Here is a 57,671-nt window from a genome sequence, read left to right as displayed (position 1 = left end):
TGTGCAACTGCATAGTTTTCCGAGGCGACCGCTTGCTGCTTCTGCTGCGTGAATACGAGGGCTTCCTCGGGGGACAGTGGGATTTGCCCGGTGGCAAGCTCGACGCGGGGGAGGAGCCCGCGGAGGCCGCTGTGCGCGAACTGCGTGAAGAGGCCGGCCTGCGCGCAGCGGAGGTCAGCGAATTTGCCCACTATTCCAATCCGGACTTGGGCGGGGAGAATTTCCGCTTCCACACGGTGACCTTTCTAGTACGCGAGGCTGACGACACGCAGAATGTCCAGCTCAGCGGCGAGCATCCGGAGTTTAAATGGGTAACCCGAGAGCAGTTCGATGAGCTGCCGGTGGCCTGGTATGTCCGGCGTGTGCTTGGCAAGGTCGAATGGGGCACAATAAATACTCATCATGGCGAATCTGATTAATTGCGAGAATATTTCTAAGTCCTTCGGGCTCAAGACTCTGCTCGACGGCGTCAGCCTCGGCGTTCAAGAGGGCGACCGCATCGGTGTTGTCGGTTTGAACGGTGGCGGCAAGTCCACACTGCTGAAGATTCTGGCAGGCGTGGAGCCAGCGGACTCCGGACGTATTTCGCGAGCCAACGACATGACCATGGCGCATGTCACCCAGGGCGCCGAGCTCGACCCGAATTCCACCGTGTTCGAGTGCGTCATTGCACCGCTGGGACTCGCTGAACACGAGTGGGCAGGAAATGCTTCCATCCGTGAGGTCCTCGATGGCATCGGTATCAATGACCTCGGTATGGATACCAAGGTCGCCAATCTCTCCGGTGGTGAGCGCCGTCGCGTTAACCTGGCGGCCGCACTGGTCCGCGATCTTGATCTGCTCATTCTCGATGAGCCAACCAACCACCTCGATATTGAGGGTGTGCAGTGGTTGGCCGATCATGTTCTTTCGCGCCGGGCAGCCCTGGTCGTCGTCACGCACGATCGTTGGTTCCTGGATACCGTTGCCACGAAAACGTGGGAAGTCCACGACGGTACCGTCGATTTTTACGATGGCGGTTACAACGACTGGACGTTCGCGCGTGCCGAGCGTGCGCGCCAAGCCGATGCCGCCGAGCAGCGTCGCCAGAACCTTGCGCGTAAGGAACTCGCGTGGTTGCGCCGGGGTGCGCCGGCCCGCACCTCGAAGCCTCGCTACCGCATCGAAGCAGCTGAGGCTCTCATCGCCGATGTCCCGGCGCCGCGTGATTCCGTGGAGCTGATGGCGTTTTCGCGGCGTCGACAGGGCAAGGTGGTCGTAGAGCTAGAGCATGCGTCCCTGGAAACGCCCGATGGTAGGGAATTGCTTAACGACGTCACGTGGCGTCTGGCCCCCGGCGAGCGCATTGGCCTGGTCGGTGTCAACGGCTCGGGTAAGACGACCTTGTTGCGCGCATTGGCGGGAGACTACCCCTTAAGCGATGGCAAGCGGATTGAGGGCAAGACGGTGCGCCTGGGTTGGCTGCGACAGGAGCTCGATGATTTGCCGCTGGATATGCGTGTGCTCGACGCTGTGGAGGACGTGGCGACCTACATTGACCTGGGCAGGAAGCAGATTAGCGCCTCGCAACTGGCGGAGCGACTGGGTTTTTCCCCGAAGCGGCAGCGCACTCCAATTGCAGACCTCTCCGGTGGTGAGCGTCGCCGCTTGCAACTCACACGCGTGTTGATGAGTGAGCCGAACTTCCTGCTGCTCGACGAGCCGACGAATGACCTGGATATTGACACGCTGCAGGAATTGGAAGATCTGCTGGACAATTGGCCGGGCACACTGGTGGTCATCTCTCACGACCGCTACCTGATTGAGCGTATTGCCGACTCGACCTGGGTCCTCTTCGGCGATGGCGAGCTGACGAACTTGCCTGGCGGGATTAGTCAGTACCTCCAGCGTCGCGCACAGCTGGCCGACTCGGCCGCTAGTGGCGGTGCCTCTCAAGCAAATGCCGGTAGTCCGCAGACCCGTGGCGCAGCTTCAGAGGAGGATACCTCGAAGCTCTCGGCCGCGGAAGCTCATGCTGTCCAGAAGAAGATGAGTGCCCTGGAGCGGAAGATGGCGAAGCTCAGCCAGCAAGAAAGTGAACTGCATGCGCAGATGGCGGAAGCGAGTGCTGATGTAGCCAACTTGGACACACAAAAGCTGGCGGACCTCGATCGCCGTGCTGCGGAGGTGGCTGAGCAGAAGGCAGAGCTGGAGATGGAGTGGCTGGAGCTAGGGGAGCAGCTCGAGGGCTAGCACCTCACTTCAGCTACTAGCCGAACACCCTAGGTATGAGCCGGGTACTCGTGGTCAGCGTGCCCGGTTCTTTCAATCTGCACCGTGGCGTGTTCAATCCCGTGGACGTCGTGAAGCAGTGCCTGCGCACGGTCGAGTAATACGTGCTCGTCGCCATCAGGGAGCGTGTCGCAGCGCACGAGGTGGACAGAAGCCAACAGGTCATTGCCATTGAGGGACCAGACGTGGAGGTCGTGGACATCGGCCACTCCATCCAGATCAGACAGGTCAGCAGTAATTTTCTCGGTGTCGACGCCCTCCGGGGTGTACTCCAGCAGCACGTGAAGGCAGTCGCGCACCAGAATGGCAGCGCGCGGGACAATGAAGAGCGCAATCACGATAGAGACCACCGAGTCGATGGCCGTCCAACCGGTGTATGCAATAGCGATAGCGGAGATAATGACGGCGACCGAACCAGCGGCGTCGACAAGCACATGGAGATATGCGCCGCGGACGTTGACGCTTTCCTTGGCAGCACCCGCGAGCAGAAACGCCGCAATAACGTTGGTCAGCAGGCCTATGACCGCGATGATGAGCATCGACATGGTCTGAATTTCAGATTGTTCCACTGACCCGAATCGCCGGATTGCGCCCCAGAGAATCACAGCGGCAATGATGAAAACTGTCAGCCCGTTGACGAGAGCAGTCAGAACTTCAACACGACGGTACCCGTACGTCGCGCGGTGATTGGCTCCGCGCTGGGCGATAGCCAAACCGGCGACCGCCATAAGCAAGCCCGCGGAGTCCGTCACCATATGGCCGGCATCTGCCAGCAGCGCCAGTGAACCCGAAACCAAGCCACCGATGAGCTCGGCGAGAAAAACGACAAGAGTTAGACCCGCAGCCGCGAGCAGGCGGCGGGCAGGAGTATTCGCGGGGTCAAAATGAGCGTGGTCATGGCCGTGACCGTGGCCGTGTGAATGACCGTGGCCGTGTGAGTGGCCAGAGTGTTCAGTCGTGTCCATAACCCCTAATGATAACAGGGTTATTCAGCCTCCGGAAGATAGCTGTCAGCCCACGCATAAATCAGGTCAGCGGCACGCGCAGCGGACTTAGCGCGAGTGAGCAAGTGGTCCGCGCGATCCAAGCTCATCAGGGATTTTGGATAGCGAGATACCTGGAAAATTTTCTGTGCACTGTCGATACCGACGGTTTGGTCGGTCGGGGAGTGCAGAATCAGAAGCGGCTTGCGCAGCTGGCTGAGATAGACCTCCGGGTTGTAGTCCGCCAACACTTCCAGGAACTCACGGGAGATGGGAATGCCACGACCTTCAATCTGCAGAACCTGCGTGCCGTGCTCATCGACCGTCGAAATGTCCCCGGCGATGCGCACAATCGAGTGTGCCGGATCGAAGGGTGCACCGATTGTCGCTACCGCCTTGACCTTCGGCATATCGTGGCCGGCGTTCAGTGCCGCTGCGCCACCGAGCGAATGCCCAATTAGCAGTGACGGCGCCTCGAATTCTGCCTCCATGAACTTGTAGGCAGCCTTGAGGTCATCAATGTTGGTCTGGAACGTCGTCTCGCCGAAATCGCCAGTGGACTGCCCAAGGCCAGTGAAGTCGAACCGGAACGCTGCAATGCCCTTCTTCGCCAGCGCCTTACAGGTGCGTGACGCGCCGGGCACCATCCGATTACACGTGAAGCAATGACCAAATAGCGCCCACGCGCGTGGCTTACCGTCCGGCAGATCAATCGATGCAGCTAGAGTCTCGCCTGTCGATCCCGTGAATTTTAGGTGCTTTGTTGGCATAGGTTATATCCGCGTCTCAGTGTGTGCTCAATGTGTGTACGTTTTCGCTTTACGACGCCCGTTGTGGTGGCGACCGTACGCAATATTAAGCCCGGGTGCCACAAATAAGTGAGGGATTGGGCGAAAAATTCGACCAATCCCTCAATCTCCTAGTGGCTGTGAGTTAACGCACCGGAACCCCTGGCCCCAGCGGAATGCCCGCGAGGTACCACACGACAAAGAATAGGAACCAGCCCACCATCATGCACAGCGAGTACGGGATAGCCAGCGACATCAGCGTGCCGACCCCCGCAGGCTTGTAGTACTTCTGCAGGAAGGTCAGTGCCAGCGCAAAGTACGGCGACATCGGTGTAATGATGTTGGTCGGGGAGTCACCAATACGGAATAGCTGCTGGGAGACCTCCGGGGAGACGTTGACGTACATCAGCATCGGCACTACGACCGGCGCCATCAACGCCCACTGTGCGGAGCCCGAGGTAATCAGCAGGTTGAGAACAGCCACCATCAGGACGAAGGCAGCAAAGAGCAACAGCGGCGGCAGATCCGCCTTGGTCAGGAATTCGGAGCCCTTGATAGCGGTCCACTGGCCGATATTGGACCACTTGAAGTAGGCCGTGAACTGCGAAACAGCGAAGAAGAGCACCATCATTGTGGTCAGTGTGCCCAGGCCACGTTCCATGAAGGCGGGCACATCTGCAGAGGAGGTGATGGTCTTGGCGCCGATGCCGTACGCAATACCGACCACGGCGAAGAAGAGGGCAATGGACACCACGACGTCGGTAAGCAGCACGGAATTCAAGATGCCGTCGCCTTCGCCGCGCAGAGGCGAACCCGGGATGAACAGAGCGGCGAACCACAGCGCAAGGAAGATAACAGCGGCGATGTTGCCGTAGCGCAGGCCATGGCGTTCGGAGTCGTTTAGAACGAGCTTATCGCGGCCGCTGTTGGAGCTGCTAGACGCGGTGTCCTGCTCCTTTTTCTTAGCGTTTTCCTCAGCAGCCTCCTCCGAAGCGCCCGGCTTAGTGAACTCGGCAGCTTCGTGGTCAATATGATCGTCGTGGATGGTCTTTGCCACGTGCTTGGTGATGAACAGCTCAGTAACAGCCGTAATAATCAGAGCCAGCACAATGGACGAAGCCATGGTGAAGAAGTAGTTGGCCAGAGGTGAAACCACGTATTCCGGATCCACGAAGTGCGCCGCATGCGTGGAGATACCCGCCAGCAGCACATCGGTGATGTTGAGCACCAGCGACGAATTGAACCCGGCTGACGAGGCGGCAAAGGCGACCATCGCACCGACAATGGGGTTACGACCAACTGCGGCGAATGAGGCGGCACCCAGCGGAATGAGAATCACGTAGACGGCATCAGAAGCGATCGAACCAGTCACGCCGGCCAGTGCGACAATGAATGTCAGCAGGACAGGGGAGTGCACCTTGGAAATTGCCGCGCGGATTGCCGAGCCGATGTAACCGGAGTACTCCGCAATTGCGACACCGAGCATGCACACCAGAATCAGGCCAACTGGTGCGAAGTCCGTGAAGTTCGTTACCGCCTCAGAAACCATCTTTTGCAGGTACTCTGCGGTAGCAAGGCTTTCCACCTCGATGATGTCACCCGACGCGGGATCCTTGGCCTGCATACCCGCAGCCTCACCGAGCCACGAAGAAACGATGACTACACCGGCAAGAATCACGAATAGCCAAAATGGATTTGGCAGTGCGTTGCCGATACGTTCCAGTGTTGCTAGGAACCCCTTTGGCTTCGGTGGCGCTTTGTCCGGTTCCAACGTTTTTGACTGTCCCATATATATAAAGATCCCTCTGTGTTAGACGTTGGTAAAAGGTTAGGGGAAAGTAAGTTGCGTCACAACGTAAAAGGCCAGAGGCATATGTATGTCGGGTGCGAGCAGGCGCATAAGGGAAAGTTAAGGGAATAGCTAGGGAATAGCTGTCGTGCACCTTCTTCGACTAGAGTTAAGCAGGTTATGGGCAAGAAGAAGTCGAAGAAAGAAAAGGTCAGCGCCAACAACGCGGTGGTGGCCACCAATCGTCGTGCCCGCCATGACTACAACATTCTGGACACCTACGAATGCGGTGTCGTTCTCGTGGGCACTGAGGTCAAGGCGCTGCGCGAGGGCAAAGCATCGCTTAACGACGCCTTCGCGACCATCGACGACGGCGAAGTGTGGCTCCGCGGGCTGCATATCCCGGAGTACTCCTACGGTTCGTGGACTAATCACTCACCGCGTCGCTCGCGCAAGCTGTTGTTGCACCGCAAGGAGATTGACACCCTGTGGGGCAAGGTCCGCGATGGCAACAACACGCTTGTGCCCCTGAAGCTGTATTTCACCGACGGCCGCTTGAAGGTCGAGCTCGCACTCGCCCGCGGTAAGCAGGACTATGACAAGCGCCAGGACATCAAGCGCCGCACGGAGGAGCGCGAAGCTACTCGTGCGCTGGGCCGCCGTGTAAAGGGCATCAAGGGGTAGAAGAGGCCTCTATTAGAAGGGGAACTCAGTCGCATCGACTGGGAGGATGAGCAGGCCAATGACATTTTCGTGACGGTCAAAGGCAACTCGAGCCATCCACTCGCCGGCCTCATGCTTGAGGGTGGTTATGACGAGGCTAGTGCCGAGAATCTTCGACAGTAGTTTCTGCGAGGTCGGTGCCTTAGTTCTGGTTCCCCCGAGGCTGGTGACTTGGGTGTCGTCGAAAGATTCGAACGCGCCAGTCTCGGTGAGAACATCTGTCCATGCAGAGTAGATGGTGGACCAGGGGAGGTCCTTTCGGAGCTTTGGCGAGATCATGTTGACGGTTTCTGTTTCTTCACCGTTGATGATGTGGCGAAGGAATTTTTCGCCGAGCTCGGCGATATGAGTAGTTTTTGTGGCAGTCATTAATTCTCCTGATACGGGGTCTGGGACACTTCCGAACCGCTTGAATGCCGCCTGCCGGGAGATATTGAGTGCATTTCCAATCTCTGCCCATGAGTGGCCCGCTGCGCGAGCCTGCGCCACGGCATCCTCAAGTTCTTGTTCGGCAATGTTCTTTGCTTGCAGTCGGTGACGGATTGTCGTCAATGGATCCATGACTGCAGTCAACCATAGGTTGACGCCAGTGTCAACCCGGAGTTGACGACCGTATTGGGTTGCTGGCTTTTATGACGAGGTTTGTTGACTTTTCTCGTCGTAAAGCGTTATTCTTGAACATCCTTTGAGTGCTACGCACATTCCCGCGCTCGAAGGCGTTGTATGGGGCTGACATGGTTTCGACACCGTACAGTGAGCCAGGGGAAGCGTGCCGGTGCAGGCTAGAGACCACCGTTTAAGCGTCGTAGCAACTGATTAAGCGCCGAGAACACTCAGCGCGACTACGCTCTCGCTGCCTAATTAAGCGACTAGCGTGTCTGTCAGACCGGGCTTGCCCTTTGGTCCGGACCCTGGCATCGACTTAAAAGGGCTCGCCCGATGGGTGTGCCGTAAGGCTCATCGGGGATCTTCTTACTTGCGGCTGGGCCCGTCATTCGGACATGTTTGCCTGAGCCGAAGGGTCGAGTAGAGGCGATCGTGCGAACTGCGCACGGAGAAGCCCTGGCGAGTTGGCGGTGGACCCGAGTTCAATTCTCGGCAGCTCCACAGATTAAAATCCCCGGTCATTACGGCCGGGGATTTTGCTTTTATATTTTTTATATCGTGTAGTCGCTTTTCCCATCATCCGTCAATGGAACGCAGACAATTCGGATCCAAGCCTCCAAGTCGGCGGCAGATTCGCAGTACCAGAAGATTATTGCACTACTGCAGGAGGTTATCGACTTAGCAACAATTCTCTACGCCCTCCGCGCGCTGAAGGGAAGAGAACGCATTAAGGTCACTGCAGAGGCGGACGTGGTGGAAGCGAAAGTGTAAAGACTGGGCCCGCGGCGGCAACAGACAGCAAAACCCTCGACCACACTTTTCAAAGCGGGACCGAGGGTTTTTACATTCCAAAACGCCTGAGCGGCGTCGGGCAACCTTAGAAGGTGCTCTTGTAGACGTTGGCGATGGTGGTGCCAGTAACTGCCGAACCGTGGAAGGTCGGGTGGTTGGTCATGTTGTAGGAAGCAACGTCAGTATCCAGAATTGCCGAGACTTGACGCTCACCGTCCGGGCCGCACATTGCGACATCGATGTTGGCAATGTTCTTCATGTTGACGAAACCGATGCCGGACTCATTTGCAGCGCGCTCCTGACGGTTCTGCAGAGCCATCTCAAACTGGTGCATGCCGGCAGCCGGAATGTGCGGTGCAAAACCTGCGGCGTTGACCGGGCAAGCGTAGTGAGTCGGATCATTCGAGGTGAAAGCTGGGTAGCCAATCAGCATGACGCGAGCAGTTGGGTTAGCGGCCTTGATTTTCTGCACCGCGGCAACAACGTTGGTGGTGTACAGGTCATCCTGAACCGGCATTGGCAGCACAGCGCCCTGCATTGCGTCATTGGCGCCAACGTAGATGGTCACCAGCTGGGTAGCCGGGCCGAGGGAGCCCTGGGCGATAGCGTTGTCAACCTGGCCCATCAGGGACTTCTGCGGCTGAGTCGGCATGAAAGCGGTAGTGCCGTTGCAGGAGTAGTCGTGCAATTCAAGGCCAGTCTCGCGAGCAACGTGAGAGCCGATGTTCGAAACCGAAATTGGGCAGCCACCACGGCCCGGCACGGCCGGATCGGACTGGCCCGGGTTAGCAGCGAAGGAATCGCCGAAGGCAACGTAGTTACCAGTAGGAAGAGCGTTGGCAACACCACCAGTCAGGAGGGAGGCTGCCAGCGCAGAAGCTGCAGCTGCCGAGGCTGCTGCACGGCGAACAACGTTGTTCTTCATAATTAAAAACCTCTTAGTTGAAAACCAATAGAAGGAAAAACTCGCGCTACACTCGCGATTTCTTCGCCACATTCGCCCGTCCCTGGAAGAATCCGAGTCCAACAGAACCAAGTCCAACAGAACCCTGAGCGGAAACTTAGAGACGCGCCTTTATCACTTTGTTATACAACTAGGTTCTAGTCCTGATGTCAACCGGAATCAGCTAGTTATAAGGATATTCGGCGCTTTCAACGCCTCTTGTTTGTCTCTTGTCGCTGGTAGGTGGAGTTATGAGTTACTTCCGAACGTGGAGTACAGCGCAGCGATGACACCATCGGCTACCCCAGAACCATCTTTTAGCTCAATCTCATCTTCAGCAAAGGGGCCACGCTCATCCAGTTCTGCTTCTGTGGGGCGCGGCTGAATCAGCGTTAGGTGTGGCCCCTCACTGATAACGCCACTGAAAAGACGTGCCTGACGAGCCGCCTCGCCATCCGCCTGTGCCCGCACCTCGTCTACGGATGCTCCCTCAAAACTGTCCGCCTGCTCCGGGGAAAGGACTATAATTTCCTGCGCTAACACGGCACCGACGACACCTGCTGGCCACGATGTTCGAGCGATAAAGTCCGCCAACTCAGGGCTACCACCTTCAATTCCCTCGGGGAGAGGCTCCTGCGCAACGACAGTCAGCGGGGCGCTGTCAATCAGCTCGTCGGCAAGCACGTCGGCAAGCGCGGCGGTGGGGACGAGGGCGAAGAGACTCGGAGCACGGTCCCAACCTTCGGCGTGGACGTATTCGACAGCCTCGCGCACGGCGCGATTGAGTGCCTGCTGGCTGAGATGAGTCTGTGTGCCGTTGTTTTCGCTCATGACGCTTGACGACGCCCCTTTCCTGGCAACGCTGTTTAAACAGCATCCTTAGTCAATTGTTAGGAACTTTATTTAGAGTAGATGACAGATAAGCGTACGTTCGACTTGCCAGCTCGCTGGTAAGTCAAGCTCAACTTGAACAGGAGAGACGTTGTCTCTAAACCAGACTCGACCGAGACGATCGGCGGGTGGCCGCCCGGGGTGGCTGGCAATTACCGTGTTGGTGATTGCCGCGCTGACCTTTGTTATTCCCATCGCCGTCAATTTTTATACGGACTTTCAGTGGTTCGGTGAAGTGGGCTATCGAGGGGTATTCGCCACCACGTGGCTCACTCGTATTGTCCTGTTTATCACCGTAGGCCTAATAACGGGTGCACTGACATTTCTATCTATGTGGCTGGCGTGGCGCTCGCGTCCCGTCGACCTCGGGCTGACGGATCCACGCAGCCCGCAGGCAGTGTACCGACGGATGGCTGAATCTGGTTCGAAGTCGATGTTCACCACGCTGCCCGTTGTATTCGGCGTACTCGGTGGCCTTGTGGGGCAGGGCAATTGGCAGACGGTGCAGCTGTTCTTAAACCGGCAGTCCTTCGGTGAGACTGACCCGCAGTACGGCAAGGACTTGGGCTTCTATGCATTCCAGTTGCCGCTGTGGTCGTACATCGTTTCGACGCTGGTTGTCCTGGTAGTTATTGCGTTCCTGCTGTCGCTGGTGACACATTACTTCCTTGGTGGCATCCGCCCAGGTAACCCGACTACAGGGGAGAAGACCCGCGTTTCCAATGCGGCTCGTGCGCAGTTGGCGTGCTGGGCCGGTGTTTTCATGCTGCTCAAGGCTGTGTCTTACTGGCTGGACCGCTATGAGCTGCTGAATAACAAGCAGAAAACCTTCACCGGTGGTTCCTACACCGATATCAATGCGCTGCTGCCGGCAAAGATTACGCTGCTGGTCATCGCAATTGTCGTGGCCGCTGCATTCTTCGCTTCTATCTTCCTGCGCAACCTCTCCATTCCGGCGTTTGCCACAGTGCTGATGCTGGTCTCCGCGGGGCTGATCGGCGTGGCCTGGCCGATGGCAGTTGAGCAGTTCTCGGTTAACCCGAACCGCGCTTCCAAGGAACGTGAATACATTGCGCGCAACATTGAATCGACGCGCTACCACTACGGGCTTACCGACGACAAGGTGAAGGTCGAGCGCGACTGGGGCGTTCCGGCTGAAAAGGAAGGCGATAAGGAGGCAGCAAAGGAAGGTGCGGATTCGATTTCGCGCGATGCCGCGACATTGGCCAATATCCGAATCCTGGATCCGGAGGTCCTGCCGCGTACTTTCACTCAGCAACGTCAGCTGAAGAACTTCTACGGTTTCTCCGATCCGCTTGCCATTGACCGCTACCAGATTGATGGGGAGTCCCGTGACTTCATTGTCGCTGCTCGTGAGCTGAACCCGCAGACTCTGCAGGGCAACCAGACTGACTGGATTAACCGTCACACGGTCTACACTCACGGCAATGGTTTCGTTGCTGCGCCGGCTAATAAGGTTGACGAGGTTGCCTCCGAGTCCGGTTCCGCCCGCGGTGGTTACCCGCTGTACACCGTGGCTGACCTGTTCGAGTCCGAGGACCCGAACGGCATGAACCTGAACCTGAAGCAGCCGCGTATCTACTACGGTCCGGTTATCGCCAACAGCGATGCCGACTACGCGATTGTCGGTGGCAATGGTGACGGCAAGGACTACGAGTACGATGCTGACGGCCGAAACTTCACCTACGACGGGGAGGGCGGTGTTGGCGTTGGCGGACTTGCCAGCCGCATGATTTTCGCCACCCGTTACCAGGAACTCAACATCCTGCTGTCCGACCGCATTGGGTCGGACTCCAAGATTATCTACAACCGCGATCCGCGTGACCGTGTTCAGAAGGTCGCCCCATGGCTGACTACCGACACCAAGACGTACCCGGCTGTAGTCGATGGCCGTATGAAGTGGATCGTCGACGGCTACACCACGCTGGCCAAGATGCCGTACTCCCAGCGCATGAGCCTCCAGGAAACCACGCAGGACTCCATTAACCCGGATGGCACTCCACGCCCGCTGCCGAACAGCGAGGTCAGCTACATCCGCAACTCGGTCAAGGCAACCGTTGACGCCTACGATGGCACCGTTGAGCTCTACGAGTTCGATGAGAAGGATCCGGTGCTCAAAGCTTGGGAAGGTGTCTTCCCGGGTGTGGTGAAGCCGAAGTCGGAGATTTCCGAGGAACTGCAGGAGCACCTGCGTTACCCGGAGGACTTGTTTAAGGTTCAGCGCGAGCTGATGGCCAAGTACCACGTCAGCGATCCGGGCGTGTTCTTCGCCAATGACTCCTTCTGGTCTGTCCCGTCCGACCCGACCGCACCGGAAGACAAGAACCTCTCTCAGCCGCCGTACTATGTTGTCGCTTCCGATCCGGAGAGCGGCAAGCCGAGCTTCCAGCTGATCTCGGCATTCCGTGGACTGGAGCGTGAGTTCCTCTCCGCTCAGATGAGTGCTTCCTCCGAGCCGGAGACCTACGGCCAAATCACTATTCGTGCCCTGCCGACCAACACCCAGACCATGGGTCCGCGTCAGGCGCAGGACACGATGATGTCCGCAGATGAGGTCGCCCAGGACCGTACCCTGCTCGAGGGTACGAACGTGGTCACCAACGGTAACCTGCTGACGCTGCCGGTCGGCGATGGCGAGATTCTCTATGTCGAACCGGTCTACACCCAACGCAAGGGGCAGGAGACCGCATTCCCGAAGCTGTTGCGTATTCTCGTCGCTTACCGCGGCCAGGTGGGCTACGGCGCCACGGTCACTGAGGCTCTGAGCCAGGTCGGTATCGATGCTTCCGCCGCGACCAAGGTCCGCGGTGAGGAAGAGACTGACGATCAGCCGGCGGATAAGGACAAGGACGCCGCCGACGCTGAGTCCGACGACGAGGCACCGAAGGAAGAGCGCAAGGTTGATGTCGCCGCGCGTGACGACGCCGCTCGCCGTATCTCCGACGCGCTAAAGAAGCTTAACGACGCCCAGAAGAACGGTGACTACGCAGCCCAGGGCCAGGCACTTGCCGAGCTCGACCGCGCTGCCGCTGACTACCAGAAGGCCAACGGCCAGTAAGGTTTACAGAGAGTAAGGCTTGCAACGGGAGATTAGCCGAGAATCATAGGTTCTTATGGTTCGCAGAGTCCCCAGGTTGTAGCGAAACTGGCTATGACCTGGGGATTGGTCTTTGTTGGGGGTGCCGTGCTACAGTTACATCTCGTTGGCCGGAGAGGTCAGCACCCGCTGTGAGTGCTTGTAAAAGCCAGGACAGTTGACGCGGGGTGGAGCAGCTCGGTAGCTCGCTGGGCTCATAACCCAGAGGTCGTTGGTTCGAATCCAGCCCCCGCCACTAAGAAGAGACCCCTACCGGTGTAAACGCTGGTAGGGGTCTTCGTTATTCGGGGGTCAAATCACCGCTTGGGGCTTAAGCCGTTGGGCAGTCGTTGGGTCTGACGAACTCGCGCACTTCACAACCGGGCATTGAAGGACGGTCGTCAAAATGCAGCGTGAGGCGCTGCTCGATTAGTCGGCCTGAAGGTACTTAGCTTGAGGAGTTGCTGGGTTGATTCTGGCCGATTTGCCTCAGCTCATGTACGCGCTGCTAGCTTTCGGTTTCACATATCGATGAGTTATTCACTTATGGATACGCTGGAGCGCATCGATGGGTGAATCATGCATCGATAAGTGAGCGCAATACTGGCAAAACGGTGGGCAGACAGCTGACAGACAGCTGCCAGACAGGCTTGGACTCCCACGGTGGGCTCGAAATGTGGGCGGATGTGGAGTGACTCGTTCCTTTTTTTCGCCCCTTCATAAAGAATTCTACGAAGTCTTGGCTTTCGATTTCTTCAGCCAGATCATTGGCGGAATCAACAGAGCCAGGCCACCGATAAGTGCGACCTCACCGAATCGTCGATTCTTAGAAAAATTGGAATAAAACCATAGGATTATCTCACGATTGTACGTCAGTTACCGAGAGATTTTGTGGCTTCGGTCACTATTAAGTTCCTCGCATGCACGATAAAAGCCGCCTACCCAGTACTTTCCGGGGAGGCGGCTTGTGGTTGTGGTTAGACGGTTCTACTGTCGGCCATTCCTAATGCGCGACCAGGCTGCTGCGACAACCAGGCCAACGCACGCGATGGCGAGGTAACCCCACATGTGATCGGCGCTGGTCTGAATGGTCTTTGGCGGAGCAGGAGTGTTCTCCGCGGTCAGCACGCTTTCTGTGTCTCGGCCAGAGGTGATGTCATCGATCCAGTCAGCCGTGCCAGCGAGGGTGGTGATAGCTGCGCTGGGGGAGGGTAGGTCAGGATCGCCATTGGAGGTTCCGGCAGTAGCCAGGCCCGCGAGCTTGCCGTCGACGAAGAACGGGCCGCCGGAGTCACCGCCCTGCATACCCGCGCCAGAGACGGAATGTGCGTCCAGGATGGCGCTTTGAATCATTGGCATCATGGCAGCGTCGGCTGGGATGCTTTCCGTTCCTGCGGGGATCGACTCGGTTTTGGAGTCATCTGGCTTTACTGCATCCGGCTTAACTGCACCCGGCATTGCTCCGCCTGGCTGCATCTCCATTGATTCCATGGCATCGCCCGGAACAGCTTCGCCCGGAACAGCCTCACCTGGAGTGGCCCCATCTGGAGCAGCCTCACCTGGAGTTCCATCAGCCGGTGCTCCGCCCAGCAGTTCCTTGACGACCATCTTGGTCATCGGGAGCTGCCCTGATCGCGCCATGGACGAGCTGCTGCTCCATCCGTAGAGGGTTCCCGTCTGCCCAGGTGTTGGGATATCGCGGGAAACCTTCGCGGGTGTTGCGTCAGTGACCTTTTGAGTCAGGTGAAGCAACCCCGCATCAGACATTGGAGACAGCGCCCAAGAATCGGCATCGTAGACCTTCCCGCCGATGCGGGCCTGGGTCCCTTCGTTGTTCACAGACTCCAGGCAGTGGCGTGCAGTGAGTACCCACTGGTCGGCAACCAGCGTTCCGGTGCAGTCGCCGAAATTGCCGATTTTGCCAATCTTCAGCGCGGCCACAGAACTGCTTTCAGCATTTGCGGGTGCGGGGTCGCCGTTTTCCAATGCAAGAGCTGGGGTTGCAGATAGAAGCAGGGTGCTGCTAACAATTGCTGCGATGGAAAAAGATGTTTTCTTCACGGTTATTTCCCTTTCCCAGAAGGAACAATGGCCTTGATTGCGGTGGCAACGAGTTTTTCGGCAGGGCCCTGTCCGACAAATTTCTTCCAGAGGCTAGCAATGACGAGGAAGAATACGATGAAACCTGCTGCGGACAACGTGGAATGCAATAGCACATTCTGTTGCCAATAAAACGCGGTGAGAACGTGCAGGATGTAGATAGTCAGTGACATTGTTCCCATAGCCGCGAATGGGTAAACCACAGCTGGGAAACGATCGCCTACGAACAGGCACAAGTGCAACACAACAGCGGCAACAGCGACGGAGAGAATGATTTCGCCGAAGACGCCAGTGTGTCCGGTAAAGCGGAGCCAGCCAGCAATCTCGGGATTAAATCGGAAGTACATGCCGACGGCAGTGATGACAACGCTGACAGCGGTAACAATCCAGCTCAACCGAGTATTGGCGCTGGTCTCAGAGGTGGAAGTGCTTTGCAGGCGACCGCGTAAGTAGACGTCGTAAAGCAGCATGCCGCCGATGAAATATGCAATCCACGCGAGTAGCGGATAAATTTGTGGCAGCGCCATTGGCGCGTACTTGATTGTGGCGGCGATGGTTGCGGCGATGAAGAAGCCGACTCGCCACCAGGTTCCGAGCGCTGGCATCCAGGAAACCAGCATCATTACCAGGCCCATGATGACGAGGACCACCTGAATTTCTCCACCGACCGGCAATAGTGCCAGGCCGATGAGAATGATAAGGGCACCGCGGGTGATTAGACGCAAGAAGGTAGTGCTGCTGTAATTACGGCCGATGATTATCATTGTGGCGCCGGCGATGATGGCGAACAGTGATGAGGGTAGGCCAGAGAGCACAACCTTTGTGCTCCAAAGTAGTGAGGCCATATGGACAATAATCATGCCGATGATGGCGAGTGAGCGCGCTATATCAAGCCCCACGATTCGGGTAGGTTTATTCACCCCAGATTTCTCCTTTACTACAACTTATAGGGAGGTGCTCTTTGGTAAAAAGCACTCTCTACAAACGGCGTATTGAAAACGACTTTCTAGTTGTAGCAGCTGAATCTGGCAATACATTAAGTGAGCATGTGTAAAACGCAGTGTTTCGTCTGTGTTTTTACTGGGAAACTAGCGCGCTCAAAAGCTAAGAGGCAGGCGTAGCCTGGTGGCATGACATCGATGCTGACGAGTTTCACCTGGGCTGAGGTGCCAGGAGTCTTCCTCGCGTACCTGTTGATTATTGCCATCCCCACCGCTCTCGCGTGGGTGGGTACCGCGTGGCTGGCCAAAAAGTCCGGCGAGCGCATCGCATATGGGCACACGGTTTTCGTCTTTGTCGCCGCATTCTTAATCTGCTTTTGTACGCTCGCGTGGATGCCCGAGGGTGAATACAACTACTCGCCATGGCAGGTTTTCTGCAGTGGCTTCGCGATGGTCATCCTCACTGCCTCTGCCATGATGCGCGTGCCCGCCCCAACTCTGAACCTGCTGCCCACCTGGTGGGCAGCGGTCGCCGGCTATACCCTGTGCTGGAGCATCATCGCCGGCACTGACGACATCACCGGGCTTTGGGGAGTCGGTCTGATATTCCTGCTCCTCGGTCTTATCGCAGGCGTTGGCGCAGTCGTGTGGCTTACGCTGGCGATAAGGAGGCTTTTGTTGGATTCTGCCGCTTAGGGATTCTTGGTGGAACGGAGTTCGACAGCTAACTTGTCGATACGGCGCTCGAGGTCATCGCGAATCAGATTCATGCGCACTTCTCCTTCGATGCCTCGTTTTGAAGGCTCGTCAGTAAGCCAACGCTCGAGTGAGCCTTGAGCGTCCGAGGGGAGCTCTACATGAGCGGCATCGCCGATGATGACAACACGATCTGCAGTCCGGAGAATCGTGGAGTCAATGGGCTTTGGTGATGCACCGTCCATAGAGGCGCCGATTTCTGCAACTGATTTGGCTGCAAGCGCATTGGTAGTAGTTTTGGGGTTCGTTCCTGCTGAAAGGGCGATGAACTGCGTGGCATATTTTGCACGCGCAATGGCCTCGGCCATCTGGGATTTACCGGCATTTGCCACGCAGATGAAAAGTACCTTCGGGATTTTCTTCACTTCAGAGCCCTTTTTTCTATAGTCTGTCCGGTACGGAGAGGTCATTGGGGAAAAGGCGTGGACCAAGCCAGCGGGTGACGTAGACAAGTGCGACGAGCACGGGTACTTCAATGAGTGGTCCAATCGTTCCCGCAAGTGCCTGCTGGGATAATGGGCCGAAGGTGCCAATTGCAACCGCAATTGCCAACTCGAAGTTATTTCCGGCAGCCGTAAAGGCAATCGATGCGGAGGTTGCGTAGTTCATGCCCGCGGTCTTGGCCGAAGTGAGAGCGATTGCGAACATGGCGAGGAAGTAGATCACTAGTGGTAGCGCCACTTTTGCAACGGTCCAGGGATTCTCAAGAATCTGCTGTGACTGAAGCGCAAAGAGCAACACGATTGTGTATAGAAGGCCGGCAAGCGCCAATGGTGAGATTTTGGGCAAGTACTCATTTTCATACCAGTCGCGACCACGGGTGCGTTCACCAATTATGCGTGATGCTGCGCCAGCTAGAAGCGGAATACCGAGGAATACCACTACGGATAGTGCGATTGCCCAAAAAGAAAAGGTGGCGGAAGTGGTTTCCAGTCCCAACCAGGAGGGCAGAATCTGCAGGTAGAACCACCCTAGAGCGCCGAACATGAGAATTTGAAATAGCGAGTTTACGGCCACCAGTACGGCAGCGACTTCAGTATCGCCGCAAGATAGGTCGTTCCAGACCAAAACCATTGCAATGCAGCGGGCGAGACCGACGATGATCACGCCAGTGCGCAGTTCTGGACTATCACTGAGGAATATCCAGGCAAGGGTGAACATCAGTGCGGGGCCGAGAATCCAATTGAGGAAGACTGTGATGCCCATCAGCTTCCTGGATGTCAAAATTTTGCCCGTTTTGTCGTATCGAACCTTTGCGAGCGGTGGGTACATCATGACCAGCAAGCCGATGGCGATTGGTACGGAAATTGTCGCAATTTTTGCCTCTGCCAGCCAGTTCACAAGTGACGGTGCAATTTTGCCCAGAATGAGGCCAATTGCCATTGCAGCTGCAATCCATAGCGGCAAGAAGCGATCTAGGAAGCTGAGTGACTTTGTAGTCTGTGTCATAGTTTCCTGTGTAACCAATATATCGATGATTGTCAATATATTTAGAGGGGAGGCCGTGTAGCCTCAACAGGTATGGACGAAATCTCAGAATGCTGTGCACTTGGCGGTCGGCCTCTCGACGCGGCGGAAGCGCAGGCTGCGGCAACGCTCTTCAAAGCGCTGGCGCAACCGGCGCGCCTGCAAATTTTGTCTCAGCTCGCTGCCGCTGGCTGTAGCCCGATGACCGTGGGGGAGCTGGCCGCTGTTTCTGGGCTTAGTCAGCCTACGGTGTCGCATCATTTAAAGACCATGGCGGATGCCGGGCTGCTAACTAGATCTAAGAGTGGACGGGTAGTAACCCATGAGGTACGCCCTGAGGTATTTGCTGAGCTGCGACGTATCCTGGATATCGGTCACGCGGACGGGAGATAGTGAGCCGCTCGTCGCAAATTGCGATAGGTTGGAAAACCCTGCTTACCTATTCAGGCGCTTGACGACGGCGTCGTGAAGCAACCCATTCGTCGCAACCGCGTCCCCGCCGTGCGGCCCGTTGACACCCGCTAGAGAAGTGAAGCGGCCGCCAGCTTCCTCCACCAGAATCGCAAGAGCTGCCAGGTCCCACAGGGAAACTTCCGGCTCGGCGGCGACATCGACCGCACCCTCCGCTACCAGGCAGTAGGAGAAGAAGTCGCCATAGCCACGCAGGCGCCAGGCGTCATCGGTGAGACCGATGAAGTTGTCGCGCAAATCGCGCTCGGCCCAACCTGTGAGCGAAGAATTGGAGATTGAGCAGTCCGCGACATCTGCTACCTTCGAGACTTCAATGCGGCTCTCAGCGGCTTCCCGGCCGCCGACCTGCACGCGCTTGAATGCGCCGTCGCCCTTGGACGCCCACCAGCGACGTCCCAGCGCAGGGGCGGAAACCACGCCGACAACCGGCTTGCCGTCTTCCAACAGGGCAATCAAGGTGGCCCAGACCGGGACATTGCGCACGAAGTTCTTCGTGCCGTCGATGGGGTCGATGACCCACTGACGGCCCTCAAACACAGCTTCGCCACCGAATTCTTCGCCGAGGACCTCATCGCTCGGGCGCTTGTCCGACAGAATCTCGCGGAGCAGCTTTTCGCACGCGATGTCGGCATCGGAGACCGGTGTGAGGTCGGGCTTGGACTCGACGACTAGATTGGCCGCCTCGAAGCGGGACATCGTTAGGTCATCGGCTGCGTCGGCAAGCGAGAGCGCGAGGGCGAGATCTTCGGAGTAAGAGGTGGTCATGGCCGAAATTCTAGCGCAGAACCTCACGTAGCTCTGCGACCTGGCCACTCGAGCCCGCGAGCTTCCAGCGTCCCACCGACGTGCATTCGCCGCCTGCGCCCTTAATAAGTGCGTATCCCGGCAGCCAGTCCCAGGCCGCGACGTCGCGCTGGAACCATACGCCGATGCGGCCATCGGCTACGCCGGCCATATCCACCGACGCTGAGCCCAGCATGCGCCAGGTAGCGCTGCGAGACACCGCATCCAGCCAGGACTTTGTGGCCGTGACCTCGGATTCCTCGCTCGAGTTCACCACCGCGGTGTGGAGGTAGGTCGCTGCGCAGACTTCCGAGAGCGGATGGTCAGTGACTCGAAGGTCGTCAATAGTGCCGTCAATGTTGATACGACTGGTCGGCAGATTGGGGCCGCCAATCCAGCTTTCGCCCGTTGCCGGGCGATGCACCGCACCGAGGATGACCTCATCCGGATTGCTCGCATCGCCCATAACCAGCGCCAACGCACTGCACCAGTAGTCCGAACCAGTGGTGAAATTGTAGGTGCCATCGACAGGGTCAATCACCCACGTGCGACCCGATTGGGATTCCTTCGCCGACCCTTCCTCGCCAAGAATGCCGTCCTCCGGGCGGAGCGCGGCCAAGGCCTCGACGACGAACTTCTCCGCTGCGCGGTCGGCCGCGGTGACGACGTCGGAAATCGATGTCTTGTACTCCGTGACCAGGCCTTCGTCGCGCATGCGAGCAGCAATGGCAGCGGCACGCTTCACGATGGCAACCGCAACACTGGTATCCGATGCCACAATTGACTCGGAAACTTGGGAGAGAAAGAGTTCTAGGTCTTGGCTGGAATCTTGGCTGGCGGTGGATTCAGACATACGTCCTATTGTGCACCGAAACAGGAGGTATAGCTAAGGTAGTACCCGTGAACCCGGATCTGAATGCTGACCTCAAAGAACTCGACGCGACGCTGACCACCATTGAGAAGGTGGTCGATGTCGACGAGCTTTCCGACCGGATCAGGGAGTTGGAAGCCCAGGCCGCCGACCCGTCGCTGTGGGATGACCCCGACCACGCGCAGCAGGTCACCAGTGCACTGTCGCAGGCGCAGGCGAAGAAGAAAAAGATTGACTCGCTGCGCGGGCGCCTCGACGATCTCTCCGTGATGTACGAACTCGCGGAAGAGGAGGGCGACCCCGACGCCGTCGAGATGGCCGATGCCGAACGCGCTGAGCTGCGTGCCGACATCGAATCCCTCGAGGTCACGACGATGCTTTCGGGGCCTTACGACGAGCGCGAGGCGGTCATCAACATCCGCTCCGGTGCCGGTGGCGTGGATGCCGCTGACTGGGCCGAGATGCTCATGCGCATGTACCTGCGCTGGGCCGACAAACACGGGCATAAGGTCGAGGTTTACGACACGTCCTACGCTGAAGAGGCCGGTATTAAGTCCGCTACTTTCGTCGTCCATGGCGAGTACATGTACGGCACCCTCTCGGTCGAGCAGGGCGCACACCGTCTGGTTCGCATCAGTCCTTTTGATAACCAGGGGCGCCGCCAGACTTCCTTCGCCGAGGTAGAGGTGCTGCCGGTCGTCGAGGAAACAGATCACATCGACATCCCCGAGTCAGATTTGCGTATCGACGTCTACCGCTCCTCCGGCCCAGGCGGACAGTCGGTGAACACCACGGACTCCGCGGTCCGGCTTACACACGTCCCAACCGGCATAGTGGTGACCTGTCAGAACGAGAAGTCGCAGCACCAAAACAAGGCATCTGCCATGCGCGTTCTGCAAGCGAAGTTGCTGGAGAAGAAGCGCCAGGAAGAGCGCGCGGAGCTGGACGCCCTTGGCGCCGGTGGTAATGCCTCGTGGGGTAACCAGATGCGCTCTTATGTGCTGCACCCGTACCAGATGGTGAAGGATCTGCGTACCGAATACGAAGTCAACAACCCACAGTCGGTCCTCGACGGGGACCTCGACGGGTTCATCGAGGCCGGTATTCGCTGGCGCATGGCCCAGCAGTCCGAAGGGGAGTAGTGCTAGAAGGGCGGTTCGTCTTCGGGCGCTTCCGGTGCCTTGGGTGTTTCCGGTGTGGTGGGCTCGTCGGCTTCTCCGTTTCTCTCGTTTTTGTTCATTCCCAGTTCTTCGCGAGCCTGATTTGTCAGCTCCTGTGATTCGCGGAGGTGTTCCAACCTCTGCTCGTTGTATTCCTTGAGTGTCTGTGCTTTCTTTGTCTTGCGCAGGTCGAAAGAGTAGCGACCGTGGCCGGAGAGCGGTCCTGTTTCTGTACTGATAAGCGCAGCTTTTTCGGTGCTTTGATCAGTGGCGGAGGTCCAGTACTCCACGCCGTCGATATCGCGCACGACATTCCAAAGACCGGCCGTTTTTAGATTGTGGTGCCGGCGGCATAGGCAATGGAGGTTGGGCGTTTCGGTTTGGCCACCTTCTTCGGGATTCTCGTGGTTATACGGCTGAATGTGGTCGATGTCGCACTTCGTTGCATCGACATCGCATCCGGGAAAGCGGCAGGTGCCGTCTCTACCTTGGACGTAAGTACGCTGTCGCTCTGTTGGCGAGTACTTTTCCGTTTTCTCGTCCGCTAGTAGCCGGATGCTAGTGACTCGATCGAGCCAGGATTCAGTGGCGATTTTGTTGATCCACCCCAGACCGCCGATCCATGCCTCCTGTGGCTTGTCTTGAGTAAGTGGGCAGTACAGATTCAACGTGGCGGTGACCTGAGCAGTCCCGTGCAGAAGGTGTGAAAAAGCCTCGACGAAGTCGCAGTCCTGATCAGCGGTAATTTCTTCCAAGACCTTCTGAAACTCAATTGCCCGCTCAGGCATCAGTTCCATGGTGACTTCAGTGAGGTTGTCCTTTAACTCGAACTTTATAGATTCGCCAGCTTTTTGCTCGATGCCTTTTTGAAACGAAGTAATCGGCGGGTCGTACTCATTTTTAGGGCGCAATAGCGGGCTGACTTCATTAATAAATCGCTGAATATTCTGTTGAAGACTCCGAACCCCGCGAAGAACTTCACCATCGACTCGCGGCGTGATCAGTTCGAGGAGATGGTCTTCGAAATATTTCACAGTAGAGGCGTCATCCAAGGGGAGGAGGGCTGTGGCAATGACCCGCATGTGGGGAAGCGGTAGCTGTGCGCGTTTGAGCAGAAGCTCTTTCAACCGCGGGAGCCGCTCTAGCTGCATCCCGATATCGATGTACTGGAGTGTTCTCCCGCGCGACATGCCAAGAGCTGGAGCGATTTTGGCGATGTAATCTTCGACATCTTTTGTTGAAGAAGACGGAACACAAGCAAGGGCAAGCTGCAGATCAGCTCGATTACGGCCAATTCCAAGACGTGCTGGTGCTGTTTGAGAAATCTCATGGTGAAAGCGTGGCGCTGTTGCTTCCATCGCCGCAGCGTAAGTGCGTTTCCGTGGTATATGTTCCCCGCTGGCCATTGTTGAATCCCCCTGAAAGATAAGGCCTGGATGTTGAAATGTTGAAATAAGGAAGAGGTAGGGAAAATATTTTCGACTAACTCTGAGTGTCAGTTTTCCGAGCTTTAAGCAGCTCGGCGACGTTATTTGGTGTTTTTAATCCTCGCGTTTAATCTTTCATCGCTCATTTTAATCGAACATGTAGGCGAAGTAAAGGGGGGTAGAGATTCTTGAGAAAATTCTTTCGAATACTGTCGTAGCGTGCACTTCTGTGTGGTCGCGCGCTCTGGGGGGGGGGCAATGTCACCTAGCTCCGCAGCCTCGCTATTCCGGCGCCCAATTCCACGCATTCCAGAGTGACTTGAGTGGCTTAAGTGATTAGAGTGTCTATCTATGATCACTTTCGACGGGGTTACCAAGTCCTACTCGACTTCTAGCCGACCAGCTCTCGACGATGTTTCAGTCCACATAGATAAAGGTGAGTTTGTCTTTCTTATTGGACCGTCGGGCTCTGGTAAGTCGACATTCCTGCGCCTTATGGTGCGTGAAGAGAAAGTGGATTCAGGAAAACTGACGGTTGCAGACCAGGATTTGACTAAGATCTCTCGCCGCAACATCCCGAAATTGCGTCAAAAGGTGGGGTACGTCTTCCAGGACTTCCGCCTGCTGCAAAAGAAGACCGTGTACGAAAATGTCGCGTTCGCATTGCAGGTTATTGGCAAGCCGAAGGCGAAAATCGACAAAGCTGTTCCGGAAACGCTTGAAATGGTCGGGCTCTCGGGCAAGGAAAATCGCTACCCGCACGAGTTGTCGGGTGGTGAGCAGCAGCGCGTTGCCATTGCTCGCGCCTTCGTCAACCGCCCGCTCATCTTGCTTGCCGACGAGCCCACCGGCAACCTCGACCCAAGCACTTCCGGTGACATCATGCTCTTGCTTGACCGCATCAATCGCATGGGGACGACCGTTATCGTGTCGACTCACGACAACGATGCCGTTGACTCCATGCGTCGCCGCGTGTTGGAGCTGGAGCTGGGGCGTCTCGTGCGTGACGACGCCACGGGTGTTTACGGCCTGAACAATTAACAGACAGTCCATCGGTAGAAGAACTCATTCGAAAGGTATTACTGACCTATGAAGACTCGCTTTGTCCTCGGTGAGGCTTTCTCCTCCTTGGGCCGAAACATCACGATGACCATCGCGATGATTATTACGACCGCGGTGTCGTTGGCGCTGCTTGCGACCGGCATCCTGGTTACTGAGCAGACCAGCCGCACGAAGGATCTCTATCTCGATCGCGTAGAAGTGCAGATCGAACTGAATGAACAAATCTCCGCCGAGGACCAAACTTGCTCCTCGCCGGAGTGTGCTGAGGTCGTCGGCAAGCTTGAAGAGACTGACGGCGTTGATTCGGTGACCTTCCGAAATCGTCAGCAAAACTTTGACCACTTCGTGGAGATGTTTAAGGATAGCGACCCCGTGCTCGTAGAAAATGCGACGCCGGAGTCGCTGCCTGCTGTCGTGATGGTGCGTCTGAGCGACCCGACCGATGTCAGCCCGCTGGATCCGATTCGGGAGCTGCCACAGGTCGACCACGTTACTGACCAGCATGAAGAGATCGGTACTGCAGCTCAGAACCTGGACTCGGTGCGAAATGCGACCTTCCTGCTGGCGGCGGTGCAGGCCGTTGCCGCTGTGTTCCTGATTGCGAACATGGTCCAGATTGCGGCGTTCTCGCGTCGTAAGGAAGTTGAGATTATGCGCATGGTCGGTGCCAGCCGCTGGTTCACACAGGCGCCGTTCGTCCTCGAGGCGGTGATTGCGTCGCTGATTGGTGGTCTGCTGGCCATCGGTGCGCTGTTCCTGGGTAAGGCGACGGTCATCGATCCGGCGCTGAGTAACCTGTACAAGGCACAGCTTCTGGCGCCGCTGACCAACGGCGATATTGGTGTGGTGGCGCCAATCGTGGTCATTATCGGCATGGTCTTTGCTGGGCTTGTTGCGCAGGTCACGCTGCGTTTTTACTCGCGTGACTAGGGCTCCAATTAGGTTTGCGATTAGACCCCTCGGTTAAACCCGGTGAATAGGGTCAGGGCAGGGTGCCAGGTAAGCTGAGGACTATGAATAATGACGACGTCCAGCGCCCACCGAAGCTCGACAAGAAGGCTTATGAGGCCGAGCTCAAAAAGCTCCAGGCAGAGCTCGTCGAAATGCAGCAGTGGGTGGTAGAAACCGGTGCCCGAATTGTCATCGTGATGGAGGGTCGTGACGCCGCCGGCAAGGGGTCGGCCATTAAGCGCATCACGCAGTACCTGAATCCCCGTACCTGTCGCATTGAGGCTCTGCCGGCTCCGACGAGCCGTGAGCAGGGTCAGTGGTACTTCCAGCGTTATGTCGAAAAGCTGCCGACTGCCGGCGAAATCGTGATTTTCGACCGCTCCTGGTACAACCGCGCCGGCGTTGAGCGCGTCATGGGCTTCTGTACCTCGCAGGAGTACCGTCGCTTCCTGCACCAGGCTCCAATCTTCGAGCGTCTGCTGGTTGAAGACGGCATTATCCTGCGCAAATACTGGTTCTCCGTGTCGGACGAGGAGCAGGTTGCTCGCTTCAAGTCCCGTCGTGAAGATCCGCTGCGCCGCTGGAAGCTCTCGCCGATGGACCTGGAGTCCATCACTCGCTGGGAGGACTACTCCCGCGCTAAGGATGAGATGTTCATCCACACTGATATCCCGTCCGCACCGTGGTTCACGGTTGAGTCCGAGGACAAGAAGCGCTCGCGTATCAATGTCATCAACCACCTGCTGACCACCATTCCGTACGAGCACATTCAGCGGGATGTTCCGGAAATTCCGGAGCGTCCGGAGTCTGAGGGGAGCTACGAGCGTCCGCCGCGTACTGAATTCCGCTATGTGCCGGACGTTGCCGCGAAGCTCGAAGCTGACCGTGTGAAGGGTGCAGGCAAGTCCGATAAGAAGGGCAAGAAGCACAAGAAGGGCAAGAAGAGCAAGAAGAAGTAGCTTCTTTGTTTAGGCAGTTCTCGCGGCCGTCAGTCGTTCCATCAAGCCAGAGCCTTTCCATAGATAGTTATCTGTGTCACACTGGGTGGCATGACTGCTACTGATAACGGTTCTGGCACGGCACGCACCGAGGTTGATGAGCCAAAGGTGCTGCGAGAAGTCCACGGGCGATCTGGTCACCTTCGGTTGAACAGGCCGAAGGCACTTAATTCACTCGATTTAGATATGGTCACCGAGGTCGTCGAGGGGCTCCGCGCATGGCGTGACGACGACTCGGTGGATCACATTGTTGTTTCATCCGGTCACCCCAAGGCGTTTTGTGCCGGTGGTGACGTGCGCGCAGTTCGGCAGGCTGTGCTCGATGGTGTTCCGGAGCAGGGGGAGAAGTTCTTCCGGGACGAGTACGAGATGAACGCGATGATTGCGGAATTTGCGCAGTCCAAACCATATATCGCGATTATTGATGGCATCGCTATGGGGGGTGGCCTGGGAGTTTCCATGCACGGCTCCCACCGAATCGTGACTGAGCGAGCCAGCGCCTCCATGCCAGAAATGGCAATCGGCTTTGTTCCCGATGTGGGCATTACCTATTTTTCGCAGCATGTGAACACTCAGTTGGGCGGACCCTCGCCCGCGATTGCTCGGTTTGCAGGACTGACCGGTTACCGCCTAACTGCGGCGGACATGCTGTGGGCTGGATGGGCAACGCATGCGGTGCCATCCGCGCAACTGGACGAGTTCGTCGCGGCACTGGACCGAGACGGAATTGATTCGGCGCTTGCGGAGTATGCGCTCGATGTGGACTCGGCTGAGGCTCGTGAGCTGCTCGGTGAGCCGCAGCTGGCCGAGTGGAGCGATTGCATCGAGGCCTGCTTCGGCGCTGATAGCTGGTTGGAGATTGAGCGTGCTCTCAACGAAGCCGCTGAGGCTGGCTCCTGTGCGTCGTCAACAGTGGAGACCTTCCGCGATCTGCTGGCACCCGCCAACCCGGAGAGTCTCGTGGCGGCAGCGGAGCTCTATGCAGCGAACGCGGGTCCGGGGGTTACGCTGCAGGAGGCTCTGAACCGGGAGATGAAGCTCGGCGCTTACATGCGTCAGCACCCCAATTTTGCCGAAGGCGTGCGGGCGGTTTTGGTGGACAAGGACCGCGACGCCACCTTCAAGCCCGCCTCCGTTCAGGAGGTCGATGTCGAGGGGATTCGTCAGCACCTGAGCTAAACAAAACTGTGACGGCCCGTAGTCGGCGCGAAGTCATCGGCAATCATGGCCGCCAATTCGAGATAGCTCTGGGTAGTGGCGGGCTGGAGATTGTCCAGCTCGATATTCGCGCCATTCGCAATGTGCGGGTCATAGGGGATGACCTGCACTGCGCGGCAGCGCTGGGCAAATAGTTCGTGCACGGTCTCTGTGGACAGCCCCTGTTTATTTAGCTCGTTGACCACCACGACAGTGGTAGAAACCAGCCGTTCGAAGCCGTGCGCTGAAAGCCAATCCAACGTCGTCCAGGCGCTTTTCACGCCGTCCAGTGCGGGCGTGGTGACCAGCACCAGGCAATTGGCCGCAGAAAGAATCGAAGCGGCGATGGGCTGCGTCAGGCCGGTACCACAATCAGTCAGGCTCACATTGTAATGACGCCGAAGGATGTCGAGGGCTGCGCAGTATTCACCGTCGGAAAGCGCGATCGTCGATGTCGGGTTTTGGTCGCTGCCGACAACCTCCAGGCGCGATGGAGTGTGAGATGTGTACGCGCGGACCTGCGCATATTTGTCCGTATCCGGGGCTCGGAGCAGATCGCGAATTGATGCGGGATTGGCCGCGGTGACGCGTGCGCCGAGGGTGCCAAAGTCCGGATTCGCGTCGATTGCGACGATTCGGTCACTGCGCAGGCTTGCAAGCGTGGCGCCCAGGCACATGGTTGTCGACGTCTTGCCGACGCCACCTTTCACGCTGACAACAGCGATGTTGTAGTCACCGTAGATAGGCTGTCGCACCCGCTCTATCAGCTCGCGTTGCTTGCGTGCCGACGATGATTCCCGCGGCGAAATTGCGCCCCAGGTAGCCTTATGAACCCAGCTGCGCCAGCCCGACTGTGGTGCCTGCCGCGAGTTCAGGCTAACCGCCAAGTCTGAGACGGAAACTGCGTGAGTGACTGCGTGTTTGGTGGAAGTCATAGACTTCGTCCCCTCCCCAAAATTCCCCAAAGTTTATCCCCGCCGTTGTTTTTACCATGCGGCCAGGACCACGGCGAGCCCAAAGACAGCATCGAGAATTCCGACCTGTTTGGGTGTCCACGGCTTAGCGCGGCGAGCACCGGAGATTGGCATGGCAAAAGACCTGATGAGAAGCCCAATGGTGACAATGGGCACACCGATGCTGATGAGATTCCGGTCGCGGAGCAGGATCCACCCGATGATGGCCGCAGCGGTAATGAGGGCGTGGTAGGTGACCGAGCCAATGAGCCACTGTCGGCTGCCGCGTTTGCGAATCATTGTTTTCACATAGGGCACGGTGCCGACGAAATATCCAGCGTAGATAGCCGCAATTGCCCAGGCTTTCGGGGTTGGCCCGGCGATAATGGGCACCATGAGGCTGGCGGCTAGAACAGTGGAGACACCAGAGAGAAGTGAGCGCGGTCGGCGCTGGTAGGTCTCCCAAATAGCGATAGCGGCAAGAGGGGCGATGAGGGCGACCCAGGTGAGAAGGGAAACGTCGGCAAGCAGAGTGATGCAGCCAGCGACGGCGGTGAGCGCGGTGTATGTGGCGGCGGGTGCCAGATGGCGGCGTTGGCGACGAGAGCGGAGCCAGACGCTGACGGCGAAAAATGCGAAGTAGCCGAGCAGCCACGTCGCGGTTACGGCAAGGCCTGTCCATGTGGGGTTGAGCGCGAGTGCAGTCAGCGGGGGAATGGTGACCATGAACCAAGCGCCGTGCTGGTCCGGAACCCAGCCAGCGGAGCGCTTGTGGTGGGAGCAGCGGGCGGGGCGGGAAGGACGTGGCTGGCGGGGCTTTTGGCTCATACTACGCATTATAGATTCGTAAATATGTCGGGACTGTATTAGATCCTCATTGAATAAAATGCACATGCGCACAAGGCGACAGTGCTAACGTTGAACTCGCATTCTCAGGGCGAGGTGAAATTCCTCACCGGTGGTGAAGCTGCGGCTGACGCAGACAAGTCCACGAGCGCCCTACCTGTGGCCAGAAGGGTCATCAGGTAGGGGACAAGCAGATTTCGGTTGGAATCCGAAACCGACGGTCATAGTCCGGATGAAAGAGAAGGAGTTGAATAATTCGTGGAATACGTGTCGGATTTTTTGGTGGGTTTCCTCACTGCACAGCTCAGTGTGGCGGGAGCACCAATCTTAATTCGAGAAATTGTTGGTAACCTCTTTGGCCTCGCGTGTGCCTTCCTAGGTATGAAACGCAAGGTATGGGCCTGGCCGGTCGGCATTATCGGAAATGCCTTGCTGTTTACCGTCTTCCTCGGCGGAGTTTTCCACACGCCGCAAAATCTTGATCTCTATGGCCAGGCTGGGCGTCAGGTCATGTTTATCGTCGTCAGTCTCTACGGGTGGTTCAGCTGGGTCAAGAGCCGCAATCAGAGCGGTGATGAGGTCGCAATTGAGCCGCGGTGGGCGACGGCAACGGAACGCATTGGGATGATTGCCGTGGCTATCTTCGCCACAGTGATCTGTGCCAATGTCTTTGAGATGCTGGGCTCGTGGGGGCCATGGGCCGATGCCTGGATTTTCGTCGGTTCGATGCTAGCGACCTGGGGCATGGCCCGCGGCTGGAACGAATTCTGGCTGATCTGGATTGCCGTTGACGCCGTGGGAGTGCCGTTGCTGCTCAAGGGTGGCTACTACCCGTCAGCAGCGCTGTACCTCTTCTACGGATGCTTCGTTATTTGGGGCTTTGTCTCCTGGGTTCGACTCGAGCACCAGCACGACAATAACCAGCAGAAGAGCTCCGAGACCGACCAAGTACCGGCTTTGGCAGCAGCCGAGCGGTAGGATAGTCCAGGTGAGCTTCCGACCAGATAACTCCCGTACCAACCGCGCCCATCAAGCCGAAGAGCGTGCCCGCAGTCTCGTGCAGGACGTCCTCGACCGCGAGGAGCGGGTACGCAACAATCTGGCCAGCGCTGATGTCGACCCGTGGACGATGCGTTTCGTCGTCGATGAGTCGATTTCTGAGGGCGCAATCATCACCTGGCGCAATGAGGCCACTCGTGCCCGCCGCATCATGCGCCGCTACGACATTCAACGGGGCTACCGCGAGAAGTTGCGCGAAGTTGAAAAGCGCATCGATGCCATGTTGCACCTCGCGGAGTCGCTGGAGGAATCGTGGGACGCCGCGGCACACGCTTCAAAGAGGCTTTCCGACGCGGAGGCCCGCGATGTCGCCGCCTTTGAGCGTGAGCGCGAGCGGCAAAATGACGCGGCAGAGACTAAGCGTCAGCGTGAGGAGAAGGTCCGCAAGTTCCGTCGGAAAGCGGAAAACATTGCTACCGACGCGTGGGACGCGGGCCGTGACGCGCTGGAGAAGCTGCCGCCACTGTCGTCTTCGTTGAAGGACATCGCGGCCAAGTTCCGTTCGCGGGGCTCGGAGGAGGAACCGCGCGAGGTACGCCGGGCAACCGCCCGCGACCTACGCAAGGAGCCTCCGCTGCCGGAGGACTAGTATTCCTCGGACTTAGCTGCCTGAACCACTTCGGCGAGCTTGGAAATCTCTTCGTGAGAAGGCCTAATATCTGGATGCGTACGGCAGTAGTCCAACAGCAAGTAACCGGCCGTGCGAATGCGACGATGCCCATCCCAGTGCGGAGCGGCGATTTTGGGGTCGTTGGTGGCCAGAGACGAGATGGCCTGGCGCTCGCTGAGCAGCTCGTACTGGAGATCGCGACGAATATCGAGTGCCTGATTCGGAGTGCCGGTTAGCAGCGCGCCGAGAAGAGCACCCATCTGTCGATAGCAGCGCGGAATATGACGCAGGTAGTGCTTCTCAATGCTCTCGGTCGGCCAGAAGTGCAGGACAGCGAGAGCCAGCGCGCAGGCGATACCGACTTCCAAAACACGATCGGTCACAATCGGTGCGAGCTCGCCAGCGACATTTCCGCCCAGCAGCAGCGCCAGCGGAGTGGTGACGATCGTCGTCAGCGCATAGTTCTTCACCACGAGAATCTCCGCGCCGAATTGGCAGGCTGCAAGCGCGATAAGTAGCGTCCAGCTGTCCAGGCCAAAGGAAAAGAGCAGCGCATAGAGGAAAATGCCGATAATCGAGCCCACCATGCGGTGAATTCCTCGAATCGAACCGGCGGTGCGGTCGGGGCCCCACTGTAGAGTCATCAATGCGCTGACCACCGCCCAGTCAGGCCGGTCAAGACCGACTAGCACGCTGATGAGACCAGCTAAGCCGCCAGTAATAGCCACCTTTGTCGCAGTCATCGACGCGTGAGAATAGCGCTCGAAAGAGCGGAAGACTCGGTAGCTTACGCTTGGCCGAGCGAGTGGAATGGTTGTCTGTGTCTCGTCGATAAGGTTAGGTGTGTCCACGATGTCCACAGCGCTGCCGTGCACGCCCAAGCGGCCGCGGATAGCAATCAGTCGCTGATGAGCAGCGATGACACGGTTGACCAGTTCCGTATGGGAGGGCTTGACGATTTTGCTGCCACGGATGATGCCTGCGTCGGCAAGCGATTCCCATGCGTCGGTGAGTGCAGTTTGCGCCTGGTGATGAACGGCGAACGATGTCGAGTCTGATTTTTCCATCGCCTCGATGGCTGATTCAAGGGATTGGACGGCCGCCATCTCGGGGCCGTGCGGATTCCACAACCGTGGTGCCATGCCGATGACTATCGCCGAAAGCACACCAACGGTAGCCCACATGGCGGTTTCAACCGGGTTGAAGCCAAGGCGGGCGACCATTGTGGTACCGCCTGAGACCATCACAATGAAGAATGAACCTGGTGGTGGCAGGCGCAGTGCGTTTTGGATAAAGGCGCCGGCGGTAGCCAGCGTCGTGGTAAAAAGCGCGATGAGCAGCAGCCATAGATTACTGTCGCCGGAAGCGATCTCACTGTGGACCACTGAGCCAACAAAACTGCCGGACATAACGCCGGCGACCAGGCATAGTCCGGCGATGGCCATCACGCGCAGGCGACTGCGGTAGGGGTGGCCTTCGCCATAGATGACCACGCAACCACCAGCGGCGATAAGGAGCATCTCCGAGCCATGGCCGGTGAGAAGTGCCACGGCACCCGGCAGGAATAGCGCGAGTGCTGCGCGGAGGGCACCTGGCCATCTCTGCGCACGGGAGTGGAAGGCAGTAAAAAGCTGCCATGCACTTGGTTGCGGAGGAAGCTCAACCGTTTGGCTCAATGTTGGTGAAATCTCCTTATCTCTATTGGGTTGTTATTGGCGCTGCCGCTGTGTGCAACCGAGAACTTTAGTCAGCGACCAGCGTCTCGAGCGTGAACTCCGGGTGCTCCTTCTCAATGAATGACAGCTTCCACTTGTCGCCGAAGAGGGCGATGAGGGCGCCGTCGGAACGCGTGAAGATCTCCACGCCGCGTTGCTTTGCAAGCTCCGGCGCGGTCTCTTCGTCCGTGCGGCGGGCGACGGAGTAGGGGATGGGATCTGCGATGGTCTCGACGTTGTACTCGTTTTCCATGCGCGCCATCATCACCTCGAACTGCATCGGTCCGACCGCGGCCATGACCGGGGCGGCATCGCCGCGGGCATCGTTGCGCAGAATCTGCACCACGCCCTCGGCATCGAGCTGGTCGACAGCCTTGCGGAACTGCTTGTACTTGCCCAGGCTCTTGGCGCGCAGGGTGCGGAAGTGCTCCGGCGCGAATTGAGGCATTGGCTTGAATTGAACCTTGCGGCCCTCGTAAATGGTGTCACCCGGCGCCAGCGAACCCGCATTGACCAGGCCGACAATGTCGCCCGGGTAGGCCGTCTCCACGGTCGAACGCGTCCGACCGAACACTGTCAGGGCGTACTTTGTAGAAAAACTGCGTCCCGACTGCGCATGCGTGACCTGCATGCCGCGGTCAAACTCACCAGAGACAACGCGCATGAACGCCAGCTTGTCGCGGTGGTGCGTATCCATACCCGCCTGCACCTTGAACACGACGCCCGAAAAATCATCCGTCGGTTCGCGCTTTTCGACGATAGCTCCCTGGCCGCCAGCCGCAGCAGCGGCAACGGCAGCCGGGTCGGACTCGCGGGCGCCAGGTGCCGGAGCCAGTTCGCAGAGAGTGTCCAGGATCTGGTGGACACCCCAATTCAGCATGGCCGAGGCGAAAATCACCGGAGAGGTGTCACCAGCGAGGTACATCTCCTGGTCGTGGTCAGCGCTATCGGCGGAGAGCAGTTCGGACTCCTCGGCTGCCGTCTCCCAGGCATCGCCCTGTTCCGCGGCGGCCTCATCTGGGGTGAGGTGCCGCTCGGCGGCAATGGTGGCACCACCGGCAGTGCGCTCGAAGCCGATGAACTGCTTGGCCTCACCGTCCTCGCCACGCTCCAGTAGACCGCGGAAGTCACCCGCCTCGCCGACTGGCCAGTACAGCGGTGTCGGCTGCAGGCCAATCTCCGCAACAATCTCATCCATCAATTCCAGGGGAGCCTTACCCGGGCGGTCCCACTTGTTGATGACCGTGACGATGGGAATTCCGTTGGACTTACAAACCCGGAACAGCTTCAACGTCTGAGGCTCGAGACCCTTGGCGCCGTCGACAAGCATGACAGCGGCGTCGACAGCCGTGAGCACACGGTAGGTGTCTTCGGAGAAGTCGGCGTGACCAGGTGTATCGACGAGATTGATCATGTATGGTTCGCCGTCGTGCCCCTCTGGTTGGTACTCGAACTGCAGCGCGGAAGAGGCAATCGAGATGCCGCGATCTTTCTCCATGTCCATCCAGTCGGACACAGTCGACTTGCGGCCGGCCTTGCCGTGGACAGCACCGGCTTCGTTAATGACATGAGCATGCAGTGCCAGCGCCTCGGTGAGCGTGGACTTACCGGCATCCGGGTGTGCGATGACGGCAAATGTGCGGCGGCGTGCTGCTTCTTCGGCGAGAGTTGTCACAGGGAGACTACGCTTTCCTTAAAAAGAAAATCGGAATAAGGGAATCGGGTTCAACCTTTCTAACTTACCGCTCCAGTGGGGTAAGGGGTCAATTACGTTGGGGCGACGTTAGAGGTTGAACAGTTCGCGCAGCGTCGTGATGACGCCTTCCTCCGCGTTCGACGGTGCGATGTCGGTGGCGCGGCGTTTGATTTCCGGGTGACCGTTGGACATGGCAAACGAACGGCTTGCGTGGTCGATGAGCTCGAGGTCATTCAGGTAGTCAACAAAGCAGACAGTTTCGGCAGGAGAGACACCGAGGGCCTCCTGCAGGGCGGCGAGTGCCGTGCCCTTGTTGGTGTTGGCGTCGATGAGGTCGACCCAATGTGCACCGGAGACTACCGCGCGCAGGTGCGGGCTCTGGGAACGCAAGTAATCGGCGGATTCGTCTTCGACGGAGTAAGGATCAAAGGCGGCAATTTTGACGATGCCGTCCTCGGCGGCGGCGACGATGACATCATCGACCTTCTGCAGCTTCAAGTAGTACTTGGCGGCCTCGTTGAATTGCAGCTGCTGAACTTCCTCCGAAATATTGAAATGCGGCGGGAAAAACTCCACGTATGCGCTGGCAGCGCCGCAGATGATAACCGATAGAGGAGTGCGCCCCGCTGCCACACGGTTGTCGTTGAACTGGCGGATCGCGTGTACCAACTGGGTGACGATGTCGTGGTCGATACTGGTAACCGAGACCACCTCGCCCGCATCCGCGACATAGTTGCCGTTTTCCGCAATGATTGGGATGCGGTGTGCAATGGGGGCGAACTGGTCGGCCAGAGTGGCGTACTGGCGGCCCGATGCGGGAGCGAAGTGGACACCGCAGTCGAGCAGTTCAGTGACTACCGGCCAAAAGGAATCCGGGATTTCCTTGTCTTCATTTAATAGAGTCCCGTCCATATCCGTGACTACAAGGCGGTATGGCGGCTGGGCGGGAGATTGCTGCTGGATATCCAGGGGTTCCGTCATGGCTTTAATTCTAACGGGTAAGTAGGGTTCACTTTTCTTCCTCAGGTCGCCTCCCAATGCCTCCCCCGATTGGGTGAAAGCTGGGCCACAATACGGGGTACCCAGTTGAGGGCGATAGCCGGTGAACGGCGTGTGCGGGGTATTTTGAGGGGGAACTCATATTCATTTAAGCCAGGAGGATTTATGTCGGATTCGGCCCCCATCAAGCGCAATGACTGGAATGAGCGCATCAGCCTTGCAGAGCAGATGATCCCCCTCCTGGGACAGCTGCGGCGCAACAACGATGTCGTGACTTCAATCTTCGGCCGCCGACTGGAAAACGTCACCGAGACCGGCATCATTAAGTCGCACCGCTACGCCCGTCGCATTACCTCGCAGGAGCTGCCTCTGAGCCAGACTCTGCCGATTCTGCAGGAACTGGTGAAGATGGATCTCGGCACCGCCTCCATCGACCTGGGCGCCCTGGCTACCAGCTTCGAAGAGGAAGGCGGCGACCTGCGCGCATTCCTCGAGCGGGAGCTTGCCGAGGTTATCGGTGCCGGGACTCACACCCTGAAGACCGACATTGTCCTCTACGGTTTCGGACGCATCGGTCGTCTGCTGGCCCGCATTCTGCTTGCTCGTGAGGCACTGTTCAACGGCCCGCGCCTGCGCGCGATTGTGGTTCGCCAGAATGGTGAGGACGACATCGTCAAGCGTGCTTCGCTGCTGCGCCGTGACTCCGTCCACGGTGCATTCGACGGCACCATCTCGGTTGACCGCGAAAACAACATTATTTGGGCAAACGGCACCCCGATCCAGGTCATTTACTCCAACGACCCGGCAACTGTTGACTACACCGCCTACGACATTAACGATGCGATTGTCATTGACAACACCGGTCGTTGGCGTGACCGTGAGGGACTGTCGCAGCACCTTCAGTCCAAGGGGGTTTCCAAGGTTCTGCTCACCGCGCCGGGCAAGGGCGATGTAAAGAACATCGTCTACGGAATTAACCACAGCATCATCGAGGACTCTGACAACATTTTGTCGGCAGCCTCCTGTACTACCAACGGCATCACCCCGGTGCTGAAGGTCGTCAATGACAAGTGGGGCGTCGAGTTCGGTCACGTCGAGACCGTCCACTCCTTCACCAATGACCAGAACCTGATTGACAACTTCCACAAGGGTTCCCGCCGTGGTCGCGCAGCCACCCTGAACATGGTTCTCACTGAGACTGGTGCCGCAAAGGCCGTCGCCAAGGCTCTGCCGGAGTTTGAGGGCAAGCTGACCGGTAACGCGATCCGCGTTCCCACCCCGGACGTTTCCATGGCGGTGCTGAACCTGACTCTGGACACTGAGGTCGACCGCGACGAGGTTAACAACTACCTGCGCGAAGTTTCCCTGAAGTCCGTCCTGCGCCAGCAGATTGACTACATCCACTCACCAGAAGTGGTCTCCACCGACTTCGTTGGTTCCACCCACGCTGGCATCGTCGATGGTCTGGCTACCATCGCCAACGGTAAGCACCTAGTGCTCTACGTCTGGTACGACAACGAGTTCGGTTACTCCAACCAGGTCGTTCGCATCGCTGAGGAGATTGCCGGTGCTCGCCCGCGCGTCTACCCGAAGCGCAAGCACATCGACGAGCTGTAAGTCGGCGGTCCTGGGCTTGAGCTGTTGAGCCCTCGAACGCCCTCTTCCCCCTCCTAAACCATGGGGTTTGAGGCGATGGGGAGGGCAGGGGAGGGGACGGAGCTTTCGGTGCGGGAGGCCGCTATCGCCTACCGCTGGTGGACGTGGTTCTGCGCGGCTTCGGCGCGGATGCATGGGCCGAGTCAACAGGGCATAGATGACGTTGCAGCGGCTCCGGGCAAGCCACATCACCGCGGCATTGTGCTTCTGTCCTTCAGCCCGTTTACGCAGGTAGTAGTCGCGCGATGCGGGATGGCAGTTCGACGCGATCCACGCCGATCGAAACATTGCGTTTTTTCAACTGTTTATTGCCGGCCCTGGTGGGAAACTCGCCGCGGACCGACGTACCCGACTGCCGGGTGGTCGGCGCGATGCCGGCGTAAGCAGCCAAGTGCGCGGCGTCGGCGAAGTCCTGGCAATCGCCGATGGACCACAAGATGTTAGAGGCGGTCTTGATACCTACGCCGGGCATCGACATCAAGACCTGGGCAAGAGGAAAACGATTCGCACATCTCCTCGACTTGTCCGGCGATCGTGTCGCGCTGTGCTTGAAGCGCTTTGATGTTCGCCGCCAGCTGCGGGATGACCAATTCTGCTGCTGCAGTGCCGGATACCGTGACAGTTTGCTCGGCAAGGGCGGCGAAAATTGCGTCAACCAGGGCAGCAGGGTCCTTCTTGGCGCGGTTGCGCATCCACTTCAGGACCCGGCCTCGACCTGCGGCGGTCAGTTTTGTCGGACCTTCGTAGTGGATGAGCGAGTCCAGCACCAGCGTGCGCGAGAGAATCTCGCCTGCAAAGACGCGCTCGAGTGCGGGGTGAATCTGTGTGAGCACGCTGCGAAGGCGGTTTTTCGTTCGGGTGGCGTCTTTGGCGATCTCGTCGTCGAATCCGGCGAGCATCTTCAGCGCTGCTAGTGCCTCGTCGTCGCGGTCGACTGCCCGCAGTGTGTGCGGCATGGTGCGGGCGGTGTCGGCGATGATGAATGCATCCCGGCGGACGGTTTTTGATCGTCCAGGGTAGAAATCGGCTGCTTGTCGTATGGCTAGGTCGGGGAGGTCTCCGACCGTGCAACCGCAGTCGCGGGCCACGGCGATGGGCAGGGTGCCGATCGTGTTGGGTTGATCGACAACCATGACAACGCTGCCGTGGGCCTGCATGGACGCGAAGATTTCGCGCCGTGCGGCTTCGTCTTGGGGCAGTGGTTTGTCGTAAATTCTCTCGCCGGTGTTGGTCAGCGCGCAGGCATGGTGGCCAGTTTTGCCGACGTCGAGGCCGATGATGATTTCGGGTGTTGTGGACGGTTCCATGGTGGTGTCCTTCTGTTGCGGCTGGTCACAGGTGTCTTGGACATCCGTTGCAGGCACCCACGTTACGACGAGACCTCTGTTTGGTCCGTGTCCCTATTAGCTGTCAGCGGTTGTCCCCGGTGTCCGGTGGCAACACCCCCGGATTATGGAAATGTTCACGCAGATAAGTCATGCCGGGCCTGGTGGCCGCGCCCCGTGAGGGGGGGTGGCACCATCACGGTAACGGGGGGGAGCGGGGGTAAGGTAAGTAAATTGAGCCTGGCGTAACGCGATAAGCATTGCCTAACCTGAGACTGTTTCAGGTGGTGTTCCCGATCGGGAACCGGCAACGGAAGCGAGGCGGCGACGATGAACGGAAAACGTGGATCGACCGGAGAGCCCCTCTCCGGAGGGGGAGCCGGGGACGCGGTGGCGTCGCAGACGGATGACGGGCGGTTGGTGCACGTCGCATCGGTCGCAGCGGGTGGCCGACCATCCACCCGCGACATGCTCGTCGCCGCCGCAATCGGCGTCGCGGGGTCTCTCATCATCGTGCCCCTGACCTACCTGCAGGTGTTCGCCGGCATCGCCCACGTTTATCTCGTCGCGGCGACGCTCGGGTTGTGGTTCCTGCAGTGCGTTGTTCCCCTCATCGTCGTCCGCAAGCTTGGCGCGAGCCTCATCGCGTGCCTTGCCATGGGCGTCGTGTCCGCGGCGACCACCCCGTTCGGCGTCGCCGCAATCGGGGCGCTGATTATGGAAGGATTGCTCATCGAGCTTCCGTTCATGGTCACCCTGTACCGGCGGTGGACGCGTCCCCAGTTCGTGGCGTCGGCGATGTTGTTCTCCGCGCTGATGGGACCGATGGCCCCGCGCGCAGTCGGCGTCGACTCGCCGACCACTCCCATGACCCTGATCAGCTTCGCCGTAGCCTTGGCATCGAGCTTGGTGTTTTTGGTCCTGGGCTTTGCCGTCGCAAAGGGGCTTCGCAGCCGCGGGGTCACCCGGTGACCGGCGGAGCACCCGCGTGCGCCGGTGCGACACGCGGGACGGCCCCGGCCCGGTTACGGGTTAGGGGCGCGGGCGTGCGGCACGCCGATGGGCGATGGGCACCCGACATGGTGGATCTCTCCTTCGATTTCGGCACGATCAACGCCATCACGGGACCCGTGGGATGCGGAAAGACGAGCCTGGCCCACCTCATCGCTGGACTGATTCCCTCGCACATCCCCATCGACCATGCCGGATTCGTGCACATCGTCGATGCCGACGGCACCGAACGCCCCGTGGACGGGGACCTGGTCACCTTCGTCGGGCAAGACCCGGCGACGCAGGTGCTCACGCTCCGAGTCGTCGATGACGTGGCCATGGCCCTCGAGTTTTCCCTCGTGGAAGCCGGTATCGTCGCCAAGCGATCAGCCGAGGCTCTATCGGAGCTCGGGCTGTCAGAGCTCGCGGAGAAGGATCCGTGGGCTTTGTCGGGCGGGCAACGCCAGCGGATGGCCATCGCCGGTGCGGTGGCCAGGGCGCCGGAGGTCATGATCTTCGACGAGCCCGCGGCCCACGTCGACGAGGACGGTCGCCGGTCGCTGTTCGCCGCCATCCGTGATTTGCGGGCCCCGGGGCGCGTCATCCTGCTCATCGAGCACGACCTCCGCCCGTTCGACGGGTGGGTCGACACGGTGACGATCCTCGATGCGGACGGGAGCGTCGCCGCCCACGGAGCGCCGGATGGCATCGCGGTGAAGGGCATTGCGACGACGGCCGCGACCGCCGGAACGCCGGACGCCAGTACGCCGGGCACGGGGGTGCGGGACCGTCCCAATCCGGAATCGGAGGCGGATGCCGTTCCACTGCTGGCCTTGACCGGAACCCACGTGACCCGAGGCGGGGAGAGGATCCTGAACGGGGCCGATCTGACACTGGAACGGGGCGAGATTCATGCCCTAGTCGGTGCCAACGGAGCCGGTAAGTCCACCTTGCTGGCGGTGCTGTCGGGCCAGATGAAGGCGGGAGTGGACCTCCGGATTGACGGCGCGTCTGCCCGGCGCGTCCCCGACGCCTTCGCGTCGTTGGCGTTCCAGAACCCCGAGCACCAGTTCACCCGCGCGACCGTCGCTGCGGAAATCGACTCCGCGCTGGCCGGCACGGACCCGCACGGGCCACTCGGCGCCGATGAGCTGCGGAAACTGCGGGAAGCCATGTGCCCCCGGGCACTTGACCCCGTCTCGCCGTTCGTCCTGTCGGGCGGACAGAAAAGACGGTTGGGCATCTTCCTGGCGGTGGCGGCCAATCGCCGTTTGCTGCTTCTCGACGAACCGTTGGCGCACCTGGATTCGCCGAGCTCGCGCATCGTACTGGATGCCCTAGCGGAATACGCCGGGGCCGGCGGAACCGTTGTGTTCACGTGCCACGACCGCCGTGTCGCGCGAACGTGGGCGGATCGGGCGAGCATCGTCGCCGAAGGGAAGGTCGCCTGGTCCGGTCCCGCAGCCGACGTGCCGGCTTCCCCGGAGTCGTCCCGGCGGGATCGCGCACTGCCCGCGGCCGGCGCACGGACGTCCTTGGACGAAAGCCCCTGGACCAGTGGATCCGCCGCTCGAAGGCGCGCGGGGTTGAACGCCATCACGATTGTCGCGGCGGTGATGCTCGTCCTCGTCGCCGGGCTGCTCTCCGGCGGAGACGCCGTTCTCGCTCTGACGGGGGTCGCGTTCCTCGCACTCGCTGCGATCGCGGAACGCGACGTTCGGGCGACGGCGGGGAAGGTCCTCCTCGTCCTGTTGATCGGGGTGTTCTTCGGCCTGCTCGGGTGGCGCTCCGAGTTCTACGGCGGTGGGGATCCGGCGGAGGCTGTCCGCCACGGCATCCATCACGGACTGCTGCTGACGGCCGTGTTTGCGGGGACGGTCCTGGTCTCCGCGTGTATGCGCGTCGAGGAGCTTTTCGACGCCATGGTGCAACGCCTCCGGGTGCCCTACACATGGTGCACCATAGCGATTTCCGGGGTGAGCATCGCGGCGTTCCTGCGCAGCGAAATCCCCCATCTGACATGGGCGATTAGATTGCGCTCGATGCGACCGGGGCAGTCTTTCCGCTCCGGCTTCATTCGCGCGACGACGCCCGCGTGCATCGCCTTTCCCTTGTTCGTCAGCGCCGTGCGCTGCGCCGAAAAGCTGTCCCTGACCCTGGCGATGCGCAACTTCGGCCGCCATCCGCGGCGCACCTTCCGCACCGATCACCCCTGGCGAGTGCGTGACGGGTTCGTGGCCGCAGCGTCCGCCGCGGCCTTCGTCGTCGCCCTGGTGTCCGCAGTGACTTGACGGGCACCCGGAACCGGCGGGTCCCGGGCCCGCGAGCGTTTCCGAGCTTGTGCGGAGACGCGCCCCACCCAGTTGCTTCACCCTTTCAACCCTTCAGACACATCCTCCGGGTCACGCCATGCGGGCCCGGTCCGCCCGGCACCGGCATGGCGCCGACAACCGAAAGAGGTACCAATGAACACGATCCGGACCATCAGCGACGTGCTTCGGGACAAGGCCGATGAGACGAAAAAGGGGATCACCTTCGTCGAGAATCGGCGGGACGTCTTCGTCCCGTATGGCCGGGTCCATGCGGAGGCGGTGGCGGCTGCGACTCGGTTGGCCGAAGCCGGCATCGGCCCCGGCGATCGCGTGATCTTCCAGGTTTCGGAGAACCGCGGGCTCATCCGGGCGTTCTGGGGCTGCGTCTACGCCGGCGCGGTTCCGGCGCTTGCGCCGCCGGTGTCGGGCCCGGTTGACGTCGACAGGGTGCGGACGCTCTCGGACATGATGCCCGGGGCCCCGATCCTGGTCGACGAACGCAGTCACACGCTGCTCACCGGCGCAAACGGTGCCGTGGTCGTGGGCGAGGACCGGCTGCTCGACGTGTCCATCGTCAATGACGCTGCCGCGGAACCGGGTGCGGCGATGCCGGGTGATGCTGAATCGGACTTCTCTCAGGCGGGGGACGTGGATTCCGGGGATGGCGCCGGGGCGGTCCCCGCGTTCCCGGTGCGAGGTGGGACGGCCGGCGAAGCCCTCATCCAGTTTTCGTCCGGCTCCACGGGATCGCCAAAAGGCGTCATCGTAACCAACGAGTCCGTGCTGAACGGTCTGCGCGCGACGATCCCACGCCACGCGCACCGGTACGAGAACAAGATGCTCACGTGGCTACCTTTGACCCACAACCTTTCGCTGATCGGCTTCCACGTCTACGCCCTTTTTCGTGGGTACGACCAGGTGTTGCTGCCGGTTTCCGAGGTGGTCGCCGATCCCCCGAGGTGGTTCGAGGCCGTGACCAGGCACCGGCCGACGGTGACAGTGTGCCCGAACTTCGCGTTCAAGCATTTCCTGCGCCATCTCGAGCGCCGGCCCCTCGGGGATGACCACGGTTACGACTTCTCCAACGTCCAGAAGCTGATGAGCGGTTCTGAACCCATCGACGCTCCATTGGCCCGGAAGTTCCTCGCGGCGATGTCCGCCATGGGCCTCCGGGAGGATGCCCTGACCTCCGCCTACGGAATGTCCGAAGCTTGCCTGCTGGTCACGACCCGGGACATCTACTCAGGTCTGTCCACGGTGCGACTTGACCGGACGGGCATCGCCACGGGGCAGCGTTTCGAGGACATCGAGAGCGAGTCCGGAGCTGAGTTCGTCGCCTTGGGCAAGGCCGTCCCGGGGATCTCGTTGACCATCCGCGATGACGGGGGCGGGGTCCTCGGCGACGGCACCGTCGGTGAAATCCACATCGCCGGCGCTCCGATGACCCGCGCCGCGATCACAGCAGAGGGGATCGTGGAGCACGAGCTCACCGATGACGGGGCGTTCGCAACGGGGGACATGGGCATTCTCCGTGACGGCGAGTTGTTCGTCCTCGGCCGGAAGAAGGACATCATCTTCGTCAACGGCCGGAATTACTATTCGGCTGATTTGGAAGCCGTGCTGGAGAATGCGCTTGACCGCGATGTTGCCGTTCTCGGCCGGAGCAACCCAGCCACGGGCGAAGAGGAGATCGCCGTGTTCTTGGCCAGGCGGACCCCGACCGATCGTAAGGCCGACGATGCGACCGGTGCCGGGCAATCGGACGGGGATGAACCTCCGATTGATGAACAGGCGGTGACCCGGTCCGCGACGACCGAGCTGATGCGCGTCGCCGGGGTGCCCGTCTCCCGGGTTCTGTGGGTCGACGAGCTGCCCGTCGCGTCGAACGGCAAGAAGCTCCGCCGCAAGCTCGAGGCTCTGCTCTGAGGCGATGACGATGACCAATGAAACGATCGCGCCGGCCGTCGCATCTACCGCCGTGGGAGAAGCCCGCACCGGGGCCCGAGTCGCCCCCGAAAGGCTGTCGGAGTCCATCGCCGACGCCATCGGCGTGCACCTGGATTCGGCGGACGTGAAACTCCGCGACCACATCCCGAACTCCCTGACTTTCCTCCAGATGCTGCTGGCGCTGGAGGACGAGTACGGGGTCACCATCGATTACGGGGCGATGGACCCCGGGGTCACGGTCGCTGATTTGGCGGCCGTCATCGACGCCGCCCGGGGTGGCGCTGATGCCGGATCTGCCGCAGGCGCCGCTGCCGGGGCCGACCCCGCTGTAGCGACGGGTGAGTCAGATGACGGCTGTGCCGGCAAAAATGGGGCCGATCCCGCGGATGCGGTCCCGCTCAATCCAATCCAGACCGCCTACCTGCTCGGCGCGGACGAGGACATCGAGCTTGGCGGCCAAGCGACGTACATTTACGCGGAATCCCGGCACGACTATTCGTTGCCGCAGGTGGAGGAGGCCGTGCGGACGGTCTTCGGGCGTCACGACGTGCTGTTCCATCGGCTCGATGTCGATGCCGGGGTCTTGAGCCCGACCGGCGCGTGCCTCGCCACCGTCGAGGTAGTCGGGTCCGGCGACGATGTCGACGCGGCGGTGGGGGAGATCCGTCGGGACATGCGAACCGCGGCGCGATCGTCGAACGAGGACGGTCCCATGGTCGCCGCGAGGCTGCTCGCAGATGCGGGCGGGTGCAGGATGTTCATCTACTTCAACATGATCGTCATGGATGCGGGTTCGGTGTACCTGTTCTTCGACGAGCTCGAATCCCTGCTGGCCGGGGAGCCGCCGGCTCCGGCTTCCAGATATGGGGATGCCCTGGCGGCAATCTCTGCGCGCCGGCGCGACGGGAAACGAGCCGAGGACCTCGCCTATTGGGAGAAGAAGGCCGCAGATCTGCCGCGGCGCCCGGAGTTCCCGGCGGCCGTGAGGGGTGACGACGATTGGTCGACCCGGCGCTTGGGCACGGTGCTCGACGCGGAGATCACCGCCAAGCTCGGCGAACGGGCCCGCCGCATTGGAGTTACCCTGTCGTCGCTGGTAATGGCCGTCAACGCCGCCGTCGTCTGCAGGTGGCTGCCCGAATCGGCGTTGACGGTCAACGTGACTGTCAGCGAACGCAGCGGCCTCGCCGCGGGCACGAGGGTGATGGGAGATTTCACTTCATCGATGCTCGTCGGCGTCGACGCCGGGAGAGCCGCGACCATCGACGGGTTGGCGGAGGCGATCGACCTGGACATTCGCGAAGGGCTGTCTCACCGCGGCGTTTCCGGTGTGGAGGTGCTACAGCGATTCCTCCGGGATGCGGCCAATCAGACCCAGGCCACTGCTCCGGTGGTGTTCACCAGCTACCTCGGCGGCGAGCGGGGCAGTGGGCGCAGCCCAGTCATCGAACGCATCTACACGCAAACCGCGCAGGTGTGCCTCGACATCCAAGTGATGCCGGCATCGGGCGGGATGACGTTGTCGTGGGACGTGGTCGACGATTACTTCCCTGCGGTAGATGCGATGTTCGGGGCCGTTGCGGAGGCCCTGGACGTGGTGGCGGAGGGGGGAGAGGCTCTGCCCATCCGTCATGCGGAGACGGAGGGGGCCGTCGCCCGCTACAACGACGCTGCGGGCCCGATCCACGATGACACCCTGGTTTCGCTTGTCGAAGCCGCATACGCGGCGACTCCGGACGCGCCGGCCGTGCGCCTCGCCGCCCGGGGCATCTCGTACACCTACGCCGAGGTCTGGGCCCGGGCCGGACGCATCGCCCGCCATCTCTCAGATTCCGGCGTCGGGGCGGGGGACGCGGTAATCGTGCGCTACACCAAGCATCCCGACGACATCGTCAACATGGTCGGCGCATTGCGTGCGGGAGCCGCATTCGTGCCCGTCGACGCGGGCATGCCGGCCCAGCGACAGGAATACGTCGTGGAAGCCTCAGGTGCGTCGGGCCCGATTCTGGACACCGGCGTGATCGATGAACTGAACCAAAGCGGAGTGGCGGGCGTCGGCAAGCCCGCAGCCGCGGAAGTCTGCGACCGCGCGGGCAGCGCGGGTGCGCACCCTTCGCTTGGCACTGCCCCTGACGACCTTGCCTACGTCATCTTCACCTCGGGGACGACGGGCCGACCAAAGGGTGTGCGGATCAGTCACCGCAACTGCATCAACACCATCCTCGACGTGAACCGGCGGTATGGGGTCACCTCCGCCGATTGCATCATCGGATTGTCGTCGCTGGGATTCGACCTGTCGGTCTACGACGTGTTCGGGGCGTTTGCGGCAGGCGCGACGGTGACGATGGTCGGAGACGAGCGCGACGCCGATGAAATCCTCGACGTCTTGCGGGAAGAGCGGGTCACGCTGTGGAACTCCGCGCCCGCCCTTTTGGAGCTCGCCCTGGTCCGGACGTCGGACGACGACGTGTTCCCGGATGTGCGCACCGTATTGCTTAGCGGCGATCGCATCGCAGCGGGGCTTCCGGCGCGCGCCATGGACATGTTCCCGAACGCGTCGATCAATAGCCTCGGCGGTGCGACCGAAGGAAGCATTTGGTCCATCTACTGCCCGCTGCAACGCGACAGCCTGGAAAACCGCATTCCCTACGGGTACCCGCTGGCGAACCAGGGCATTCACGTGCTCGCGCCCGACGGGGTGCATTGCCCCGTCGGCGTGCCGGGGGAAATCCACATCAGCGGTCTCGGCGTCGCGCAGGGGTATGCGGCCGATCCAGAGCGGACCGCTGCCGCCTTCGTGGATGTCCCAGGCATCGGGCGCTGCTACCGGACCGGAGACGTGGGCATCTTCAACGCGGAGGGTTTCGTGGAATTTCTCGGCCGCCGCGATCGTCAGGTGAAAATCGCGGGCTTCCGCGTCGAACTCGGAGAAATCGAATCGGTCCTCGAGCGGTCCGGCCTGGTGACCGCGTCGATGGCGGCGGTCGTCGAATCGGGCGGTCGGGGACTCCTGGCGTGCCTTTACGTTCCGGCGGACGACATGACCGGCTCGCGGGATGTCGTCCGGGCCGAGCTCGCCCGCTGCTTGCCAGCGTACATGGTACCGACGGTCCTGCTGCCCGTGGCGCACCTGCCCGTCACCGTCAACGGGAAACTGGATCAGGAGGAAATTCGTAGGCACGTCGGCGCCGCGGGCGGCGGGGCAACGGCCGATGGCGAGGTCGCCGGGGCGGAGGCCGGAGCCGCGGGCGCGGCTGGTTCCGTCGCCGTCCCCGGGGCGATCGAGTTGGTGTCCGGAGTCTTCGACGAGATCCTCGGGGAAGCCCCGTCGACGAGTGCGGCGGATCCGGCATGCGGCGCGGGAGAGTCCTTCTTCCGCCGCGGCGGCGATTCCCTGCAATTCCAGGTTATGATGCGCGCGATCCGGCAGAAGACGGGCGTCCGGCTCCGTTTCCGCGACGTCATCGCCGACCCGACCATCGCGCACATCGCCGGCCTTGTCTCGGAGGCCATGCGGGAGTCCGGTGCCGAGTCTGAAGCCGTCGCCGAGGCAGTGTCTTCCCTCGATTGTGCCGGCGGTGCCGGTTCAGTCGCAGGAGGCGTCCGAGAATCCTCCGCGAGTGCCCACGGGAAGGATCCGGTGGAACAATTCGGGGACGACCCCCACGCGCCGTTCCCCCTGACCGACATGCAGAAGGCCTACTACGTCGGCCGGAACTCCGGGTTCGAGCTGGGCGGCGTCACCGAGCACTACTACATCGAATCCGTCACCGAACCCGGTACCGACATCGACCGCCTGGAGGACGCCCTCGACAACCTCATCCGCAGGCATCCGATGCTGCGCGTCGTGTTCACCGCACAAGCCACGCAGCGGATCCTGCCGGAGGTTCCGCGCTACCGCATTGCCGTCGCCGACTACCGGGCCGCCGATGAGGCGACCGTGGTCGAGGCGGTGCGGCGCAAGCGCGATGAGCTGAGCCACCAGGTATTCGATCTGGGCAGCTGGCCCTTGTTCCATCTGTCGGCGTTCGCGCTCCCGGACGGGCGGCACCGCCTGTTCTTCAGCGTGGACATGATCATCGGAGACGGGGCGAGCCAACGGATTTTCATCGACGACCTGGACAAGCTGTACCGGGGAACGGAGCTTCCGCCCGTCACCGGCGACTACCGCACGTACGTCTTGGAGATGAAGCGCCGGGAGGCTTCGGCGGTCGGGCGCGGCGATGAGACGTTGACTCGGACGGTGGTCGAGGACTTCCCGCCCGGCAACACCCTTCCATCAATCGGTGCGGCCGCGGACGTGGATGTGCCGCGGATGCGTCGCCTGTCGCACACGTTCACCGCTGAGGAAACCGCACTGTTGCGGGAACGGGCCAGCGCCGCCGACGGCAGCGTGTCCGCACTGCTTCTCGCCTGCTATGCGACGAGCCTGTCGCTGTGGTCGAGGGGGGATTCGGTCGGCATCAACATCACCACGTACAACCGTGATCCCGAAATCGCCGACTTCGCCGGCGTCTTCGGTGATTTCACCGGCGTCATTCTGATGCCGGTGAAAGCGGCCGCCGACTATGACCTCCGTTGGTGGACGGCGGAACTGCGCGACCGGCTGCTCGGGCACATGGCGGCCGGGTACTCCGGGGTGTCGTTGCTCGGCGCCATCGCGCGCCACCGGGGTCTGCCCGTCGGACAGGCCATCGCGCCGTTCGTGTACACCTCGTTGCTGTTCGGCGAGGGTTCCGCGGCAGGCGATGGCTCGGGCAGGGGTGCCCACGTCCTGGGTGACGTCGATTACGCCATCTCCCAGACCCCGCAGGTGCTGTTGGACAACCAAGTGATGGAGGTTGGCGGGCGTATCAACGTCGCCTGGGATTTCGTCGAGCAGATCCTGGAACCGGAACTGGTGGAGGACATCTTCGACCACTACATCAGGTCGGTGTCGGGCTTCGCCGGGGGCTGCCCCGAAGCGGCGCCGCTGAGCGTCGGCCAGGTTCGGCGCCTGCGCCTGGCGGTCGGGGGCACTTCTTCCAGCGGTGGGGCGATCGGCGACGGCGTCGCGGGCGCGTCATCGGCGGAGCGCGACAGGTCGGGCGCGATCTCGAGGATCGCATCCGGGGAACTGATGGGCCGAGTTCGCGAATACCTGACGGTCATCACCGGGATGGTCCGGGCCGACCTAGGCGGCGCCGAAGCCGGCGCGGACGACGACCTGTTCCTCCTCGGCTACGACTCCCTGGGATTCGTGAATCTGATGCAGCGGATCCAGGACATCACCGGGGCATCGGTGCCGCTCGCGGAAGCGCTGGCCAAGCCGACGCCACGTGGCGTGGCCGAGCTCGTCGGCCAGTCGACGGCCACGCCGACCGACCGGCGGGACGCGGATGATCCCGGCGCGTCGGCCGCGGACCGTTCGCTGGTCCTATTGCGCAGCGGCGATGAGGCGCACCCGATCTTCCTCGTCCACGGCGGATTCGGCACCGTCGACATCTACCGAGACCTGGCCCTCGCGATCCCCGGTGGCGGGCAGGTGTGGGGCGTCGGCTTCGCGGAGTTCGAGAGACCATTCCCCCACGCCATCGGCATCGGCGACATCGCGGCCCACTACTCGGGCCGGGTCCGCGAGGTGCTCGTCGACGGTGCCGCCCCGGCGATCGTCGGATGGAGCCTCGGCGGCACCATCGCGGCCGAGATGGTGCTCCGTTTGGCCGATCTTGATCCCGCGCTGGTGTTTCTCGACAGCCTGGCTCCGGGGATCGCGGTCGACGTCGGGGATTTCGGCGCGGAATCCGAAAAGGGGCTGCTGTCCCGGGTGGTGCCCTCGATCGCCGATCTCCCGCACGGAACGCCGGTTGCCCGCCTCTGGGCGGAGTTCGGCGGGGTCGATGAGACCGACGAGGAACGGGGGGCCCGTCTGCGTGCCCTGGCCGCAGCAGTCGCACCGACGCTCCTGGAGGACCTTGGGCTTTCCGGCGACCGGGTGACGGCGACGGAGTTCAACTCGCTGCGCTCGCTCATCGATGCCCGCACCCGGTACCGGCCCGAGGGTCGGGTGAGGGAGGCGCTGTTCGTTCTCCCCGATGACGGCGAGGCTCACAACCACGACCAGTGGCGGGACCACCTCGTCGATGACCTCTGCGTCGCCGGCGTCGCGGGAAACCACTATTCGTTCGTCCTCGGAGAGGATGCCGCGCTGACCGGGGCCCTCATCGGGGAGTACATCGAACGCCGGCGCCGAGCGCCGGAAACGGACGACAGGGCAGCGGACCCGTCGTCCGAAGGAATCGACCGGTCGCGGGACCGGGGAAACGAGATGGAAAATGACTGACCGACGAAACGGCGGGGAAGCACGGGACCGCGACGCGGGCGAACCCGTGAAAGTGCTGGTGGCCGGAGGTACCGGCGTCACCGGACGGCTCGTCCGGGGGATGCTCGGCGTCGTCGACGGGATTGAGCTGGCCTACACTTCCCGGCAGAAGCCAGACGATGGCCCGGGGCGGCACTTCCCGCTGAGGATCGCCGCCGGCCACAACGAGATCTGCAGGGTCTTCCGCAAACACGATTGGGTGGTCAACTGCACCGGCCCGTTCGAGGTGCACGCAGACTCACTCGCCCGTGCTTGCATCGACTCAGGCACCGGGTACATCGACGTCAACGATTCGATCGACGCCCGCCGCGCGATCATGGCCCTCGACGGGGATGCCCGGCGGGAGGGGGTTCCCGTGCTCACCGGGTTCGGTCTGTGCCCGGGCTTGTCGACGGCCCTGTTGGTGCTCGGGGCCCGCGCCGCGGGCGCCGAAGAGGTCCGCGATGTGCGGGTCGATCTGCGAATCGGCGCCGACCAGGAATCCGGGGCCGCGGCGGTCGAGTCAATGTTCCGGACTATCCGCGGCGGATACCGCACGATGCTCGGCGGCACCATCGTCGAGGTGCGGCGCAACCCGGTGTCGTCGCAAAGCGGAATCAGCTACGAATGCCCGGACATCGACGTCGTACGCGAGGTGTGCCCCTCGATCCGTGGATATTCCTACCACGTCGCCTTCGATGCCCTCCCCGATGAGTCGGTGGAGAAAATCCGCACGTCGAGACTGTACTCGATGCCCGTTGTCTCCGGTCTGCTCGCCCGTCTCGGGGCGGCCGTGACATCGCGGAAGGCGCGGGCGAAGGGCACTCCGCAACCCGCCGAGCTGGTCGTCGCACTGTCGTCCGCCGGCGCGGGCGATGCGGGCCCGGCGGCCGAGACGACCGTCGTCCGGGCGACCGGCCCGGGTTCCTACAAAATGACCGCGGCGATTGCTGCCGCCACCGTTGTGGCGGTCGCGGGGAAGCCGGTCGCGCCGGGGTGCCGGGATCTCGTCGGCCACCCCCGGCTCCTCGAACCGGTCCTCGCCTTCGCCCGCGATGCGGGCATCCATATCGAGGTGCCGCATGACAACCCGACCACGGGGCCGCTGCCGACAGCGGCCCACTGCGATACCAAAGAAAAGGGGAAACGATGACGGATCAAGCTGAACGAGGTGCGGCGATCGTCGTACGCGACCTCACGAAGAGCTACCCGATTGCGGGCAAAGCGGGCACCCCGCCCGAAGGCGGGCGCAAGGGAAAGCGCGGTGCCCGGATGCGCAAGCATGTGCTCGACGGCGTGAGTTTCACCGTGCCCGCCGGGGCGATCGTGTCGTTCCTCGGTCACAACGGCGCAGGCAAGACCACCCTCATCCGAATCCTGTCGACGCTCATCACCGCCGACTCCGGCGAGGTGAGCATCTTCTCGCGCGATGTGAAAGAGAACCCGGCGGGCGTGCGCGCTGACATTGCCACCACCGGCCAATTCGCGGCGATCGACGAGAACCTCACCGGCCGGGAGAACCTGGAGTTCTTCGGGCGGCTGCGCGGACTCGACCGCGCCGCCGCGGCCGCCCGCGCGACGGAACTGCTCGCGCAATTCTCGCTCGCAGACAGTGCCTCGACGCTGGCGTCGGCCTATTCGGGTGGCATGCGGCGCCGCCTCGACATCGCCGCGTCGCTGTGCGTCGTGCCCAGGCTGCTGTTCCTCGACGAACCCACGACGGGGCTGGATCCGGTCAGCCGCGAAGAGCTGTGGGGCTTCATCCGGCAGCTGCGAGACGACGGAATGACCCTGGTGCTGACCACCCAGTACCTGGAAGAGGCGGAGGCGCTGGCCGACCACGTCCATCTGCTCAAGGATCGCCGCATCGTCGCCAGCGGAACGCCGGAGGAATTGCGCCGCGACTTCGGGTCGCACGTGCTCCGCGTGTCCTTTGCCACCACCGCCGAGGCGGAGGCGTTCGCCCGCTGCCTCGGAGGAACGTGCCTGGACGGCGCCCGCGTCGCGGGGAAGTCGGTGTCCCTCGACGTCGACCCCGGACCGCGGGTCCTCGAGGCGGTGGCGCAGGCGATGGAGGCCTCGGAAGCGTTGCCGGATTCGCTGAGCGTGTCGCCGCCCACCCTCAACGAGGTATTCATATCGATGAACGCAGGGGGTGCGGCGCGATGAGTGCGACGTCGGTCGCGGCGTTTCTCCGTCGGGATCTGCTGCTGTTGCGACGCAACACCGCGTCGCTGATTTCCATGTTCGTAGTTCCGCCCCTCTTTCTGCTGTGCCTGTACGCGGTGTTTGGGTACTCGGCGGGGCAATCCGGCTTCGGGTACCTGCGTTTCGTGCTCGGCGGCTGCCTGTTCCAGGCGGCGATGTTCACCGCCGCGGCGTCGGCGATGGCGGTGGGACAGGACGTCGAATCCGGGCTCGTTGACCGCGTGCGCGTGTTGCCCGGGGCCACAGGCGGCTATGTCGCCGGCAGGCTCGTCACCGATGTGCTGCGGATGTCCGCGTCGATCGCGGCGCTGCTGGTCGTCGCGTGGGCCTGCGGCCTCGACATGGCTGTCGGTGACGTCGCGTGGACTGTCCTGTGGTCGCTGTTCGCCGCGGCGGTCCTGTCCCTGGTCACGGACGGGGTGATCCTGATGGTGCCCGCCCCGGTGTCGACGGCCTCATCGATCCAGGCGCTGGAAATGCTGCTGCTCATGTTCTCCACTGCGTTCATTCCGGCGACCGCTTTGGACGGCTCCCTGCGCGACGTCGTACGTCACATGCCGTTTTCGCCGATCATCGAGGTGATCAGGGCGGCGTCCCCGGATGCCTTCCCGGATAGTGCCGGGGAAGAGGCAGCCCTGTGGCTCGGTGTCGCGGCGGTCGCCGGAATCGTCCTGTTCATCCGCCGGTTCACCTCGAGGAGCGAATCATGATCGGCCCCATCTTCGTGCATCTGCGGCGCATTGCCCACATTTGGCTGCGGCGCCCCGACTTCTGGTTCATGACGTTCATTGCTCCGCTCGTGTACCTGTTCATCGTCAACCGCATGTTCGGTGGCCTGGTCAGGCAGCTCACCGGAGAGTTCGAACTCCCGAACGCGGTCATCCTGGTCGTGACGACGTGGGCGTTCATCTTGGCCATCACGGGATCGTCCACTGTGTTCGTTGAACGCAGCAATGGCCTCCACGAGCGGTTGATCACCATGCCGGCGCCGTACGCGGCCGTGCCGGCCGCACGGATCATCGCCGAGTTCATCCGGATCATGGCGATGTCGGTCGTCGTCGTGGCGGTGGCCGCCTTGCTTTCCGACAGCCCCCCTGAGGCGTCCTGGTGGTGGAGGATCGCGGTGACCGGCGCGATGGTTGCCGCGGCGGCCGCATGCACCGGCACGTACATCGCGTTCTCCATCACCAGCCCCCAGGGCTCCGTGGCCCTCATCCCGTTAATCATCGTTGCGATGTTCGTCAACACGGTGCTCATGCCCGCCGACCACTTCCGTCCTCTCCTGCGCGGAATCGCCGGGCACACCCCCGTATCCGCGGCCGGCGAGGCCGTCAACGGCAACGGGGCTGCGGGTCTGGTGGTCTGCGCGGCCTGGTTCTTAGGCATCGCCGTGCTTGCGGCGTGGGGCATCGCCGTGAAAACGAGGCCGGGGGAGTCTGCATGACGGGCACGTCCACGGGGGCATCGCCGCCGACGATGGCCCGCGAACCCGAGCACCTAACCCGAAACCGCCGCGTGGACGCGGCCCACACACCCCGGAGACAGAACCAGATGAAGTCGATTGCCCAGATCGTCCAGAACAACCGCAGACTCCTCGCGGCCTACGAGGACAAGGTCCAGCCGAGGTTCCTCAGCCGCTATGCGCGTGAACCGATGGACGCCGCCGCCATGTATCGGAAGCTCCGTGCGCTGGATCCCGGGCCGGATGCACCGGCCCGGGTTCTCGACCTCGGTTGCGGAACCGGGTGGCTCGCCCGCATGCTCGCCGCCGAGCCTCGCTATCGCAGGGCGAACATCGTCGGCTACGACCTGTCGCCCAATGCGATTCGCATCGCCCGCGAACGCGCCGCCGTCGAAGGGCTCGGGGCCCGGACGGAATTCCACGTCGCCGACGTCCTTGCGCCGCTCGCGGGAGAGCCCGGCAGGACCGATGAAATCTGGGTGTGCGGCGCGCTCCACCAAATGAAGGATGCGGGTGCCGCGCTCGGCAGGGTCGCCGGGCTGCTCGCCGACGGCGGCATCGCTTACGTGCAGACGTTCGCCGAGGATCCCGACGTGAACGAGCGGGTCGACATGGCCGTCATGGCGAAGATGGGCCACCGGGTGTTCCGGGGCAGCGAGCTCGAGGACCTCGCCGAAGCCAACGGGCTGAAGCTGGGCGGAGCCTCACACGCCGGCATGGTGTACTTCTGCACTCTCACGAAGAAAAGCGCGATCGGGGAGGCGGGCAAGTGAGCGCCGTGGACGGGACCGTAGGCCCGTGGTCGCTGCTCGCCCCGATCCGGACTCGGATGCGTGCGGTGGTCGCGTTATCCGTCCTGTCGTCGGTGGCTACCGTTGCTTCGCTGGTCGGCATCATCGACATCGCGATGACGTACCCGGAGGCCCCGGAGCATCGGACGTGGTTGGCCGTGGCTGTCATCGTCGTCGCCGCAACGGTGCGCATGGCCGCGGACGGCGCCGCCGGCATGCTCTCGCACCGGGCGGATAACGACCTGCAGCTCCACCTCCGGCGCCGGCTGGTCGCCCAAATCCGGAAGTTGCCGCTGGGCTGGCTGGACGCCCGGCGCTCGTCGGGAATCATCGGGTCGGTTGAGAAGGACGTCGCGGCTGTCCACCAGCTCATGGGCCACACCGTCGGTGAGACCGTGGTGGCGGTGCTGGTTCCCCTGCTTTCCCTCATCGCGCTCGTCGCGGTGGATTGGCGGATTGCGGCGGTGGCGGTCGTCCCGGTGCTGGTCACCTTCGCCCTGATGGGCGTAATGATGTCGCGTGGCGCCGGCCTTCAGCGCGACTACGAGCGAGCCTCCGAAGGAGTGACGGCCGCGGTCATCGAGTTGGTGCGCGGCATCCCGGTGATGAAGTCCTTCGGACGCGCCAACCAGGGCTCGGGCCGCTACGATGCCGCGGCGTCGTCGTTCGTCCGCGCGTGGTCCGCCTGGTCTCGGCAGTCGAACGTCTATCTTGGGCTCATCGACGTGGTGACGTCTCCGATCACGGTCCTCGCAGTGGTGTGCGGCGCCGGCCTCGCTCTGAGGGACGCCGCGGGCGGCACACCGGAGGGCCTCGTCGCCGGGCTGGTTCTCGGCCTTGGATTCTCCGCGGCGATCGTGCGGGTGGCCATGAACTCCGAACCCATCATCGCGGGGATCGCGGCCCTGAAATCCATCGCGGAGGTGCTGGGCACGCCGCCGATCGCCGAGCCCGCCGATCCGGTGCCCGTGCGCGGGGGCGCGCTCGAGGTCCGGAACCTGGTCTTCTCCTACGGGGATGGGCCGCGGGTCCTCGATGGGATGTCCGCGACGTTCGAACCGGGGACCCTCACGGCGTTGGTGGGGTCCTCCGGTTCCGGAAAGTCCACCGTCGCCCGGTTGTTGGCGCGTTTCCACGACCCCGTCGAAGGCTCGGTGCTGCTGGGCGGCGTCGATCTCCGCGACATCGCCGTGCGCGACGTGCACCGCTCGGTGTCGGTGGTGTTCCAAGATCCGCAGTTGCTCACGCTGCCGTTGCGGGAGAACATCCGGCTGGCCAAGAGAGACGCCACCGACGGCGACATCATGGCGGCCGCGAAGCTCGCGAACCTCGATGCGGTCATCGAGGCGCTGCCGAAGCGCCTGGATTCGGTGGTCAACGTCGACGTGACCTTTTCCGGTGGCGAGGCGCAGCGCGTGGCCATCGCGAGGTCGATCGTCACGGACGCGCCGGTGCTCATCTTCGACGAGGCAACCGCTTACGCGGATCCGGCTTCCGAGGCCCTCATCCAGTCCGCAATCGAGCGTTTGGCCCGTTCGCGGACGGTGATTGTGATCGCGCACAGGTTGAGCACGATCCGCAACGCCGACCGCATCCTCGTTCTCGATGGGGGAGCGGTCGCGGAGGCGGGTACCCACGACGAGTTGCTTGCGCGCGGTGGCCGCTACCGGGATTTGTGGCGCGCGTTCGCGCTCGACGACGAACCATCCGCCCCGCGGGGCATTGAATCAGACGATGAAAAGGCGGGGAACCGATGATTCGGGACTTGTGGTCGATGACGGATCGGCGCTCGAGAATGACGCTGGCGTGGCTCATTGCGTTGGCCGCGCTTGCCGCGCTGGCCCAGGGAGCGGCGTTCGTCGCGCTGCTGCCGCTGCTGTCGGCTCTGGCCGAGGGAGATGATGCGACGGCGTGGCGTTTCACCGGCGTCATCGCCGGCCTCGCGGCCGCCCATGCGGTGCTGTCTCTCGCCGCGGGGACGGTCGGCAGGGCGAATTCCGCAGCGGTGCTGTCGTCCCTGCTGCGTTCCCTGGGCGAACGCGTGCTGACGTTGCCACTCGGGTACGTCACCAAGTCCACGGCCGGCCGCTTTTCGGAGATGGCGTCGTCGGGTATCGCGTTTGCGGCGTCCGTGCCGCACGTGATCCTGCGGCCCGTCATCGCCGCGGTGGTTGCGCCGACCGTCATCGCCTTCGGAATTCTGGCGGTGGATTGGCGCGTCGGTTTGGTTCTCGTCGCGTCGGCGCCGGTGATCTTCTTCGCCTACCGGGCCATTGGCCGGGTCGGCGGGGAGTCGGACGAAGCGCATGCTGACGCCGTCGCTGCCGTCTCCGGCAGGCTGATCGAGTTCACCCGCTGCCAGCAGGCGATTCGCGCCGCGAGCGACGGTTCGGCGGCGGACGCGATGGTGGATGAGGCGATCCGGGCCCAACACGATGCGTTCGCGAAGGCGACGTCGACGCAGGGGGCGGCCATCGGACGGTTGAGTTCGGTCGTCCATGCGGTGTTCACGGCGGCGGTAATCGTCGCCGTGGCAGTCGCCGCGACGGGCGGGATGGCGCCGGCGCATTTGGCGCCAATGCTCATCGTGGTCGTCCAGTTCACCGGACCGATCACCACGGCGGGAGCGTTGTCCGGCGGTTTCGGTGCGGGCCGCAACACGTTGGCTGCGTTGCGTGATCTGCGGGCAATCCCCGCCCTTCCCGAACCTGCCGCACCGGAGCCGCCCGACGGGCATGACGTGGAGTTCCGCGGCGTGAGCTTCGGGTACGGGGATAAGAAGGTTCTCGACGGCGTCAGCTTCCGTGCACCTCAGGGAGCGCTGGTTGCCGTAGTGGGACCGTCGGGGGCGGGCAAGACGACGGTCATGCGGCTGCTGTCGCGTTTTCATGATCCGGACTCGGGGGAGATCCTCATCGGCGGGGTGCCCTTGCCTCGAATCGGCACAGACGGCGTGAACTCGCTGGTGACCCCGGTGTTCCAGGAGACGTTCCTTTTCGACGCGTCCGTGCGGGACAACGTGGTCTTCGCCGACCCCGAATTCGGTTCCGGGCCCGGTGACGGGGACCGCTTGCGCGAGGCCGCCCGGCGTTCCGGGGTGGACCGCATCGTGGAGCTGCTGCCTTCCGGGTGGGATACCCCGGTGGGGGAGGAGGGGACGCTGCTGTCGGGAGGCGAGCGGCAGCGCCTCGCCATCGCCCGGGCGCTTCTGAAGGATTCCCCGGTGGTGCTTCTCGACGAGCCGACGTCCTCGCTGGATGCGGCCACTGAGCGGGCGATCGTCGGCACGATGGAGGCGTTGCGCGGCGATCACACCGTGATCGTCGTCGCCCATCGCCTGCACACCGTCCGCGATGCCGACCTCATCGTCGTGCTTTCAGAGGACGGGACGGTCGCAGAACGGGGTACGCACGATGAATTGCTGGCGAAGGGCGGTCGCTACGCCGAGTCGTGGGCGTGCCGGACGGGGAGCTCCCCGGGCGCCTGATCCTCATCACCTGGTCGATGCCCTCACGGGCGCCCTGCCGCAGCTTCCCGAATCCCACCGCCAGACGCTCGGTGGACAGAGCGAAACCGCCGACGAAAACGCCGAGCAGCACGAACACCGACGAGCTGTAAAGACTGAAGCTCCCGGGAACGCGAAAATAGCCCCCTTTTCTCATCCCAGTGAAAGTTGGGAGGGAAGGGGGGGGGGG

43 protein-coding genes, 1 tRNA gene, 1 other RNA gene, 1 pseudogene and 1 riboswitch (1 of these 47 only partly in view) are annotated in these 57,671 nt (G+C 61.4%); of the genes and pseudogenes, 27 read left to right on the top strand and 19 right to left on the bottom strand.

The annotated features are described in order from the left end of the window. A protein-coding gene (locus HMPREF2614_RS03415; protein WP_070560141.1) for an NUDIX hydrolase crosses the window boundary here: on the top strand, positions 1–419 show its 3' portion. It extends 97 nt beyond the left edge of the window; 419 of the gene's 516 nt are visible here — the last part of the coding sequence; its start codon lies off the left edge, out of view; its stop codon occupies positions 417–419. Beyond that, a complete protein-coding gene (locus HMPREF2614_RS03410) occupies positions 403–2,232 on the top strand; it encodes an ABC-F family ATP-binding cassette domain-containing protein (RefSeq protein ID WP_070560139.1) in 1,830 nt (609 codons plus the stop codon). The genes HMPREF2614_RS03415 and HMPREF2614_RS03410 overlap by 17 nt, the downstream gene beginning before the upstream one ends. Before the next feature lie 29 nt (positions 2,233–2,261). Here HMPREF2614_RS03410 and HMPREF2614_RS03405 read toward each other — a convergent pair whose 3' ends face one another. From HMPREF2614_RS03405 to HMPREF2614_RS03395, 3 genes are all read right to left on the bottom strand, one after another. After that, complete coding sequence (locus tag HMPREF2614_RS03405) at positions 2,262–3,236, bottom strand: cation diffusion facilitator family transporter (RefSeq protein WP_070560136.1); 975 nt, start codon at positions 3,234–3,236, stop codon at positions 2,262–2,264. Between the two features lie 20 nt (positions 3,237–3,256). Further along, the gene (locus HMPREF2614_RS03400) at positions 3,257–4,024 is read right to left on the bottom strand and encodes an alpha/beta hydrolase family protein (RefSeq protein WP_005511397.1); all 768 of its coding nucleotides are present in this window, start codon (positions 4,022–4,024) and stop codon (positions 3,257–3,259) included. Positions 4,025–4,187: 163 nt separating this feature from the next. Further along, a complete protein-coding gene (locus HMPREF2614_RS03395) occupies positions 4,188–5,831 on the bottom strand; it encodes an AbgT family transporter (protein ID WP_080972824.1) in 1,644 nt (547 codons plus the stop codon). A gap of 180 nt (positions 5,832–6,011) precedes the next feature. On the opposite strand from HMPREF2614_RS03395, the gene smpB reads away from it, so the two are divergent. Further along, positions 6,012–6,515, top strand: a complete 504-nt coding sequence (gene smpB / locus HMPREF2614_RS03390) for an SsrA-binding protein SmpB (RefSeq protein WP_038626299.1) — start codon at positions 6,012–6,014, stop codon at positions 6,513–6,515. Between the two features lie 12 nt (positions 6,516–6,527). On the opposite strand, the gene HMPREF2614_RS03385 is transcribed toward smpB, so the two are convergent. After that, a complete protein-coding gene (locus HMPREF2614_RS03385) occupies positions 6,528–7,115 on the bottom strand; it encodes a DUF3887 domain-containing protein (protein WP_070560134.1) in 588 nt (195 codons plus the stop codon). Positions 7,116–7,279: 164 nt separating this feature from the next. Here HMPREF2614_RS03385 and ssrA point away from each other — a divergent pair. Continuing rightward, positions 7,280–7,664: a transfer-messenger RNA gene (gene ssrA, locus HMPREF2614_RS03380) on the top strand. 373 nt (positions 7,665–8,037) lie between these two features. Here the strand turns inward: ssrA and HMPREF2614_RS03375 are convergent. Together HMPREF2614_RS03375 and HMPREF2614_RS03370 are read right to left on the bottom strand one after the other, a co-directional pair. After that, positions 8,038–8,877: a GDSL-type esterase/lipase family protein gene (locus tag HMPREF2614_RS03375; RefSeq protein ID WP_038626297.1), complete on the bottom strand. Its 840-nt coding sequence runs from the start codon at positions 8,875–8,877 to the stop codon at positions 8,038–8,040. 267 nt (positions 8,878–9,144) lie between these two features. Further along, the gene (locus tag HMPREF2614_RS03370; protein WP_049180920.1) at positions 9,145–9,726 is read right to left on the bottom strand and encodes a PPA1309 family protein; all 582 of its coding nucleotides are present in this window, start codon (positions 9,724–9,726) and stop codon (positions 9,145–9,147) included. A 151-nt stretch (positions 9,727–9,877) separates the two neighbouring features. Between HMPREF2614_RS03370 and HMPREF2614_RS03365 the strand changes: the two genes are divergently transcribed. Beyond that, positions 9,878–12,865: a UPF0182 family protein gene (locus tag HMPREF2614_RS03365; RefSeq protein WP_070560132.1), complete on the top strand. Its 2,988-nt coding sequence runs from the start codon at positions 9,878–9,880 to the stop codon at positions 12,863–12,865. 200 nt (positions 12,866–13,065) lie between these two features. Continuing rightward, positions 13,066–13,139 (top strand) — tRNA-Met (locus HMPREF2614_RS03360). 731 nt (positions 13,140–13,870) lie between these two features. Here HMPREF2614_RS03360 and HMPREF2614_RS03355 read toward each other — a convergent pair. Then, on the bottom strand, positions 13,871–14,944 hold the full coding sequence (locus tag HMPREF2614_RS03355; RefSeq protein WP_070560130.1) for a trypsin-like serine protease: 1,074 nt from the start codon (positions 14,942–14,944) through the stop codon (positions 13,871–13,873). A gap of 2 nt (positions 14,945–14,946) precedes the next feature. Beyond that, positions 14,947–15,903 carry a DUF418 domain-containing protein gene (locus HMPREF2614_RS03350; RefSeq protein WP_070560128.1) on the bottom strand — a complete coding sequence of 319 codons (957 nt, stop codon included), beginning with the start codon at positions 15,901–15,903 and terminating at the stop codon, positions 14,947–14,949. A gap of 210 nt (positions 15,904–16,113) precedes the next feature. Here HMPREF2614_RS03350 and HMPREF2614_RS03345 point away from each other — a divergent pair, with 210 nt between their 5' ends. Beyond that, a complete protein-coding gene (locus HMPREF2614_RS03345) occupies positions 16,114–16,620 on the top strand; it encodes a hypothetical protein (RefSeq protein ID WP_038626279.1) in 507 nt (168 codons plus the stop codon). Here the strand turns inward: HMPREF2614_RS03345 and HMPREF2614_RS03340 are convergent. Next, positions 16,617–17,045: an arsenate-mycothiol transferase ArsC gene (locus tag HMPREF2614_RS03340; protein WP_070560126.1), complete on the bottom strand. Its 429-nt coding sequence runs from the start codon at positions 17,043–17,045 to the stop codon at positions 16,617–16,619. The genes HMPREF2614_RS03345 and HMPREF2614_RS03340 overlap by 4 nt on opposite strands. A 16-nt stretch (positions 17,046–17,061) precedes the next feature. Then, the gene (gene arsB, locus HMPREF2614_RS03335; protein ID WP_049181369.1) at positions 17,062–18,129 is read right to left on the bottom strand and encodes an ACR3 family arsenite efflux transporter; all 1,068 of its coding nucleotides are present in this window, start codon (positions 18,127–18,129) and stop codon (positions 17,062–17,064) included. A gap of 72 nt (positions 18,130–18,201) precedes the next feature. Between arsB and HMPREF2614_RS03330 the strand changes: the two genes are divergently transcribed. After that, positions 18,202–18,540, top strand: coding sequence for an ArsR/SmtB family transcription factor (locus tag HMPREF2614_RS03330; protein WP_016423238.1), 339 nt, complete (start codon positions 18,202–18,204; stop codon positions 18,538–18,540). A gap of 42 nt (positions 18,541–18,582) precedes the next feature. On the opposite strand, the gene hisN is transcribed toward HMPREF2614_RS03330, so the two are convergent. Next, positions 18,583–19,383: a histidinol-phosphatase gene (gene hisN / locus HMPREF2614_RS03325; protein WP_038626273.1), complete on the bottom strand. Its 801-nt coding sequence runs from the start codon at positions 19,381–19,383 to the stop codon at positions 18,583–18,585. A gap of 10 nt (positions 19,384–19,393) precedes the next feature. Then, a complete protein-coding gene (locus HMPREF2614_RS03320) occupies positions 19,394–20,254 on the bottom strand; it encodes an inositol monophosphatase family protein (RefSeq protein WP_038626271.1) in 861 nt (286 codons plus the stop codon). A 47-nt stretch (positions 20,255–20,301) separates the two neighbouring features. Here HMPREF2614_RS03320 and prfB point away from each other — a divergent pair, with 47 nt between their 5' ends. After that, entirely contained in the window at positions 20,302–21,414 is a 1,113-nt protein-coding gene (gene prfB, locus HMPREF2614_RS03315) for a peptide chain release factor 2 (RefSeq protein WP_038626269.1), read from the top strand. Positions 21,415–21,416: 2 nt separating this feature from the next. Here prfB and HMPREF2614_RS03310 read toward each other — a convergent pair whose 3' ends face one another. After that, on the bottom strand, positions 21,417–22,790 hold the full coding sequence (locus HMPREF2614_RS03310) for an HNH endonuclease signature motif containing protein (protein ID WP_038626267.1): 1,374 nt from the start codon (positions 22,788–22,790) through the stop codon (positions 21,417–21,419). A 420-nt stretch (positions 22,791–23,210) separates the two neighbouring features. Between HMPREF2614_RS03310 and ftsE the strand changes: the two genes are divergently transcribed. The 4 genes from ftsE (at position 23,211) to HMPREF2614_RS03290 (ending at position 27,049) form a co-directional block, all read left to right on the top strand. Continuing rightward, positions 23,211–23,900 carry a cell division ATP-binding protein FtsE gene (gene ftsE / locus HMPREF2614_RS03305; RefSeq protein ID WP_038626265.1) on the top strand — a complete coding sequence of 230 codons (690 nt, stop codon included), beginning with the start codon at positions 23,211–23,213 and terminating at the stop codon, positions 23,898–23,900. 48 nt (positions 23,901–23,948) lie between these two features. Next, on the top strand, positions 23,949–24,851 hold the full coding sequence (ftsX, locus tag HMPREF2614_RS03300; protein WP_038626263.1) for a permease-like cell division protein FtsX: 903 nt from the start codon (positions 23,949–23,951) through the stop codon (positions 24,849–24,851). A gap of 83 nt (positions 24,852–24,934) precedes the next feature. Continuing rightward, on the top strand, positions 24,935–25,831 hold the full coding sequence (ppk2, locus tag HMPREF2614_RS03295) for a polyphosphate kinase 2 (protein ID WP_049181362.1): 897 nt from the start codon (positions 24,935–24,937) through the stop codon (positions 25,829–25,831). Positions 25,832–25,921: 90 nt separating this feature from the next. Further along, positions 25,922–27,049 carry a 3-hydroxyisobutyryl-CoA hydrolase gene (locus HMPREF2614_RS03290; protein WP_049181361.1) on the top strand — a complete coding sequence of 376 codons (1,128 nt, stop codon included), beginning with the start codon at positions 25,922–25,924 and terminating at the stop codon, positions 27,047–27,049. On the opposite strand, the gene HMPREF2614_RS03285 is transcribed toward HMPREF2614_RS03290, so the two are convergent. Beyond that, positions 27,046–28,002 carry a MinD/ParA family ATP-binding protein gene (locus HMPREF2614_RS03285; protein ID WP_049181359.1) on the bottom strand — a complete coding sequence of 319 codons (957 nt, stop codon included), beginning with the start codon at positions 28,000–28,002 and terminating at the stop codon, positions 27,046–27,048. The two genes, HMPREF2614_RS03290 and HMPREF2614_RS03285, sit on opposite strands and share 4 nt — an antisense overlap. A gap of 51 nt (positions 28,003–28,053) precedes the next feature. Next, complete coding sequence (locus HMPREF2614_RS03280) at positions 28,054–28,848, bottom strand: YwiC-like family protein (protein WP_065422984.1); 795 nt, start codon at positions 28,846–28,848, stop codon at positions 28,054–28,056. Positions 28,849–28,944: 96 nt separating this feature from the next. Continuing rightward, positions 28,945–29,114: riboswitch (FMN riboswitch) on the top strand. Positions 29,115–29,124: 10 nt separating this feature from the next. Between HMPREF2614_RS03280 and pnuC the strand changes: the two genes are divergently transcribed. Together pnuC and HMPREF2614_RS03270 are read left to right on the top strand one after the other, a co-directional pair. Then, the gene (pnuC, locus tag HMPREF2614_RS03275) at positions 29,125–29,844 is read left to right on the top strand and encodes a nicotinamide riboside transporter PnuC (RefSeq protein ID WP_049181354.1); all 720 of its coding nucleotides are present in this window, start codon (positions 29,125–29,127) and stop codon (positions 29,842–29,844) included. 10 nt (positions 29,845–29,854) lie between these two features. Next, positions 29,855–30,514, top strand: coding sequence for a hypothetical protein (locus HMPREF2614_RS03270; RefSeq protein ID WP_016423226.1), 660 nt, complete (start codon positions 29,855–29,857; stop codon positions 30,512–30,514). Here the strand turns inward: HMPREF2614_RS03270 and HMPREF2614_RS03265 are convergent. The 3 genes from HMPREF2614_RS03265 to HMPREF2614_RS03255 form a co-directional block, all read right to left on the bottom strand. Then, a complete protein-coding gene (locus HMPREF2614_RS03265; RefSeq protein ID WP_038626251.1) occupies positions 30,511–32,211 on the bottom strand; it encodes an FUSC family protein in 1,701 nt (566 codons plus the stop codon). The two genes, HMPREF2614_RS03270 and HMPREF2614_RS03265, sit on opposite strands and share 4 nt — an antisense overlap. Positions 32,212–32,278: 67 nt before the next feature. Then, entirely contained in the window at positions 32,279–33,925 is a 1,647-nt protein-coding gene (locus HMPREF2614_RS03260) for a peptide chain release factor 3 (protein WP_038626248.1), read from the bottom strand. A 108-nt stretch (positions 33,926–34,033) separates the two neighbouring features. Continuing rightward, positions 34,034–34,927 carry a Cof-type HAD-IIB family hydrolase gene (locus tag HMPREF2614_RS03255; RefSeq protein WP_038626246.1) on the bottom strand — a complete coding sequence of 298 codons (894 nt, stop codon included), beginning with the start codon at positions 34,925–34,927 and terminating at the stop codon, positions 34,034–34,036. A gap of 183 nt (positions 34,928–35,110) precedes the next feature. Between HMPREF2614_RS03255 and HMPREF2614_RS03250 the strand changes: the two genes are divergently transcribed. Beyond that, positions 35,111–36,562, top strand: coding sequence for a glyceraldehyde-3-phosphate dehydrogenase (locus HMPREF2614_RS03250; RefSeq protein ID WP_070560124.1), 1,452 nt, complete (start codon positions 35,111–35,113; stop codon positions 36,560–36,562). Positions 36,563–36,745: 183 nt separating this feature from the next. Here the strand turns inward: HMPREF2614_RS03250 and HMPREF2614_RS10860 are convergent. Continuing rightward, positions 36,746–37,908: pseudogene (locus HMPREF2614_RS10860) on the bottom strand (IS110 family transposase); the annotation flags it as partial. A 408-nt stretch (positions 37,909–38,316) separates the two neighbouring features. On the opposite strand from HMPREF2614_RS10860, the gene HMPREF2614_RS03240 reads away from it, so the two are divergent. The 11 genes from HMPREF2614_RS03240 (at position 38,317) to HMPREF2614_RS03190 (ending at position 57,463) form a co-directional block, all read left to right on the top strand. Beyond that, entirely contained in the window at positions 38,317–38,898 is a 582-nt protein-coding gene (locus HMPREF2614_RS03240) for an ECF transporter S component (protein WP_239392990.1), read from the top strand. 107 nt (positions 38,899–39,005) lie between these two features. Next, the gene (locus HMPREF2614_RS03235) at positions 39,006–41,207 is read left to right on the top strand and encodes an ATP-binding cassette domain-containing protein (protein WP_246815670.1); all 2,202 of its coding nucleotides are present in this window, start codon (positions 39,006–39,008) and stop codon (positions 41,205–41,207) included. A 174-nt stretch (positions 41,208–41,381) separates the two neighbouring features. After that, positions 41,382–43,154, top strand: a complete 1,773-nt coding sequence (locus HMPREF2614_RS03230) for an AMP-binding protein (protein ID WP_070560118.1) — start codon at positions 41,382–41,384, stop codon at positions 43,152–43,154. A gap of 10 nt (positions 43,155–43,164) precedes the next feature. Beyond that, a complete protein-coding gene (locus HMPREF2614_RS03225; RefSeq protein ID WP_070560193.1) occupies positions 43,165–49,497 on the top strand; it encodes a non-ribosomal peptide synthetase in 6,333 nt (2,110 codons plus the stop codon). Continuing rightward, positions 49,490–50,668 carry a saccharopine dehydrogenase family protein gene (locus HMPREF2614_RS03220; protein WP_038626236.1) on the top strand — a complete coding sequence of 393 codons (1,179 nt, stop codon included), beginning with the start codon at positions 49,490–49,492 and terminating at the stop codon, positions 50,666–50,668. The genes HMPREF2614_RS03225 and HMPREF2614_RS03220 overlap by 8 nt, the downstream gene beginning before the upstream one ends. Beyond that, positions 50,665–51,684 carry an ABC transporter ATP-binding protein gene (locus HMPREF2614_RS03215; protein ID WP_038626234.1) on the top strand — a complete coding sequence of 340 codons (1,020 nt, stop codon included), beginning with the start codon at positions 50,665–50,667 and terminating at the stop codon, positions 51,682–51,684. Before HMPREF2614_RS03220 ends, HMPREF2614_RS03215 begins: the two co-directional genes overlap by 4 nt. Beyond that, positions 51,681–52,433, top strand: a complete 753-nt coding sequence (locus HMPREF2614_RS03210; RefSeq protein ID WP_038626232.1) for an ABC transporter permease — start codon at positions 51,681–51,683, stop codon at positions 52,431–52,433. The genes HMPREF2614_RS03215 and HMPREF2614_RS03210 overlap by 4 nt, the downstream gene beginning before the upstream one ends. Beyond that, positions 52,430–53,167 (top strand): ABC transporter permease, encoded by a 738-nt coding sequence (locus HMPREF2614_RS03205; RefSeq protein ID WP_038626230.1) that lies wholly within the window; start codon positions 52,430–52,432, stop codon positions 53,165–53,167. The genes HMPREF2614_RS03210 and HMPREF2614_RS03205 overlap by 4 nt, the downstream gene beginning before the upstream one ends. 107 nt (positions 53,168–53,274) lie before the next feature. After that, positions 53,275–53,958 carry an SAM-dependent methyltransferase gene (locus tag HMPREF2614_RS03200; RefSeq protein WP_070560192.1) on the top strand — a complete coding sequence of 228 codons (684 nt, stop codon included), beginning with the start codon at positions 53,275–53,277 and terminating at the stop codon, positions 53,956–53,958. After that, complete coding sequence (locus HMPREF2614_RS03195; protein WP_070560116.1) at positions 53,955–55,733, top strand: ABC transporter ATP-binding protein; 1,779 nt, start codon at positions 53,955–53,957, stop codon at positions 55,731–55,733. The genes HMPREF2614_RS03200 and HMPREF2614_RS03195 overlap by 4 nt, the downstream gene beginning before the upstream one ends. After that, complete coding sequence (locus HMPREF2614_RS03190; RefSeq protein ID WP_038626225.1) at positions 55,730–57,463, top strand: ABC transporter ATP-binding protein; 1,734 nt, start codon at positions 55,730–55,732, stop codon at positions 57,461–57,463. The genes HMPREF2614_RS03195 and HMPREF2614_RS03190 overlap by 4 nt, the downstream gene beginning before the upstream one ends. Positions 57,464–57,671: the final 208 nt, after the last annotated feature.

The organism is Corynebacterium sp. HMSC074C11, from assembly GCF_001809455.1.
GTDB lineage: Bacteria > Actinomycetota > Actinomycetes > Mycobacteriales > Mycobacteriaceae > Corynebacterium > Corynebacterium amycolatum.
The sequence above is the reverse complement of the archived record's forward strand: the minus strand, read 5'-3'. Positions and strand labels throughout refer to the sequence as shown.

Coding starts and splice junctions, on each gene's coding strand:
- HMPREF2614_RS03255 (WP_038626246.1), bottom strand. CDS start 34,927: ATGACGGAACCCCTGGATATCCAGCAGCAATCTCCCGCCCAGCCGCCA.
- HMPREF2614_RS03250 (WP_070560124.1), top strand. CDS start 35,111: ATGTCGGATTCGGCCCCCATCAAGCGCAATGACTGGAATGAGCGCATC.
- HMPREF2614_RS03405 (WP_070560136.1), bottom strand. CDS start 3,236: ATGGACACGACTGAACACTCTGGCCACTCACACGGCCACGGTCATTCA.
- HMPREF2614_RS03280 (WP_065422984.1), bottom strand. CDS start 28,848: ATGAGCCAAAAGCCCCGCCAGCCACGTCCTTCCCGCCCCGCCCGCTGC.
- HMPREF2614_RS03215 (WP_038626234.1), top strand. CDS start 50,665: ATGACGGATCAAGCTGAACGAGGTGCGGCGATCGTCGTACGCGACCTC.
- HMPREF2614_RS03200 (WP_070560192.1), top strand. CDS start 53,275: ATGAAGTCGATTGCCCAGATCGTCCAGAACAACCGCAGACTCCTCGCG.
- HMPREF2614_RS03320 (WP_038626271.1), bottom strand. CDS start 20,254: ATGTCTGAATCCACCGCCAGCCAAGATTCCAGCCAAGACCTAGAACTC.
- HMPREF2614_RS03370 (WP_049180920.1), bottom strand. CDS start 9,726: ATGAGCGAAAACAACGGCACACAGACTCATCTCAGCCAGCAGGCACTC.
- HMPREF2614_RS03345 (WP_038626279.1), top strand. CDS start 16,114: ATGACATCGATGCTGACGAGTTTCACCTGGGCTGAGGTGCCAGGAGTC.
- HMPREF2614_RS03330 (WP_016423238.1), top strand. CDS start 18,202: ATGGACGAAATCTCAGAATGCTGTGCACTTGGCGGTCGGCCTCTCGAC.
- HMPREF2614_RS03410 (WP_070560139.1), top strand. CDS start 403: ATGGCGAATCTGATTAATTGCGAGAATATTTCTAAGTCCTTCGGGCTC.
- smpB (WP_038626299.1), top strand. CDS start 6,012: ATGGGCAAGAAGAAGTCGAAGAAAGAAAAGGTCAGCGCCAACAACGCG.
- HMPREF2614_RS03285 (WP_049181359.1), bottom strand. CDS start 28,002: ATGACTTCCACCAAACACGCAGTCACTCACGCAGTTTCCGTCTCAGAC.
- HMPREF2614_RS03210 (WP_038626232.1), top strand. CDS start 51,681: ATGAGTGCGACGTCGGTCGCGGCGTTTCTCCGTCGGGATCTGCTGCTG.
- ftsE (WP_038626265.1), top strand. CDS start 23,211: ATGATCACTTTCGACGGGGTTACCAAGTCCTACTCGACTTCTAGCCGA.
- ftsX (WP_038626263.1), top strand. CDS start 23,949: ATGAAGACTCGCTTTGTCCTCGGTGAGGCTTTCTCCTCCTTGGGCCGA.
- HMPREF2614_RS03225 (WP_070560193.1), top strand. CDS start 43,165: ATGACCAATGAAACGATCGCGCCGGCCGTCGCATCTACCGCCGTGGGA.
- HMPREF2614_RS03205 (WP_038626230.1), top strand. CDS start 52,430: ATGATCGGCCCCATCTTCGTGCATCTGCGGCGCATTGCCCACATTTGG.
- HMPREF2614_RS03235 (WP_246815670.1), top strand. CDS start 39,006: ATGGTGGATCTCTCCTTCGATTTCGGCACGATCAACGCCATCACGGGA.
- hisN (WP_038626273.1), bottom strand. CDS start 19,383: ATGACCACCTCTTACTCCGAAGATCTCGCCCTCGCGCTCTCGCTTGCC.
- HMPREF2614_RS03375 (WP_038626297.1), bottom strand. CDS start 8,877: ATGAAGAACAACGTTGTTCGCCGTGCAGCAGCCTCGGCAGCTGCAGCT.
- HMPREF2614_RS03290 (WP_049181361.1), top strand. CDS start 25,922: ATGACTGCTACTGATAACGGTTCTGGCACGGCACGCACCGAGGTTGAT.
- HMPREF2614_RS03385 (WP_070560134.1), bottom strand. CDS start 7,115: ATGGATCCATTGACGACAATCCGTCACCGACTGCAAGCAAAGAACATT.
- HMPREF2614_RS03190 (WP_038626225.1), top strand. CDS start 55,730: ATGATTCGGGACTTGTGGTCGATGACGGATCGGCGCTCGAGAATGACG.
- HMPREF2614_RS03310 (WP_038626267.1), bottom strand. CDS start 22,790: ATGGAAGCAACAGCGCCACGCTTTCACCATGAGATTTCTCAAACAGCA.
- HMPREF2614_RS03230 (WP_070560118.1), top strand. CDS start 41,382: ATGAACACGATCCGGACCATCAGCGACGTGCTTCGGGACAAGGCCGAT.
- HMPREF2614_RS03400 (WP_005511397.1), bottom strand. CDS start 4,024: ATGCCAACAAAGCACCTAAAATTCACGGGATCGACAGGCGAGACTCTA.
- HMPREF2614_RS03395 (WP_080972824.1), bottom strand. CDS start 5,831: ATGGGACAGTCAAAAACGTTGGAACCGGACAAAGCGCCACCGAAGCCA.
- ppk2 (WP_049181362.1), top strand. CDS start 24,935: ATGAATAATGACGACGTCCAGCGCCCACCGAAGCTCGACAAGAAGGCT.
- arsB (WP_049181369.1), bottom strand. CDS start 18,129: ATGACACAGACTACAAAGTCACTCAGCTTCCTAGATCGCTTCTTGCCG.
- HMPREF2614_RS03220 (WP_038626236.1), top strand. CDS start 49,490: ATGACTGACCGACGAAACGGCGGGGAAGCACGGGACCGCGACGCGGGC.